Here is a 57,671-nt window from a genome sequence, read left to right on the forward strand (position 1 = left end):
TGGGGGAAGGATTCGAACCTTCGAAGTCGATGACGGCAGATTTACAGTCTGCTCCCTTTGGCCGCTCGGGAACCCCACCACGGGGTAATGCTAGTTACTGGCCTGCTTCCGTTGGAAGCGGGGCGCATCATATCAAATGATGCGCCCCTGTAAAGTATTCCGTTGATAAAAAAGAACTGGTTGCCTGATTTTTACGCGTAAAGATGTAAAGGTAACCAATTCAATTATCAATCGATTACAGAATAATCGTTCGGTTACCGTAAACAAAGACGCGTTGAGCCAGAACCTGATACAGCGCGCGGCTTAATACATTTTTCTCAACGTCGCGACCCGCACGCATCATGTCTTCCGCGGTGTAGGTGTGATCCACATGAATTACGTCCTGCATAATGATTGGGCCTTCATCGAGGTTATCATTCACGTAGTGGGCTGTCGCACCGATGATCTTCACGCCGCGCTCATAAGCCTGATGGTAAGGGCGAGCGCCAATAAACGCTGGCAGGAATGAATGGTGAATATTGATAATCTTATTCGGGAAGCGTGAAACAAACGTTGGCGTCAGAACGCGCATGTATTTTGCCAGCACGACATAGTCAGGTTGGTGCGTGTCGATAGCGTCGGCCATTTTCAGGTCATGTTCGTCACGCGTTAAACCTTCGTGGCTGACCAGCTCAAACGGGATATCAAACCGTTCAACCAAAGGTCGCAGCGTCTCGTGGTTGCCGATCACAGCGGCGATTTCAACATCCAGCCCGCCATAATTGGCCTTCATTAACAGATCACCCAAACAATGTGCTTCCTTGGTGACCAAAATGACGATACGGCGGCGTCCTGCTGGTGTTAATTCACGAATGGAGCCATCTGGAAGGGCACTATCCAGATCGGCAAGCAGCGTGACGTCGTTAAAAATACCCTCCAGTTCGGTACGCATAAAAAAGCGCCCGGTCCGGTGGTCCACGAACTCATTGTTCTGCACGATGTTCAGTTCATGCTTGTAACAGATATTCGTAATGCGCGCGATCAGACCTTTTTGGTCCGGGCAAATAGTACGCAGCACTTTTCGTTGTAATGAATGCATTTGCAGCGGTGATCCTGTTGAGAATGTTTGCAAAATTGATACTGTCGGGCGTTGATTAGCCGCAGCACTTTTTAAATTTTTTACCGGAGCCACAAGGGCAGGTATCGTTTCGTCCAATTTGAGGGCGTGTACCGTCTATATAGTACCACTGACCGTTTTCTTTTAAAAAACGAGAGCGCTCGATAATTGCACCTGTTTTACCTTGTTCAGAAAATCGCGCAACAAAGCTGACATAGCCGATATTTTCTGTGTCTGCCGTTTGTTGTTCAAAAACGGTCAGCCCGAGCCATTCAGTGTGGCTAAATCCTGCGATAATGTCGTCGCGAAACTCGGCTGCATGACAGTCCGGATGCCAGGTCTTGATAAGGTAATCTGCGTCTTTCATCACAAAAGCACAGTAACGAGAACGCATGAGATGTGACGGCGTAGGTGCTACTTGCGCGCCAGACACATAACGGTAGCAACATAGGCTATACTCGACAGCGCTACCACAGGGACAAAGCTGAGACACAAAGTACTCCCTGGAATAAAAAAACGGCGTAAAAACGCCAGGGTAGCACTATGTTAACTGAGCGGTAGCGATGTTGCTACGTCTGCAAGCCAGGGGAAGTTTGTACGTACAATGAGAAAAATAAAAATTGGGCTGGCGCTAGGTTCCGGCGCGGCGCGAGGTTGGTCGCATATTGGCGTTATTAAAGCCCTAAAGCATATGGGCATTGATGTTGATATTGTGGCAGGGTGCTCCATTGGTTCGCTGGTTGGTGCAGCCTACGCATGCAATAAGTTACCTGCTCTCGAACAATGGGTTTGTTCTTTCAGCTATTGGGATGTCTTACGTCTGATGGATCTCTCGTGGCGCAGGGGCGGTTTACTGCGTGGTGAACGGGTATTCAATCAGTACCGTAATGTCATGCCGGTAGAAGCAATTGAGCAATGCACTCGCCGTTTCGCAACTGTGGCTACTAATCTGAGTACGGGTCGGGAGCTCTGGTTCACGGAGGGTGATTTGCACTTGGCTGTTCGGGCCTCCTGCAGTATTCCTGGTCTGATGTCCCCTGTAGCGCATAATGGTTACTGGCTGGTCGATGGCGCGGTGGTGAATCCCGTTCCTGTATCCTTAACTCGCGCGCTGGGCGCTGACATCGTTATTGCCGTCGATCTGCAACACGATGCGCATCTTATGCAGCAAGATTTACTCTCCTTTAACGTCAGCAGTGATGCCGAAACGGGTGATGATGTCGACGCGCTTTCATGGCGTGCCCGACTGAAAGAGCGCTTGAGCAACATAACGGCCAGGCGTGCGGTAACCGCGCCGACGGCGATGGAGATCATGACGACTTCTATTCAGGTTCTGGAAAATCGTCTGAAACGTAACCGCATGGCCGGTGACCCGCCAGATATCCTGATTCAGCCGTTTTGTCCGCAAATATCCACGCTGGATTTTCACCGCGCCAGCGCAGCAATTGCTGCTGGACAACTGGCGGTCGAGAAGAAAATGGATGAGCTTCTACCCCTGGTGAAAACCAACATCTAACGCATTTTTTATCAACACTTAAGCAAATTCTGACAGGCGTGAGTAGCAATAGCATGCCACTATTTACTAAAGCCAGTCAGGGGGAAGAATATGACGCAGCCATTGGTCGGAAAACAGATTCTTATCGTTGAGGATGAGCCGGTATTTCGCTCACTCATGGACTCATGGTTTTCCTCTTTGGGAGCGACAACGGCGGTAGCTGGCGATGGACTTGAAGCACTTGAATTACTCGGGCACTTTAACCCCGACCTGATTATCTGCGACCTGGCTATGCCACGAATGAACGGCCTTAAGCTAGTAGAGTATCTGCGTAATCGTGGCGATCAGACCCCCATCCTGGTGATATCAGCGACGGAAAACATGTCTGATATAGCCAAAGCACTGCGATTGGGTGTGGATGATGTGCTGCTAAAGCCGGTAAAGGACCTGAACCGCCTGCGCGAAACCGTCTTTGCGTGTCTGTATCCGAATATGTTTAATTCACGCGTGGAAGAAGAAGAGCGGCTGTTTCGCGACTGGGATGCGATGGTTGGTGATCCCGCCGCTGCAGCAAAGCTGTTGCAAGAATTACAGCCTCCTGTGTCGCAAGTTATTTCACGATGTCGGATCAACTATCGTCAATTGGTGGCTGCCGATCAGCCGGGGCTGGTACTGGATATTGCACCGCTATCGGACCATGACCTTGCGTTTTATTGTCTGGATGTGACGCGGGCAGGGGATAATGGCGTTCTGGCAGCATTGTTACTGCGGGCGCTATTTAACGGTTTGCTGCAGGAACAGCTCGCGCATCAAAATCAACGATTGCCGGAGCTCGGTGCGTTATTGAAACAGGTTAACCATTTATTGCGCCAGGCTAATTTGCCCGGACAATTCCCTTTGCTGGTGGGTTATTACCACAGCGGATTAAAAAATCTGATTCTGGTATCAGCAGGGCTGAATGCGACATTAAATACAGGTTCCCACAATGTACAAATCAGCAATGGCGTTCCGTTGGGAACCTTAGGGAATGCGTATCTTAATCAACTGAGCCAACGTTGCGAATCCTGGCAATGCCAAATTTGGGGGGCTGGTGGTCGACTGCGCCTGATGTTGTCTGCAGAATGAACAACCGAGTGGCGTGAGAATGAAATTGGCTCACCCCCCTCATGCTGTGAGTGCTACTATCAGCGCCAGATTTATTCGTATTTATCTTAATTATACCGACGCGCGTCCTTTTCAGACCAGAAGCTTGTCGCGGTACTGATATACTTGGATGCGATACAGATTGATGAACACGTTCAATACATGAACAGTCCAGGAGAGTTTTAAATGGCTGCCCTTAATTCAAAAGTCAAAAAGGCCGTTATCCCGGTTGCGGGATTAGGAACCAGGATGTTACCGGCTACGAAAGCAATCCCGAAAGAGATGCTACCGTTGGTTGATAAGCCATTAATTCAGTACGTCGTAAACGAATGTATTGCTGCGGGCATCACTGAAATTGTACTTGTAACTCACTCGTCTAAAAATTCGATTGAAAACCACTTCGATACCAGCTTTGAACTTGAAGCTATGCTGGAAAAACGTGTAAAACGCCAGCTTCTGGAAGAAGTGCAATCTATTTGTCCGCCACATGTCACTATTATGCAGGTGCGTCAGGGACTGGCCAAAGGTCTGGGCCACGCGGTATTGTGCGCGCACCCGGTGGTTGGCGATGAGCCCGTTGCGGTTATCTTGCCGGACGTCATTCTTGACGAATACGAATCTGATTTATCACGCGACAACCTTGCCGAAATGATTCATCGTTTCGATGAAACAGGCAGCAGCCAGATTATGGTTGAGCCGGTAGAAGATGTTACCGCTTATGGTGTTGTTGATTGTAAAGGCGTTGAATTAGCGCCGGGCGAAAGCGTACCGATGGTTGGCGTTGTTGAAAAGCCGAAAGCGAATGTGGCGCCATCTAATCTGGCCGTCGTGGGGCGTTACGTCCTTAGCGCTGATATCTGGCCTCTGCTGGCAAAAACGCCTCCGGGAGCCGGTGACGAAATTCAGCTGACTGATGCTATCGATATGCTGATTGAAAAAGAAACGGTTGAAGCTTATCACATGAAGGGCAAAAGCCATGACTGTGGTAATAAGCTGGGCTATATGCAGGCGTTCGTTGAATATGGTATTCGCCATAATACTCTCGGCGCTGAATTTAAAGCCTGGCTGGAAGATGAGATGGGTATTAAGAAGTAACCTGCTGGTATTATCAGGTCTGAACGGTGCTGTTAATCCAGCACCGTTTTTTTATACCTGAACTGGGTAGGGACTGTGCGAAGTACAGGTAAAAAAAATCCCGCCAGTGGCGGGATTTTAAGCAAACTATTTCTGAATTATTCTTTGATTAAGAAATCGTCCAGTTGTTTACCTTGTTCTTCCATCGCTTTTTTGATCACTGCCGGTGTACGACCCTGACCAGTCCAGGTTTTAGTTTCACCGTTTTCGTCAACATAGCTATATTTAGCCGGACGTGCAGCGCGTTTAGCTTTGGTGCCAGATTTAACAGCAGCCATGCTATTCAGCAGTTCGTTCGGGTCAATGCCATCAGCGATCAGCATTTCACGATATTGTTGCAGTTTACGAGTACGTTCTTCAACTTCAGCAGCTGCGGCGCTTTCTTCTTCACGGCGCTCGCTAACAACAACTTCTAATTTTTCCAGCATTTCTTCAAGCGTTTCCAGAGTACATTCTCTTGCCTGCGCACGAAGAGTACGGATGTTGTTCAGAATTTTAAGTGCTTCGCTCATTGTAGTAATCTCAAACTTATATTGGGGGTGGTTTGTTGAGCTAATAATAGAGCGATAAATTCAGTTGTGCAATAGCCAGGAATGTAAGGAATTCAAAATTGCGCTTTATTTAGTATCAGAATTAATTCATCTGTCTTAAATTCTCCGCGACGTTGGGCATAAAAAAGGCTTATTGGTGAGGGGGCTTCTCAGCGGCTGAGAGTAAAAATTCAAGATTCAGGTCACATTTTATGGTGTACAAATAGTATCTCTTTGCAGTGATTTCAACCTTTTGTATTAGTTTTGCTTACATGAATTCGCTAATACATGGCGACAGTGGGTAGATTCAATAACAATAAGGGAAGGGTTTCTTTATTGCCGTAAGAAGATAAGAGGTATGGATAAATTTCATGAGCACTATTTGTGAAAGAGTGTGTATATACCCATCGAGTTTCAGGCTACCTGGGCCATGGCTGGAGTGTACTCACGCTCCCGTGTCACTTAAAGGATCGGTTATTTAGGCGACACTGAGCGAGTCTGAACGCCTATTTATACGCCTATGCAGGCAACGCTACACCGACACGTTCGTGAAATATGGTACAATCCTGCCCATATTTATTTCCCCGGGTGAGGGCCTACGGTCAATGGCACAGCTATATTTTTACTATTCTGCAATGAATGCCGGTAAGTCGACTGCATTGCTGCAATCTTCGTACAATTATCAGGAACGTGGGATGCGTGCCGTGGTATATACAGCGGAAATTGATGACCGCTTTGGTGCTGGAAAAGTAAGTTCGCGTATAGGTCTGTCGTCACCTGCAAAATTGTTTAACCAAAATTCATCATTGTTCGAAGAGATTCGGGCTGAGAATGAGCAGCAAAGAATTCACTGTGTACTGGTTGATGAGTCGCAGTTTCTGACTCGACAGCAGGTTTATGAATTATCTGAGGTTGTCGATCAGCTGGATATTCCCGTGTTGTGCTACGGCTTGCGTACCGATTTTCGTGGTGAGTTATTTGGCGGCAGCGAATACCTGTTGGCGTGGTCAGATAAACTGGTTGAATTAAAAACCATTTGTTTCTGTGGGCGTAAGGCCAGCATGGTGTTGCGTCTTGATCAGGCAGGACGACCTTATAACGAGGGCGAACAGGTGGTGATTGGCGGGAACGAACGCTATGTATCGGTGTGCCGTAAGCATTATAAGCAAGCACAGTCTGAGGGCTCTCTGACGGCGATACAAGAACGACACAACCACGACTAACTCTACGCGCTTCTGGGCGCTTATTAGCACAGGGTAGGCTGAGCATTCGCTAATGTTCGCTACCCTATCAGACACTCTCCTGACGCTATTCTCGCATCCTCCTAAGCATCCTTTTACAGGTCCATCCTTTAAACGTCGCTGAATTGGTCATGTTTCGATTCTGATAACGTAAGATGCAAAAAAAAACGGCCCCAATTCGGGACCGTTTATGGTGAAACTAAAACTTATCTGGATGAATTAAGCGGATTTCTTCGCTTTCTTCTCAGCTTTCGGAGCAGCTACTGCTTCAGTCTTAACGGCGGTTTGATCTTCGCTGTATTCACGACCGTAGTAGGTATCCATCAGGATCTGTTTCAGTTCAGAAATCAGCGGGTAACGCGGGTTAGCACCAGTACACTGGTCATCAAACGCATCTTCAGACAGTTTGTCCACGTGTGCCAGGAAGTCAGCTTCCTGAACACCAGCTTCACGGATAGACTTAGGAATACCCAGTTCAGCTTTGATTTCGTCCAGCCAGCCCAGCAGTTTCTGGATTTTTGCAGCAGTACGGTCGCCCGGTGCGCTCAGACCCAGATGGTCTGCGATTTCAGCGTAGCGACGACGAGCCTGCGGACGGTCGTACTGGCTGAATGCAGTCTGTTTAGTCGGGTTGTCGTTCGCGTTATAACGAATAACGTTGCTGATCAGCAGGGCGTTCGCCAGACCGTGAGGAATGTGGAACTGAGAACCCAGCTTGTGCGCCATTGAGTGACATACACCCAGGAAGGCGTTAGCAAACGCAATACCGGCGATGGTTGCTGCACTGTGTACACGCTCACGCGCTACCGGGTTCTTAGAACCTTCGTGGTAGGACGCTGGCAGGTTTTCTTTCAGCAGTTTCAGCGCTTGCAGAGCCTGACCGTCGGAGAACTCAGAAGCCAGCACGGATACGTAAGCTTCCAGGGCGTGAGTGACGGCATCCAGACCACCGAACGCACACAGGGACTTAGGCATATCCATCACCAGGTTGGCGTCAACAATCGCCATATCCGGAGTCAGCGCATAGTCTGCCAGCGGGTATTTCTGACCAGTTGCATCGTCAGTAACAACCGCAAACGGAGTAACTTCAGAACCAGTACCGGAAGTGGTGGTGACGGCAACCATCTTCGCTTTTACGCCCATTTTCGGGAACTTGTAGATACGTTTACGGATGTCCATAAAGCGCAGTGCCAGTTCTTCGAAGTGGGTTTCTGGGTGTTCGTACATAACCCACATGATTTTCGCGGCGTCCATCGGGGAACCGCCACCCAGCGCGATGATCACGTCTGGTTTAAAGGAGTTAGCCAGCTCAGCACCTTTGCGTACAACGGTCAGAGTTGGGTCAGCTTCAACTTCAAAGAACACTTCGGTTTCAACGCCAGCAGCTTTCAGCACGGAGGTGATCTGGTCAGCATAGCCATTGTTAAACAGGAAGCGGTCGGTCACGATCAGCGCACGTTTGTGACCATCGGTAATCACTTCATCCAGTGCGATTGGCAGAGAGCCACGACGGAAGTAGATAGATTTCGGAAGTTTGTGCCACAACATGTTTTCAGCTCGCTTAGCAACGGTTTTCTTGTTGATCAGGTGCTTAGGACCAACGTTTTCAGAGATGGAGTTACCACCCCAGGAACCACAACCCAGAGTCAGGGAAGGCGCGAGTTTAAAGTTGTACAGGTCACCGATACCACCCTGAGAAGCTGGGGTGTTAATCAGGATACGTGCGGTTTTCATCATCTGACCGAAGTAAGCAACACGTTCTGGCTGGTTGTCCTGGTCGGTGTACAGGCAAGAGGTATGACCGATACCGCCCATCGCAACCAGTTTTTCAGCTTTAATAACGGCGTCTTCGAAGTCTTTCGCACGGTACATTGCCAGCGTCGGAGACAATTTTTCGTGAGCGAACGGTTCGCTTTCGTCAACAACTGTCACTTCACCGATCAGAATCTTAGTGGTTTCTGGTACGGAGAAGCCTGCCAGTTCAGCAATTTTGTATGCCGGCTGACCAACGATAGCCGCGTTCAGCGCGCCATTTTTCAGGATAACGTCCTGAACGGCTTTCAGCTCTTTGCCTTGCAGCATGTAGCCGCCGTGAGTCGCGAAACGCTCACGTACTGCGTCGTATACAGAGTCAACGACAACAACGGACTGTTCAGAAGCACAAATTACGCCGTTATCGAAGGTTTTAGACATCAGAACAGATGCAACAGCACGCTTGATATCAGCGGTTTCATCGATAACCACAGGGGTGTTACCTGCGCCTACACCGATTGCCGGTTTACCGGAACTGTATGCTGCTTTAACCATGCCTGGACCACCGGTCGCAAGGATCAGGTTGATGTCCGGGTGGTGCATCAGCGCGTTTGACAGTTCTACGGAAGGTTGATCGATCCAGCCGATCAGATCTTTCGGTGCGCCAGCAGCAATTGCTGCCTGCAGAACGATATCAGCCGCTTTGTTAGTGGCATCTTTTGCACGCGGATGCGGAGAGAAGATGATGGCGTTACGCGTCTTCAGGCTGATCAGTGATTTGAAGATTGCAGTAGAAGTCGGGTTAGTGGTTGGAACGATACCGCAGATGATACCAATCGGTTCAGCGATGGTAATGGTACCGAAAGTGTGGTCTTCAGCCAGCACACCACAGGTTTTTTCGTCTTTATATGCGTTATAAATGTATTCGGAAGCAAAGTGGTTTTTAATCACTTTATCTTCGACGATGCCCATGCCAGATTCGGCAACGGCCATTTTCGCGAGAGGGATTCGAGCGTCTGCGGCAGCCAGAGCGGCGGCACGGAAGATTTTGTCAACCTGTTCTTGAGTGAAACTGGCATATTCACGCTGGGCTTTTTTTACGCGCTCTACAAGTGCGTTAAGTTCAGCGACATTAGTAACAGCCATAATGCTCTCCTGATAATGTTAAACTTTTTTAGTAAATCATCTGCTCGATACGAGAGTATAGACAGATCGACGAAAATTTGTGTAACGTTTTGAAAATCAAACGGTTAATTAACGTCCACTTTACCTTGATTTACTAAAAGAGCTTATACGCTAGCGCCACTTAATTCTAACGCGCTACCTCCAGGTGGCGTAAGCAAGATTACTCACTTCTGAGTAGTAATTGCGTGATCTGGATCAAAATTTCGCAAAGCTGACACCTTTCAGCAGGCCCTTTTAGCGTTTATCGGTAAGTGTTAATGAATTGGTGGGATGAATGCTATTAACATTAGCATATTTAATACATATTAATAACACTAAGTATTGGAAGTGTATTTACGTAGATATACACAGATAGAAGGTGAAGTATGCTGACAAAAGGCGTATCTTCAGCGCGGATTTTATCAATTTTTATGACTCATTTTATCCGGCTAACGCTTCGGAGCTAACCGTGATCCAAACGCTATTTGATTTTCCTGTCTATTTTAAATTTTTCATTGGGTTATTCGCATTGGTTAACCCGGTCGGGATCATCCCTGTCTTTATCAGTATGACCAGCTATCAAACGGCTGCTGCGCGAAATAAAACCAACCTTACGGCAAACCTGTCGGTTGCCATCATCCTGTGGACTTCGCTGTTCCTTGGTGACGGTATTCTTCAGCTCTTCGGTATCTCGATAGATTCGTTCAGGATTGCCGGCGGCATTCTGGTGGTGACTATCGCAATGTCGATGATTAGCGGAAAACTGGGCGAAGATAAGCAAAACAAACAGGAAAAATCAGAAACAGCAATCCGCGAAAGTATCGGCGTAGTGCCGCTGGCATTGCCGCTTATGGCGGGGCCAGGGGCGATAAGCTCAACTATTGTTTGGGGTACGCGTTATCACAGTGCGATTAACCTGTTTGGTTTTTTTGTGGCGATTGCGTTGTTTGCCCTGTGCTGTTGGGGACTGTTTCGCATGGCACCGTGGCTGGTACGGCTGCTGGGCCAAACCGGTATCAACGTCATTACGCGTATTATGGGGTTGTTGTTAATGGCCTTAGGGATCGAATTCATTGTGACTGGAATCAAGTCCATTTTCCCCGGTTTGCTTGCCTGATATTCCTCTTCGGCATCAACGGAGCCTCTTTCGGCTCCGTTTCCTTTCGTTATTAGTAAAACTTCTCACTAAAGTTGAAAATCAGCATAGAAATATAAAAAGATCTGATGGTTATTCATTAATTTATTCATTGATTTTATGGATATAACACTCAATGGTCCACCAGAGGGATCCCGATGTCACTGTTATTTTATTAACATCATACTCTGGGGCTTGCTGAAGGATTATCGAAATGTTATTAGTTATTTCAGCGTTTTTTTTAGATGAATGTGCTAATTAATAACCAATTGTTAAATTTATGTGCATTTTGGCGTGGTGTTGACACAGGACTGGGGGGTTAACACTGCGTGTGATGCAATATATTGATTTTTATATTTTTATTGTCACAATCTTTCATTCGTAAGACTTTTTTAGTGAGATTTATTTCCAATAAAAGAGAATTGGTTAACAAATTTGTAAAATGTATTGGCGGTTAAGAAACGCATTTGATACTTTCCGGCCAGGTATTATGCAGAAGAATTCACGTTGATGAGAATCATTTTCAATTAGTTTCTCTCAACAGGGTAATAGCGTGTTTCCGGCAGGGGAGGCACGTAGATAATCGACGCAAGGTGGTCATACGAATCGCCAGAAATAAATAAAGTCGGTGATAGCAAGCAGTAAAACAAGAAACTACCTGACGGCAGAAAATCTCCGGTGCCGTACAGGGATCCTGACAGGATTAACAGTCTGGTTAAAAAACCAGCCATAATAATGAGGGAGTACAAACACAATGACTAACATCACTAAAAAAAGTTTAGTAGCTGCGGGGATCCTAACTGCGCTAATCGCTGGGAATGTTGCTACGGCGGCAGTTGTGCCAGCAGGTGTGCAGCTTGCTGAAAAGCAGACTCTGGTGCGTAATAACGGTTCGGAAGTTCAGTCACTCGATCCACATAAAATCGAAGGTGTACCTGAATCCAATATCAACCGTGACCTGTTTGAAGGTTTATTAATCAGCGATGTCGATGGCAAACCATCGCCTGGCGTGGCTGAAAAGTGGGAAAATAAAGACTTTAAGGTGTGGACATTCCATCTGCGTAAAGACGCTAAATGGTCTGACGGCACGCCTGTTACCGCGCAAGATTTCGTGTATAGCTGGCAACGCCTGGCTAATCCAAATACCGCGTCACCGTACGCCAGTTATTTACAGTACGGTCACATTGTCAATATTGACGATATTATCGCCGGCAAAAAGCCGATCACCGATCTCGGTGTCAAAGCTCTCGACGATCATACATTTGAAGTCACCCTGAGCGAGCCGGTTCCTTATTTCTACAAATTGCTTGTGCACTCATCCGTTTCTCCGGTTCCTAAAGCAGCGGTTGAAAAATACGGTGAGAAATGGACCCAGCCCGCTAACATCGTCACCAACGGCGCCTATAAGCTGAAAGACTGGGTGGTCAACGAGCGCATTGTACTTGAGCGTAACACCAACTACTGGGACAACGCCAAAACGGTTATTAACCAGGTTACCTACCTGCCAATTTCTTCTGAAGTGACTGACGTTAACCGCTATCGCAGCGGCGAAATCGACATGACCTATAACAACATGCCGATCGAGTTATTCCAGAAACTGAAAAAAGAGATCCCGAACGAAGTTCACGTTGACCCGTATCTGTGCACCTATTATTACGAAATCAACAACCAGAAAGCACCGTTCAACGATGTTCGTGTTCGTACCGCCCTGAAACTGGCGTTGGATCGTGACATTATCGTCAACAAAGTTAAAAACCAGGGGGACCTGCCGGCGTATAGCTTTACCCCTCCTTACACCGATGACGCGAAACTGGTTGAACCAGAGTGGTTCAAATGGTCTCAGGAAAAACGTAATGAAGAAGCGAAAAAACTGCTGGCTGAAGCCGGGTATACCGCTGAAAAACCGTTGACCTTTGACCTGCTCTATAACACCTCAGATCTGCATAAAAAGCTGGCCATCGCTGCGGCATCTATCTGGAAGAAAAATCTGGGCGCCAATGTGAAGCTGGAAAACCAGGAATGGAAAACATTCCTCGATACGCGCCATCAGGGTAACTATGATGTTTCGCGTGCGGGCTGGTGTGCGGATTACAACGAACCAACATCCTTCCTGAATATGGTGCTGTCTGACAGCTCCAACAACACCGTCCACTATAAGAGCCCGGCGTTTGATAAGCTGATTGCGGATACGCTGAAAGTGACTGATGAAGCGCAGCGCAGCGAACTGTATTCGAAAGCGGAACAGCAGCTGGATAAAGATTCTGCGATTGTACCGGTTTATTACTATGTTAACGCCCGCCTGGTAAAACCATGGGTTGGCGGATACTCCGGTAAAGACCCGATGGATAATATCCACGTTAAAGACTTGTATATTATCAAGCATTAATGGCAAGACGTGGGGCAATCATTTTGCCCCACAGTGTCTTTTTCTTCGAACTATTAACACCGCTTTACCTGAACGTCGGGGTAGAAGAGGTGTAAAGGCACACGCCAGAAGGTACGGGCAATGTTAAAATTTATATTACGTCGCTGTCTGGAAGCGATTCCGACGCTGTTTATACTTATTACGATTTCATTCTTTATGATGCGCCTTGCGCCGGGAAGTCCATTCACCGGGGAACGCGCGTTACCGCCAGAGGTACTGGCTAATATCGAAGCGAAATATCATCTTAACGATCCTATCTCGACGCAGTACTTCAGCTACCTCAAGCAGCTGGCGCATGGCGATTTTGGGCCATCTTTTAAATATAAAGACTATACGGTAAACGACCTTGTGGCATCGAGCTTTCCGGTTTCTGCGAAGCTGGGAGCTGCGGCCTTTATTCTTGCGGTCCTCGTTGGCGTTAGCGCAGGGGTGATAGCCGCGCTGAAACAAAATACGCGTTGGGACTACACGGTGATGGGGGTGGCAATGACCGGGGTGGTTATCCCCAGTTTCGTGGTCGCTCCCTTATTGGTCATGATATTTGCCATAACCTTGAAATGGCTGCCCGGAGGCGGCTGGAACGGCGGGGCGTTGAAATTTATGATCCTGCCGATGGTGGCCTTGTCACTGGCTTATATCGCCAGTATCGCCCGTATTACCCGCGGTTCGATGATTGAAGTGCTGCACTCTAACTTTATTCGTACCGCGCGCGCTAAAGGGTTGCCGATGCGGCGGATTATTTTCCGCCATGCGTTAAAACCTGCGCTGTTGCCTGTGCTGTCCTATATGGGACCAGCATTTGTTGGCATTATTACCGGTTCGATGGTTATTGAAACCATCTATGGTTTGCCGGGCATTGGCCAGTTGTTCGTCAATGGCGCGTTAAACCGCGACTATTCGCTGGTCCTGAGCCTCACCATACTGGTAGGGACGCTGACCATCGTGTTTAACGCGATTGTTGACGTGCTGTATGCCGTTATCGACCCGAAAATTCGTTACTGATACTGGAGCTCGCTATGATGTTAAGTAAGAAAAACAGCGAAGCGCTGGAGAATTTCAGTGAAAAGCTGGAGGTCGAGGGCCGCAGTCTGTGGCAGGACGCGCGTCGACGCTTTATGCATAACCGCGCGGCGGTAGCAAGCCTGGTCGTGCTGGTGATTATTGCGCTGTTTGTGACGCTGGCGCCGATGCTGTCGCAGTTTACCTACTTCGATACCGACTGGGGCATGATGTCCAGCGCGCCGGATACGGAATCCGGACACTATTTCGGCACCGACTCGTCAGGTCGAGACCTGCTGGTTCGTGTGGCGATTGGCGGTCGCATCTCGTTGATGGTCGGCATTGCCGCGGCGTTGGTCGCGGTAGTTGTCGGCACGCTATACGGTTCTCTGTCGGGCTACCTCGGCGGTAAAATCGACTCCGTGATGATGCGTCTGCTGGAAATCCTCAACTCCTTCCCGTTCATGTTCTTCGTGATTCTGCTGGTCACTTTCTTTGGGCAAAATATCCTGCTGATTTTTGTCGCTATTGGGATGGTATCCTGGCTGGATATGGCGCGTATCGTGCGTGGACAAACGCTGAGTCTCAAGCGCAAAGAGTTTATTGAAGCAGCGCAAGTGGGTGGGGTATCTACCGTGCGCATCGTTATCCGTCATATTGTGCCGAACGTGCTGGGCGTGGTGGTGGTGTACGCTTCGTTGCTGGTGCCCAGCATGATCCTGTTTGAATCCTTCCTGAGCTTTTTGGGATTAGGGACGCAGGAGCCATTAAGTAGCTGGGGGGCGTTGCTGAGTGATGGTGCCAACTCGATGGAAGTCTCACCATGGCTGCTGCTGTTCCCGGCAGGCTTCCTGGTGGTCACTTTGTTCTGTTTTAACTTTATTGGCGATGGCCTGCGTGATGCCCTCGACCCGAAAGACCGTTAAGGAGTGCAGCCATGAGCGTAATTGAAACCTCAACCGCGCCGCTCGCGCAACAACAGGCTAACGCACTGCTGAACGTTAAAGATCTGCGCGTGACGTTTGCCACCCCCGACGGCGATGTGACTGCGGTAAACGATTTAAACTTTTCTCTGCGAGCTGGAGAAACGCTGGGTATTGTTGGGGAATCCGGTTCAGGGAAATCGCAAACGGCCTTTGCCCTGATGGGCCTTCTGGCAGCAAATGGCCGTATCGGAGGTTCCGCAACCTTCAACGGACGTGAAATTCTGAATTTACCGGAACGAGAGTTGAACAAACTGCGCGCCGAGCAAATCTCGATGATTTTCCAGGACCCGATGACCTCTCTCAATCCGTACATGCGAGTCGGCGAGCAGTTGATGGAAGTTCTCATGCTGCATAAAGGCATGAGCAAAGCGGAAGCCTTTGAAGAATCGGTCAGAATGCTGGATGCGGTGAAAATGCCGGAAGCGCGTAAGCGTATGAAAATGTATCCGCATGAATTCTCCGGCGGGATGCGTCAGCGCGTAATGATCGCCATGGCACTGTTGTGCAGGCCTAAATTACTGATAGCCGATGAGCCGACTACTGCGCTCGATGTTACGGTACAGGCACAAATCATGACCCTGCTGAATGAACTGAAAAGCGAATTCAACACTGCGATTATCATGATTACCCACGATCTGGGAGTAGTTGCCGGTATTTGCGATAAAGTTTTGGTGATGTACGCCGGACGTACCATGGAATATGGCAGTGCGCGGGATGTCTTTTATAAGCCCGTTCATCCGTATTCGATTGGTTTGCTGAATGCCGTACCTCGTCTGGATGCCGAAGGGGAAGAGATGCTGACTATCCCGGGCAACCCGCCGAACCTGTTGCGTCTACCAAAAGGCTGTCCATTCCAGCCGCGTTGCCCGCATGCGATGGAAATCTGTAGCAGTGCTCCGCCACTGGAAGAGTTTAGTCCGGGCCGCCTGCGCGCCTGCTTTAAACCGGTGGAGGAACTGGTATGAATGCGGTCACCGAACAACGAAAAGTGCTCCTTGAAATTGCCGATCTTAAAGTCCATTTCGACATTAAAGACGGCAAGCAGTGGTTCTGGCAGCCGTCTAAAACCCTGAAAGCGGTTGATGGCGTGACTCTGCGACTGTATGAAGGTGAAACCCTGGGCGTGGTCGGCGAATCAGGCTGTGGAAAATCGACTTTTGCCCGTGCGATTATTGGCCTGGTGAAAGCCACCGATGGAAAAGTCGCCTGGCTGGGTAAAGATTTGCTGGGCATGAAACCCGATGAGTGGCGGGAAGTGCGTAGCGATATTCAGATGATTTTCCAGGATCCGCTGGCATCATTGAATCCGCGCATGACCATCGGTGAAATCATTGCCGAACCGCTGCGGACTTATCATCCGAACCTGTCTGGTCAGGAAGTCCGCGACCGTGTGAAGGCGATGATGATGAAGGTGGGGTTGCTGCCAAATCTGATTAACCGCTACCCGCATGAGTTTTCCGGCGGTCAGTGTCAGCGTATTGGTATTGCCCGGGCGCTGATCCTCGAGCCGAAGCTGATTATTTGCGATGAACCGGTTTCGGCGCTGGACGTATCCATTCAGGCCCAGGTGGTGAACCTGTTACAACAGCTCCAGCGTGAAATGGGATTATCGTTAATCTTCATTGCTCACGACCTGGCGGTGGTGAAACATATCTCCGATCGCGTGCTGGTCATGTATCTCGGACACGCGGTGGAATTAGGGACTTATGATGAGGTGTACCATAATCCGCTGCACCCTTATACCAAGGCGTTGATGTCTGCAGTGCCGATTCCCGACCCGGATCAGGAAAGGAACAAGGTTATCCAGTTGCTGGAAGGCGAATTGCCGTCGCCGATTAATCCTCCTTCCGGCTGCGTGTTCCGTACGCGCTGCCCGATTGCCGGACCGGAATGCGCAAAAACCCGCCCGGTTCTCGAAGGAAGTTTCCGTCACGCAGTTTCCTGCCTGAAAGTAGACCCGCTATAATCCAGAGGGCTGACAAAGGTCAGCCCTTCTTTTTGGTGAGGTATATGTGTCAGGTTTAGTCTCTTCTGTCCGCCGCGCGCTCTATCGCAAATTATTCGATTTAAACACCCGTTCAGGGCGTCGCTTTGAAGGTATGTGCGCGCTGTTCGCCTTGCTCAGCGTTATTGTTATCTTCATTGAGTCCGGGGTCGGGACGCAATACCATTTAACCTTTGAGGAATGGCGCATTTTTGTCTGGCTGGAGATCTTTATTACTCTGGTCTTTACCCTCGAATATTTTCTTCGCTTATGCAGCTGGGCCAATCCCGCAAAATATGTGTTTAGCTTCTGGGGGATTATCGATCTGGCCACCATTCTACCGCTGTACGTGATGTGGCTATGGCCTGAAATCAGTTTGAGCTATGTCTTCGCCTGGCGAGCGATGCGTGTCCTGCGCGTTTTGCGTATTCTCAAGCTGCTGCGTTTTATGCCTTCTCTGCGAGTGTTCTGGAATGCGTTAAAAAGCGCCCGTCATCAACTGATGTTGTTCTATTCCTTTATTGCCATTCTGATGGTTGTTTTCGGCGCGATGATGTATCTGATAGAAGGGCCCAAATATGGCTTTACTACGCTGAATGCGTCAGTGTATTGGGCAATTGTTACGGTCACCACCGTCGGCTACGGTGACATTACACCGCACACGCCGTTGGGACGCATGGTGGCGTCAGTGCTTATCCTGATTGGATACTCTGTGATTGCGATACCGACCGGATTGATAACCACACACATGAGCAGTGCGTTCCAACAGCGCGGATATCAGCGTAGATGCCCACAGTGTCAGCAGGCGCAGCATGAACATAGTGCGCAGTTTTGTAACCGCTGCGGAAGTAAACTGCCGGGCTAAAAATGAAAAAAGCTGCGAGAGCAGCTTTTTTGTTTGTTATTCGCGCCAGAGAATATGGCAGAGTTTGTGATCTTTTTCGCGACATAATAAAACGCGCGCAAAAATATCGTTAATCTCGCCGTCTTCTGTATCTGCCAGACCAATCACCACTTCGGCAAAGAAGTCAGGGTTCAGGTCAAAATCAACATGCTCCTGCCAGTCTTCTGCCGGGTCGAATAACTCGGCACCACCGCGCTCTTCAAACTGTAAATTGAACAGAATGATGTCGGCTGGATCCAGGTTGTCCGCAGCCAGTTCGAGAAAAATATCGTAAGCCTGCTCAAGCGTTTCGTCTTCAGTCAGGCGATTGTTCAAATCCATATCCATAATGACTACCTGTTTACTGTCTGATGGGCACGTTTTACAGCAACGGACTAAAGAAGTAAAACAGTCGCTCAGCGATCCGCTGCCAGAGTGGTCGTTTTACCCACAAACGGGCATCAAGCAGACGAGAACGCGAAATATAATCATCCTGTACTGCCGCGAGATCGCCACCGAATCCGGCATCATCAATGACCAGCGTGATTTCAAAATTGAGCCACAGACTGCGCATATCCAGGTTAACGGTACCGACCAGGCTCAGCTCGCCATCGACCAGTACGCTCTTGGTGTGCAGTAAGCCACCTTCGAACTGATAGATTTTAACGCCAGCGGCCAGCAGCTCAGTGAAAAAGGCCCGGCTTGCCCAGCCAACCAGCAGGGAATCATTCTTGCGTGGAAGAATAATACTGACGTCAACCCCGCGCTGCGCCGCCGTACAGATCGCGTGCAGCAGATCGTCACTGGGAACGAAGTAGGGCGTGGTCATAATTAAATATTCACGCGCCGAATAAGCCGCGGTTAACAGCGCCTGATGAATCAAATCTTCAGGGAAACCAGGTCCCGAAGCGATAGTGTGAATGGTGTGGCCGCTGGCCTGCTCAAACGGCATGATATTGACGTCTGGCGGCGGGGGCAGAATGCGCTTGCCGGTCTCAATTTCCCAGTCGCAGGAATAGACAATGCCCATAGCGGTGGCTACCGGGCCTTCCATTCTCGCCATCAAATCCACCCATTGCCCGACGCCGGCATCTTGTTTGAAGAAACGGGGATCGACCATGTTCATGCTGCCGGTATAAGCAATATAGTTATCGATCATGATCATTTTGCGGTGCTGACGCAGGTCCATACGGCGTAAAAATACACGCATCAGGTTTACTTTCAGCGCTTCAACAACCTCGATACCCGCGTTACGCATCATCGCCGCCCATGGGCTGCGAAAGAACTCCACGCTACCCGCGGAGTCCAGCATCAGGCGGCAGTGAATTCCACGCCTTGCGGCGGCCATTAATGACTCGGCGACCTGATCGGCCATACCGCCCGGTTGCCAGATGTAGAACACCATCTCGATGTTGTGACGCGCCAGTTGAATATCACGGATCAATGCCTGCATCACGTCCTCTGAACTGGTGAGCAACTGCAGTTGATTCCCTTTAACGCCAGCGATTCCCTGACGACGCTCGCACAGCTTAAATAAGGATGACGCGACGCTGCTGTTTTCCTGCGCAAAAATATGCTTACAGGCTTTAAGATCGTTCAGCCACTTGGCCGTTGACGGCCACATTGCCCGGGCGCGTTCGGCGCGACGTTTACCCAGGTGGAGCTCACCGAAGGAAAGATAAGCAATGATCCCTACCAATGGCAGAATATAGATGATCAAAAGCCAGGCCATTGCGGAGGGCACTGCGCGTCGTTTCATTAGAATGCGTAATGTTACGCCAGCAATGAGTACCCAGTAACCCAGAATGACCAGCCAACTCACCACGGTGTAGAAGGTTGTCATAAATTTAAAAATCCTTTTGAAAGCGTATTGTTAAGAGTTTACGCATCAGGATTAATCTGGCAAATAAAAACACGGGAAAACCACTGGTCTGCATTCGGTGTGGCGTTATAATGGCCGCTCAGTGACTGAAAGAGTAGTAAACATGAAGCGTAGTAGAACGGAAGTGGGACGCTGGCGGATGCTGCGTCAGGCTAGCCGCCGTAAAGCACGTTGGCTTGAAGGACAATCGCGCCGTAATATGCGTATCCATACCATCAGAAAGTGTATTCTCAACCATCAACGTAACTCGTTGCTGTTTGCGATCCACAACATCTGATCTCAAAAGGGCACCGCTGTCGGTGCCCAATGTCTGCTTTTCGTTTTGTTTTTAAAATACTTTTTTGTACGGTTTTACTGAAACCTGCGCGTAAACACCTGCCGCCACGTAGGGATCGGCTTCAGCCCACGCCTGCGCGGCTTCTAAAGATTCAAATTCTGCAATCACCGTTGAGCCGGTAAAGCCTGCGGCGCCCGGATCGTTACTGTCAACCGCTGGCATGGGACCCGCCGTGAGCAAACGGCCTTCGTCATGAAGGAGTTGCAGACGAGCCAGATGAGCAGGGCGTACGGAAAGACGTTTTTCGAGAGAGTCTGCGATATCTTGAGCGTAAATAACGTACAGCACGGGTAGAGCTCCTTGAACGGTAAAAGGTCATATTTACGTTATTGGAAAGGCCTGGTAACTGCAACGGAAAGATAACTAATATGTTAAGGCCATACTTTGAAAATGGTTTTTTATCATAAAATCGCGTTTTAAATGCCAGTTAGCTTCACGGTCTTATTGAATATGATTGCTATTTGCATTTAAAATCAGGGCCTGGTTTTTTTACTGAAACGATTATGACTTCAATGACCCTTGATTTACCTCGTCGCTTTCCCTGGCCTACGTTACTTTCTGTCGGCATTCATGGTGCTGTAGTGGCAGGTTTGCTGTATACCTCGGTACATCAGGTTATTGAACTGCCTGCGCCAGCGCAGCCGATCTCCGTTACGATGGTTGCGCCTGCCGATCTTGAACCGCCTCAGGCCGTTCAGCCGCCGCCGGAACCCGTTGTCGAGCCTGAACCGGAGCCAGAACCGATCCCCGAACCGCCAAAAGAAGCGCCGGTAGTGATTGAGAAACCGAAGCCCAAGCCTAAACCGAAGCCAAAACCGGTGAAAAAGGTGGAAGAGCAGCCGAAGCGTGATGTTAAACCAGCAGAGCCTCGTCCGGCATCCCCGTTTGAAAATACGGCGCCTGCTCGTCCAACAACCAGTACCGCTCCGGCAACCACTAAACCGGCGGTGAGCGTACCATCGGGTCCGCGAGCCTTAAGTCGTAATCAGCCTCAATATCCGGCACGTGCACAGGCATTGCGCATTGAAGGCCGTGTGAAGGTCAAATTTGACGTGACCTCGGATGGCCGGGTTGAAAATGTGGAAGTTCTGTCCGCACAGCCTGCGAATATGTTTGAGCGTGAAGTGAAAAATGCGATGCGCAGATGGCGTTATGAAGCCGGTAAGCCAGGTTCCGGGCTGGTGGTGAATATTGTTTTCCGCCTGAACGGCACAACACAGATCGAGTAAGCATCAGGCCGGATTTGGCGTTACGCCGCCAAATCCGGCAGAATGATTGCCGGATGGCGATGCTTGCGCGTGCTATCAGGCCAGGGAGGGAATCGGCCGCGGTTTACCGTCTTTATCAACGGCAACGTAGATAAACAGGGCTTCGGTAGCTTTATAGCGCTGGCCGATAGGTTCTGAAGCGACTTTCTTCACCCAGACTTCAATATTAATGCTGATCGAGGTCGTCCCGCGTTTCACGCAGCGTGCATAGCAACAAACCACATCGCCCACGGCAACCGGGCGCAAAAAGCTCATTCCTTCAACCCGCACCGTTACCACGCGACCATGTGCGATCTCTTTGGCCTGAATAGCGCCACCTATATCCATTTGTGACATCAGCCAGCCGCCAAAAATATCACCGTTTGCGTTGGTATCGGCAGGCATAGCCAGAGTGCGTAAAACCAGTTCGCCCTGGGGAGTGTTATTCGTTGTTGTCATTGTAGAACCGACTATAGAGAAAGATTACAGGCGCGATGCTACTAGAATTTACGCGCTGAGAACAGAGGGGATGCGGCCTGCGCGGCGGAAGTAAGCCAGGTTGATGGCAACAAGGAACGCGAAGGGATAAAAATTCGCCAGATCCGGAGATCTGGCGAGCATTTATTACGATTTATCTTCCTGCGGAAGGTGGCGGTAAATATAGACTCCGCTCAGTAACGTAAATAGTAAAGTCAGGGCGGTCAGGCCGAATACTTTAAAGTTGACCCAAATATTCTGCGGTAGCCAAAACGCGATATAGATATTCGCCAGACCGCACAGGATAAAGAAGACGGCCCAGGCGAAGTTAAGTTTTATCCAAACCGGCTGTGGCAAGCTCAGCTCTTTACCTAACATGCGCTGAATCAGCGGCTTTTTCATTACCCATTGGCTAACCAGCAGCGCACCGGCAAACAGCCCGTAAATCACCGTTACTTTCCACTTAATGAATTCATCATTGTGGAAGAAAATGGTCAGGCCACCGAACACGGCTACCAGAACAAAAGTGATCAATGCCATCTTCTCGACCTTGCGATAGCGGACCCAGCTGTAAATCAAAACCACAGCCGTCGCAACAATCAGCGCCGAGGTCGCCGCGTAGATGTCATAGAGCTTATAAAAAGCAAAAAAGACAACCAGCGGTAAAAAATCAAGAAACTGCTTCATTCTTCGATTCCGTCATCAAAAGCACCGGGTACAAGCCCGGAATGCGTTCAGGGTTTATTGGCGAATTAGCATGTACAGGCGGAACAAATAGATCAGCAACACGGCGGAGATCATATTGCTCAGCGTGTTCGCCAATACCGCGCCTACATTTGGCGTAAGTACCGCAAAACTTGGCGCAAAAAGCAACAACAACGTTTTTGCCAACAGCCAACCGATCACTGCTGGTGCAACCAGGCGCATATTCGACCACGCCAGACGCATACTGTTGCGCATCGCGGCAAAGACACCCATTTTGTCCTGTACTAACATCACCGGTGCAAGTGCCAGCAGGATAGCCAGCAGAATACCGGGTACTACCACCAGCATAATACCGATTTGCACCAGCAGAGTAGTCAGAAAAATCAGAATAAACAGCTTCGGCAAAACCGGCGCGCTGGCACCGATGGCGCGTAACGCGCTGACCCGATGACCGGCTGAAATCAGCTGAATCATCAGGATAATACCTCCGGCGAGGATGGCATTACCAATCAGACCGGAAAACGTCGACGCCGCGGAAGCGCGTAGCAAAATTTGCTGTTGCTCCGGGGGCATGTTTTGCACCAGATCGAACAATCCCACGCTGCTGGTTAACTGATCGCCTTCACTGAGTTGCGCAATTTGTGCGTCGGTGGGAGAAAAGGCATGCCCTAACACCACTGTGATAAACGCGCACAACAACGATACCAGCAAGATGGTAATGAATTGATTACGGAAAAAGTTTCCCGTGTCACGGTAAACGGATTTCGCCGTGATAGACATGCACTCTCCTTGAGTTTTGCAGGTGTTCATTTGTGGGCAATTGTACCCTGGATAACTCTACAGTGGCAGCATCGCGCGGTGTATGGAAAAGCATATCTTTGTAAAGCCCCGGTAATTTTTGACTATGACTTCAGCGTCATGCAAGAACGTTGGTTGTTCTCTGCGCATCACGAACAAATAACCATCGCTATTCTGCAACGGAGGCCAGGTACTTGCGTGGCGAAAATATATCAAAATTGATCTGAATTAGGTTAACCAGGATTTTGAATGCAAGTTCTAACTTAATCTGGATCAATAAATGTTAAATTATCAAAGTCAATGTGATCCAGGTTAGATCACTTATTACTCCAATGTGGGTATATTCGTTCCGCTTTTATAACCATAACGATGGAGCGGACATGAAAAAATTAACAGTTGCAGCAGTGGCTTTAACAACTCTTCTCTCTGGTAACGTATTTGCGCATGAGGCCGGAGAATTCTTTATTCGTGCAGGTTCTGCCACCGTCAGACCGACGGAAGGCGCGGGTGGTACGCTGGGAAGCCTGGGTGGCTTTGATGTCAGCAATAACACGCAGTTGGGTCTGACATTTACCTACATGGCAACCGACAATATCGGTGTTGAATTACTGGCAGCTACGCCGTTCCGCCATAAAATTGGCACTGCCACAACAGGTGATATTGCGACCGTTCACCATTTACCACCAACCTTAATGGCGCAGTGGTATTTCGGCGATTCCAGCAGCAAACTGCGTCCGTACGTTGGTGTCGGTGTGAACTACACCACCTTCTTTGACGAAGGCTTTAACAATAACGGCAAAGAAACCGGTTTATCTGACCTGAGCCTGAAAGACTCCTGGGGCGCAGCAGGGCAAGTGGGTATGGACTATCTGATTAACCGCGACTGGCTGATTAACATGTCAGTCTGGTACATGGATATCGACACCACCGCGAGCTACAAACTGGCTGGCGCGCAGCAGCATGACAGCGTCCGCCTCGATCCGTGGGTGTTTATGTTCTCCGCGGGTTATCGCTTCTAAGTCCGTGATTAAAATACGGAAAAGCTGATCGTTCCACGGTCAGCTTTTTTATTACCCGTTTATTTCTTCCTGCCTTTCTCCCCGTCGATGTAATGCTACTCTTTAAGCAAACTGGCTTTGAGGGTATTGACGATGATGTTGACTCGCCACCTGCTACAACAAAAAATCACACTTTTGGAACCATTCACCGGAGATGAAACGGCAGAGTTCGCCGTGAGTGCCGCGCGTGATTTATTGAATTTTATGGATAAAATTGAAGTGCTGGAGAAACGCATTGCGACTCCGGTTAAACTACCTTATTGCAGCGCCAGTCCTGTTTGTGAGATTGAAGCGGGCTATGCCGCAGGCGTGAGCGATTGTCGTGAGGCCATTCGTCGGGCAGGGTATCCGATTGAGGGTGATGATTAGTTTGCATTTATGTTAACAAAAATGTGCTTTTATTGTATAAGTCTGTAACTTTAGCGCACACAACGGCGGGCTTCTAAGGCATCAGCTTAGGGACGGTTAACATTCTCAATCAACATACAGCGCAGTTATGCAACGACAGAAACGGGTAACCGGTTTGGCAATATGTTAACTATCAGGGTGAACTCGTGAAGATTGTGCAGGACAAGCTCAGAAACAGGCAGGCACTGCTGGTATCAGGGCTCATTACGTTGATATTTACGTCGTTGTTTCTGTTTATAATTTATGAGCAGCGGATGGCTGCAGTCAGTGACGGTGTTAACCGCATGCAAGCGCGCATGATGGACATTTTTAACGATAATGAGCTGATCGCCGATGCGATTGGTGAGCGCTATCACCATATTAAATCGGGTGAGCAATGTGGCGATATTTCACAATTTGTTCCCCGCAATGAGATTGAATGGGGAATTAACGCCGACCCAAAGCGTCTGCATTCGGTAACAGGGACAATTATTGCCCAGCAAGCCAGCCACAACGCGCTGTGTATGTATACGGCGGCGGAGTTTATTCGCGGTATGGTTAACGAGCTAAATCCGGGCAGCTTCGATGAACATCGTTATATTATCGCCAAAAATTCTGATTATTTTTACTGGTTTATGGCTTCCGATTCGCGCAACTTCAGTTTCTCAAATTCTGAAATGGCGCGGGATCTCACCAACTTTTTCTATCCGCCGGTCGATTTCTATACCCGACTGTTGCAAAAAAACGTCAAAAACAAAGCCCTTAGTTCAACGAACTTCTATACCGATAAAATTACCGGTGAAAAAGCTTACAGCGTGGTGAGCTATATCTACGATCTGTCTGGCAAAGAGATATCAGACCAAATCGTGGCTTATCTGGTTTATGACCATTCAAAGCCCGAATTGCAGGAAGCGTTGGCTCAAGCATTTGACTACCAGCTCCCACCAGAGCTGAATGTGGAATTGGTAAATTTGACCAACAATGAAAGTCTCTGTTTATCCGGTAAATGTACAGGTCAATCCCGTTTTTTAGTGCGCAATTTTTCGGAGAAATATGCGCTGCACTATTCGCTTTCATTAGGCCGTTTTATGACGCGCGATACCCATGCCGGGATCGTGATCCTGCTGGCGCCGTTCTTTTTCATCATGATTAGTTTCTCGCTAAAATCATGGCTAAACGAAAGCGACCTGAAGGTTTATATAGACACCCTGACCGGTTGCTTTAATCGCCGAATACTCGACATCATCAAGCGCCGAGATTTATCACACTGTTCGGTGGTGCTACTGGACTGCAATAAGTTCAAGGCCGTCAATGATACCTGGGGTCACGCGGCAGGCGATCGTGCGCTGCAAATTATCGCCAACAGGATGTTATCAAACACCCGCACCAGTCACGATATTGTGATTCGTACCGGCGGGGATGAATTTATGATCCTGCTGTTTCGCTCGCAGGCAACTGATGCCATCGCAATTGCTCAACGTATCAGCGGGCAGGTGACCAGCCATGTGTTTGTAGTGGACGGTCATACCGTACCATTGTCAGTATCGTGGGGGATTGCAGAGGTGAACGGTGAACTGGATGTGGCTATTCAGAATGCAGATAGCGCCATGTATAAAATGAAGCACACGAAAGAAGCGTAAAACCGCCAGAAGTCTCTGGCGGTTGATTTAGCTTACTGCCGGGTGGCGGCTTTCATCGCGCTGACAAAAGCTTTCAGCTCAGCCAGCATCTGTTCCGGTGCCGCAACATTTTTCTCAATGATTTTCACAATTGCCGAGCCGGAAATAGCGCCAGCAGCGCCAGCGTCAATCGCGCCGGTTACCTGTTCAGGCGCAGAGATACCAAACCCCTGTAAAGAAGGCGGAGCATCATATGCTTTCAACTTTTCGACCAGGTGATGCAGCGGTAACGCCGCTCGATTTTCTGCACCAGTCACGCCCGCACGCGAAAGCAAATAGGTATAGCCGCGGCCATGAGAGGCTATCTGGCGCAGCAGTTCTTCATCAGCGTTCGGTGGGCAGATAAAAATTGGCGCAATGTTGTGGCGGAGCGCCGCAGCTCTGAATGGCGCGGACTCCTCAACGGGAACATCGGCCACTAACACGGAATCCATGCCCACTTTTTCACACTGGGCGTAAAACTCGTCAATGCCCTTGCTAAACACCAGGTTGGCATACATCAGCAAGCCAATGGGAATCGTAGGGTGCTTCTGGCGAATCAGCGCCAGCATTTCAAAGCATTGCGACGGCGTGACGCCGGCGGCAAACGCACGCAAGGTGGCTTCCTGAATGGTTGGACCGTCAGCCAGCGGATCGGAGAACGGAATACCGAGCTCAAGGGCATCAGCACCGGCGTCAATCAGCGTATCAATGATTTTCAGTGACTGCTCAACAGACGGATCGCCCAGGGTTACGAAGGGGACAAAAGCACCTTCTTTGCGGTCCTTCAGCTGTGCAAACAGGTTTTCGTAACGTTCCATCAGATTTCCCCTCGCGCTTTCAGAATATCGTGTACGGTGAAAATGTCTTTGTCGCCGCGACCGGAGAGATTAACCACCAGTAACTGCTCTTTTTCCGGGTTTTCACGCATCATTTTCAATGCGTGTGCCAGGGCATGGGAGGACTCCAGCGCCGGAATAATCCCCTCGTGCAGACACAGCGTTTTGAAGGCCTCGAGCGCTTCGTCGTCGGTGATCGAAACATAATCGGCGCGACCAATGCTGTTCAGATACGCATGCTGCGGCCCGACAGACGGGAAATCCAGCCCCGCGGAAATAGAGTAAGACTCTTCAATCTGTCCTTCTTCGGTCTGCATCATCGGGGACTTCATGCCGAAGTAAATCCCGACACGACCATGCTTCAACGGTGCGCCATGTTCCCCTGATTCAATCCCATGGCCGCCAGGCTCGACGCCAATCAGACCGACGCTGGTTTCATTAATAAAGTCCGCGAACATACCGATGGCGTTAGAACCGCCGCCCACGCAGGCGATAACCGCGTCCGGCAGGCGACCTTCTTTTTCAAGGATCTGCGCTTTAGTTTCCTCGCCGATCATGCGCTGAAATTCACGAACAATGGTCGGGAAGGGATGTGGACCTGCCGCCGTACCGAGCATATAGTGCGCGGTATCGTAGCTGCCAGACCAGTCGCGCAGCGCTTCGTTACAGGCATCTTTCAGCGTTGCAGAACCGCTGTGAACCGGGATAACTTCAGCCCCCATCAGACGCATACGGAAAACGTTTGGCGACTGGCGTTCAACGTCTTTTGCACCCATATAAATACGGCATTTCAGCCCCAGCAGTGCGCTGGCGAGAGCTGATGCAACACCGTGCTGGCCCGCGCCGGTTTCGGCGATGATCTCCGTTTTCCCCATACGCTTCGCCAGCAACGCCTGGCCCAACACCTGGTTGGTTTTGTGCGCGCCGCCGTGCAGCAAATCTTCACGTTTGAGATATAGCGTAGTGTTGGTGCCTTGAGTAATATTCTGGCATTTGGTCAGTGCAGTTGGACGACCAGCATAGTTTTTCAGCAGGTCTGTAAACTGCGCCTGAAATTCAGGATCCTTTTGCGCGCTGACAAAAGCTTCTTCCAGCTGGCGCAGGGCAGGCATCAGAATCTGTGGCACATACATACCGCCAAATTCACCAAAATACGGATTGAGTAATGTTGTCATGTCCTTTTCCTTAATATGCGCGCAGCGTCTGAAAGACCGAAGCCAAAAGACGTGCATCCTTGATGCCCGGCTGTGACTCTACGCCAGAATTGAAATCGAGACCGGCACAGCCGGTTTTTGCCGCGTCAACGCAGTTATCAGCGCCGAGTCCGCCAGCCAGTAAAACGTTATCCAGCGATTGTCCGCCTAAAAGTGACCAGTCGAAGCGTTGACCGCTGCCGCCTTGACCATTGTCGAATACGTATTTATCGACGTGCTGATAATCACGAGCTGGCAACGTTTCGCTGACGCTTAATGCCTTCCAGATTTGCACCTGTTCGGGTAGCGCGTCGCGCAGGGCGTCAACATAGGCCTGGTCTTCGCTACCATGCAATTGCACGGCTGTTAGCCCCAGAGCCACCGCTGTTTCGCGCACGTCGGTGATCTCTGTGTTGCGGAACACCCCGACATATTGCAGCGGTGCGCCGGTCATGACCTCGCGTGCGCGTTCAACGCTGACCGCGCGTGGCGATGTGGACACAAAAATCAACCCGCCGTATATGGCACCCGCTTCGTATGCCGCGTTTGCATCCTGAGCCCGGGTTAAACCGCAGACTTTATTTTCGCCGAGCAGAACGCGACGCACGGCAGCATGCAGATCATCATGCGACATCAACGCGGAGCCAATCAGAAAACCGTTGGCGAAGTGGCTGAGTTCTCGCACTTGACCATAGGTATTGATACCCGACTCGCTGATGACGGTTACGCCATGACCCAGTCGCGGCGCAAGTTGGCGGGTGCGATTCAGATCAATCGACAGGTCGCGTAAATCACGGTTGTTGATACCGACGACTTTGGCGCCCAGTGCGATAGCACGCTCCAGCTCTTCATCGTTACTGACTTCGGTCAGTACGCCCATTTTCAAACTGTGGGCGACGGCGGCGAGTTGACGATATTGCTCATCATCAAGTACCGACAGCATCAGCAGACAGGCGTCCGCCTGATAGAAGCGCGCCAGGTAAATCTGGTAAGGATCGATAATAAAGTCCTTACACAGAATCGGTTGCGGTGCGATGCGGCTGACGATGGGCAGGAAATCAAAGCTCCCCTGGAAATATTTCTCATCGGTCAGTACGGAAATCGCGGAAGCATATTGTTTATATACGCCCGCAATCTGTGCCGGGTCGAAGTCATCACGGATCACGCCTTTTGACGGAGACGCTTTTTTGCACTCCAGAATAAAGGCGGTGCGTGCACCTTGCAGCGCATCGTAGAAATCACGAGAGCTGGGTTGAACATCATTCTGAAAGCTGGCCAGCGGTTGTTGCTGTTTGCGGGCTTCTACCCAAATCGCCTTGTCTGCGACAATTTTCGCTAAAACGGTTTGCATCATTTACCCTCTTGCTGCCAGTGCAGTGACACGGTCATAGGCCGCGCCGCTGCGCAGTACATTAATCACGGTTTGCGCATTGGCTTTTAAATCTTCTTCACCGTGCAGGCGCATTAACATGGCGACATTCGCGGCAACAGCAGCTTCATGAGCGGCTTCACCTTTACCTTGTAACAAGCGACTAAGAATGTCACGGTTTTCTTCCGGCGTGCCGCCAGCCAGCTGTTCCTGGTGGTAAGGCGTCAGGCCAAAGTCTTCCGCCGTCAGTTGATAGCTCTTGATTTCGCCATCATGCAACTCTGCCACAATGGTCGGTGCATGCAGGGAAACTTCATCCATGCCGCCGCTGTGCACCACGGCTGCCCGCTGATACCCCAACACGCGCAGCGTTTCGGCAATCGGCAGCACCAGTTCCGGACTGTAAACGCCGATCAGCGCCAGCGGCGGATGTGCCGGGTTAATCAACGGGCCGAGGACGTTAAACAGCGTACGGGTTTTCAACTGTTGGCGTACCGGCATAGCATGGCGAAAACCGGTGTGGTATTTCGGCGCAAACAAGAAACACACACCGAGGTCGTCAAGTGCCTGACGGGATTTATCGGCGTTCATATCCAGATTGATGCCAAAAGCCGCTAACAGATCCGAAGAACCCGACTTGCTGGAGACGCTGCGGTTGCCGTGTTTGGCGACTTTCAGTCCGCAAGCGGCCGCCACAAAGGCGCTGGCGGTGGAAATATTGATACTGTTGCTGCCATCACCGCCGGTACCGACAATATCGGCAAACAGATAATCAGGTCGCGGGAACGGGGCGGCGTTTTCCAGCAGCGCGGTTGCCGCACCGGCAATTTCATTCGGGTGCTCGCCGCGAATTTTCATGCTCACCAGCGCCGCAGCCAGTTGTTCCGGCTTCAGTTCACCGCGTACCACGGCGGAGAACAGCTGGTGGCTTTCCTGCTGAGACAGCGTCTGGGCCTGATACAGTTTCTCCAGAATAGGTTGCAGCGTATTAGTCTGTTCGAGTTTCTGTTGCGTCCAGGCCAGCGTTTGCTCCAGCAGACGTGCGCCTTGGGTGGTCAGAATGGATTCTGGATGGAACTGGAAGCCACATACGCGATCGGTATCGTGACGTACCGCCATCACCATGCCGTTAAAGTGGGCGTTGATGGTCAATCCGGCCGGAACGTTGCTGCCAACCAGCGAGTGATAGCGCGCCACCGGCAGCGGATTTGCCAGACCGGCGAACATTGCCTGACCGTCGTGTTCAATGCTGGACGCTTTGCCGTGCAGGATTTCCCCCGCCTGTCCCACGTATCCACCATAGGCCTCGACAATGGCCTGATGCCCCAGACAAATGCCGATGATCGGCAGCTTGCCGCGCAGGCGGGTTAATAGCTCCGGCATGCAGCCCGCTTCGCTTGGCGCACCTGGACCTGGAGAGAGCATCAGCACCGGATTTTTCATGGTCGCTAAGCGGTCTATTAATGTCTGGGCCGGAATATGGTTGCGGTAAATCACCACGTTATGACCGTTAGTACGCAGCTGATCTGCCAGGTTATAGGTAAAAGAGTCGATATTATCGAGCAGCAGAATATCAGCCATTAGAAGGTCTCCTGTGCGTGGTGTGCGGTGGCGATAGCACGCAGAACCGCACGCGCTTTATTACGGGTTTCATCGGCTTCTGACTGCCCAACGGAATCCAGAACAATTCCGGCGCCAGCCTGTACGGTGGCAATACCATCTTCCACGAGGGCGGAACGAATCACAATACAGGTATCCAGATCGCCATGGGCAGTGAAGTAACCTACTGCGCCGCCATAGCTGCCGCGACGACGGCCTTCGGCCTCGGCGATAAGCTGCATGGCGCGAACTTTCGGCGCGCCGCTTAGCGTGCCCATGTTCATACAGGCGCGGTAAGCATGCAGCACATCCAGATCGCTACGCAGCTCGCCGACTACGCGGGAAACCAGGTGCATAACGAAGGAATAACGATCCACTTTGGTGAGATCAGCAACGTAGCGGCTGCCGGGCGTACAGATGCGCGCCAGGTCGTTACGCGCCAGGTCTACCAGCATCAGGTGCTCGGAAAGCTCTTTATGATCGGTACGCATCTCCAGCTCAATACGGCTGTCGAGATCGCGGTCCAGTGAACCGTCCGCACGACGACCGCGTGGGCGGGTCCCGGCAATCGGATAGATTTCAATCTGCCGGCTGGTGGCATCGTATTTCAGCGAGCTTTCCGGAGAGGCGCCGAACAGTGTGAAATCGTTGTCCTGCATAAAAAACATGTACGGGCTAGGGTTACTTTTCTTCAGCACATAGTAGGCCGCCAGCGGTGACGGGCAGGGCAGCGAGAAACGACGGGATGGAACCACCTGGAAAATTTCGCCAGCGCGAATGGCTTTTTGCATACCACGAACCACGGCGGCAAACTCTTCATCGCTCTGATTGCATTCGCAGCGCATGTGCGGAACTTCAGTGACGGGCAGCGGCGGCGTAGGTTCGGTAAGCTGCTGGCTCAGTTGCGCCAGACGGGCATTAAGACGCTGTTTTTCTGCATCGCTGGGGGTAAATATGCTGGCCTGAATGCGGGTGCTTTTCTTCTGGTGGTCGATAACCATGAGCGTTTCTGCCAGATAGAAGCAGTAGTCAGGGCAACGGTTGCCCGCTTCAAGCTGAGGTAAATCTTCAAAACCGGCAACCAGGTCGTAGGAAAACAGACCGCCGAAGAACATCGCTTCACGTTCTTGCGCAGGAACATTAACCAGCTCCTGCAATAAACGGAAGGCATCAAATACGGACAGGGAACATAAGCGGGCGTCTTCATCCAGCAGCGGGCTAACGGCAGGGAATCGCAGATGGCGACCATTCGGCTGTTGTTTGTTCTCAACACCCGCTGGCAGGGCAGCATCCAGCAGCGGCAGCAGCGATGCGCCGTTAGCGGATAATGCCTGAATGGTGACAGTGTCACCGATGGCGGTAATGCGTAATGCGCTGTCGACCAGCAGCAGGCTCTTCAGATCGTCTTTGCTGTCGATATCGGCAGATTCCAGCAGCAGCGTTGCCGGACGTGCGCCACACACCTGATGAAACAGCGCCGTCGGATTTTCACGGTAGGCGGCATCGCAGGCAAGCAGTTCGAGTGTCGGTTTTTGTGTTTGCATCGTTATTCTCATTAATTTTGTTCAAAAAAAAGCCCGCTCATTTGGCGGGCCGGGTATCTGGTTGCATATTGCAGACGTAAGACACTGCCCGAAATCAGGAAGTGCGCCACCAACCGTGCAGAACAAATGTTGCTTTCATCTCAGATACCTTCTTCATGTGAACTTGCGTACTAGTTAACTAGTTCGATGGAATAAAGTCAACACCTGATTTCAGTATATTTGTCTAAACCGCTATGATGAGCGGGTTAAGACATTTAGTGAAACGGGAGCCGCATTGAGCGACACGAATTACGCAGTGATTTATGACCTGCACAGTCATACTACAGCCTCCGATGGGCGATTAACGCCAGAAGCCTTAGTACACCGTGCGGTAGAGATGCGAGTCGGTACACTGGCGATCACCGATCATGACACCACAGCGGGTATTGCGGCGGCAAGAGAAGAAATTTCACGTGCGGGTTTAGCGTTAAATTTGATCCCTGGCGTCGAGATATCAACAGTCTGGGAAAACCATGAGATCCATATCGTGGGTCTGAACATTGATATCGTCCATCCAATGATGTGCGAATTTCTGGCGCAGCAAACGGAACGTCGTCAGCAGCGCGCGTGCCTGATTGCTGAACGACTCGACAAAGCGCATATTCCCGGCGCGTGGGAAGGGGCATTACGCCTGGCTGATGGCGGGGCGATCACTCGGGGGCATTTCGCGCGTTTCCTGGTGGAATGCGGAAAAGCCACAACCATGGCGGATGTCTTTAAAAAATATCTTGCTCGTGGGAAAACCGGTTACGTTCCGCCACAGTGGTGTACAATAGAACAAGCTATTGATGTCATTCATCATTCTGGCGGTAAGGCAGTTCTGGCTCATCCTGGGCGGTACGATCTTAGCGCTAAGTGGCTGAAAAGACTGGTTGCGCATTTTGCTGAACATCACGGCGACGCGATGGAAGTGGCACAGTGCCAGCAGTCTCCCAATGAACGCACCCATCTGGCGACGCTTGCGCGTCAGCATCAACTGTGGGCATCGCAAGGGTCTGATTTTCATCTACCCTGCCCATGGATTGAGCTGGGTCGTAAACTCTGGTTGCCCGCAGGCGTAGAAGGCGTCTGGCAACTTTGGGAACAGCCCGAGACCACAGAGAGGAAAGTATGAGCCAGTTTTTTTATATTCATCCCGAAAACCCACAGCAGCGCCTGATCAATCAGGCCGTTGAAATCGTGCGTAAAGGAGGGGTGATCGTCTATCCAACTGATTCCGGCTATGCGTTGGGTTGCAAAATTGAAGATAAAGGCGCAATGGAGCGCATTTGTCGCATCCGTCACCTGCCGGACGGGCACAACTTTACGCTGATGTGTCGTGACCTGTCCGAACTGTCGACCTATTCGTTTGTCGACAACGTGGCCTTCCGTTTAATTAAAAACAACACGCCGGGCAACTACACGTTCATCCTGAAGGGGACGAAAGAAGTACCACGTCGACTGTTGCAGGAAAAACGTAAGACCATCGGCTTGCGTGTACCCTCGAATCCGATTGCGCTGGCGCTGCTGGAAGCGCTGGGCGAGCCTATGCTCTCTACATCACTGATGCTGCCGGGCAGCGAATTTACCGAGTCAGATCCGGAAGAAATCAAAGATCGTCTGGAGAAAGTGGTGGATTTGATTATCCACGGTGGATATCTCGGCCAGCAGCCAACCACGGTCATTGATTTAACCGATGATTCCCCGGTGGTATTGCGCGAAGGCGTCGGCGACGTTAAACCTTTCTTATAAGGGCGCGAACCGCTATACTACGCGGCCTTAAAATGGCGCTGACTGGCGCCGTTGATTCTCCTGTTCGACGCCTGTGAAGGCGACATCTAAAGGAAGCTCTATGAGCGAAAAGTTACAAAAAGTGCTGGCGCGCGCTGGCCACGGTTCTCGCCGTGAAATTGAATCCATAATTGCCGCGGGTCGCGTGAGTGTTGATGGCAAAATTGCCACGCTCGGCGATCGCGTTGAAGTTACGCCGGGTCTGAAAATCCGTATCGACGGTCATCTGATTTCGGTGAAAGAATCTGCGGAGCAAATCTGCCGTGTTCTGGCTTATTACAAGCCAGAAGGTGAACTGTGTACCCGTAACGACCCGGAAGGTCGTCCGACCGTGTTTGATCGTCTGCCAAAACTGCGCGATGCGCGCTGGATTGCCGTGGGACGTCTGGACGTGAATACCTGTGGTTTACTGCTGTTTACCACCGATGGCGAACTGGCGAACCGTCTGATGCACCCAAGCCGCGAAGTTGAACGTGAATATGCGGTGCGTGTGTTTGGTCAGGTTGATGACGCGAAATTGCGCGATCTGAGTCGTGGCGTGCAGCTGGAAGATGGTCCGGCCGCATTTAAAACGATCAAGTTCAGCGGCGGTGAAGGGATCAACCAGTGGTATAACGTCACGTTGACCGAAGGGCGTAACCGTGAAGTCCGTCGCCTGTGGGAAGCCGTGGGCGTGCAGGTAAGTCGTCTTATCCGTGTACGTTACGGTGATATCCCACTGCCGAAGGGCCTGCCGCGTGGCGGCTGGACGGAACTTGACCTCGCGCAGACCAACTATTTGCGTGAACTGGTGGAACTGAAGCCGGAAACCACCTCTAAAGTTGCCGTCGAGAAAGATCGTCGCCGTATGAAGGCAAACCAGATCCGCCGTGCGGTGAAGCGCCACTCTCAGGTTGGCGGCAGCCGTCGTCCGGGCGGTCGCAGCAACAACGGTTAATCATGAGTAGGCCTGATAAGCAACGCGCCATCAGGCGTTAGCGTGGAGCCGGATGCGGCGTAAGCGCCTTATCCGGCCTACTGTCAGTAATCGATCCCCATCTGGGCTTTCACGCCCGCTTCAAAGGCGTGCTTAACCGGCCGCAGTTCGCTGACCGTATCCGCTAACTCCAGAATATCGCGATGACATCCACGACCGGTGATAATAACCGTTTGATGGGCAGGGCGCGCGTTTAGGGCATTGATGACCTCGTCGAGTGGCAGATAGTCGTATGCAACCATGTAGGTCAGCTCGTCCAGTATCACCATATCCAGCTCTGCGTCGGCCAGCATCCGCTTGCCGTGTTCCCATACGGCCATGCAGGCTGCGGTGTCGGACTCGCGGTTCTGCGTTTCCCAGGTAAATCCTGTCGCCATGACCTGAAACTCAACGCCGTGGGGTTCGAGTAAGTTTCGTTCACCGTTTGGCCACGTCCCCTTAATAAATTGCACTACGCCGACTTTTTTACCGTGGCCTACTGCGCGCGTGGCGGTACCGAATGCGGCGGTGGTTTTACCCTTACCATTTCCGGTGAACACAATAATAATCCCGCGCTCGTCTTTGGCGGCGGCAACACGGGCGTCAACCCGGTCTTTTACGCGCTGCTGGCGCTGCTGATAGCGTTCTTCACTCATTGGGCGATTCCTGGTTTACGGCCCGGCTGGGCATCGAAAGTCATACCGGTTTTACGGCGGCTGTCATCGCCCATCAGCCACAGGTACAGCGGCATAATATCGGCGGGGGTTTTCAATTTTTGCGGATCTTCCGTCGGGAACGCGCTGGCTCGCATGCCGGTACGCGTTCCACCAGGATTGATACAGTTTACGCGCAGGTGGCGGTTCTGATATTCATCAGCCAGAACCTGCATCATTCCTTCGGTAGCAAATTTGGAGGTGGCGTATGCCCCCCAGTTGGCGCGCCCCTGGCGACCGACGCTGGAGGAGGTAAAGACCAGCGATCCGGCATCGGATTTGAGCAACAACGGCAGCAATGCCTGAGTCAGCATAAAGGTGGCGTTCACGTTTACCTGCATCACGTCCTGCCATACCTGCGGGTTTTGCTCGCTCATCGGGCAAATGTCACCGAGCAATCCGGCATTATGCAATACGCCATCCAGACGCGGGAAATGCGCGGCAATGCGCTGTGCGAGCTGGTGGCATTCGTCAGACGTACAGGTGAGCAGATCCAGCGTGAACCAGTGTGGTTGCGTACCTTTTTCTTCGGCGATGGAGCGGGCAACCTGACGCAGTTTTTCTTCGTTACGCCCTAACAGAATCACGGTCGCGCCGTAACGCGCGTAGGTCTGTGCGGCTTCACGCCCGATACCATCGCTGGCACCGGTGACCAGAATAATGCGGTCCTGTAGAAGATCTTGTTTCGGTTGATAATGCACGGCTACTCCTCGGCGACGTCCTGGCCATCTCGTTCGCGATAACTTTTGGGCTTTATGCCTTAAACCCTGTTCTTTTTCAATCAGCCAAAGGCAATAACACCGCAAAATGAACGCGTTGTCATGCTTTTTACTGAATGGATGAAGCAAGACGGGTTAACAAGGCTGTTGTACACTGAGCGAAAGTAGCGTTGTTTAACCAAGGTGGGTCACGTGGAATTGTTGTCTGAATATGGGTTGTTTTTGGCAAAAATTGTCACTGTCGTGGTGGCTATTGCGGTGGTAGTTATGCTGATCGTAAACGCGACACAACGCAAACGTCAGCGTGGGGAATTGCGGGTTATTAATCTCAGCGATCAATATAAAGAGATGAAAGAAGACCTGTCGCTGGCTTTATTGGATGGGCATCAGCAAAAATTCTGGCATAAGGCGCAGAAAAAGAAACACAAACTTGAGGCGAAGGCCGCTAAGGCAAAAGCGAAACTGGGAGACAGTACGTCATCTGATAAACCACGGGTATGGGTACTTGATTTTAAAGGCAGTATGGATGCCCATGAGGTCAGCGCATTACGCGAAGAGGTGACGGCAGTGCTGGCGGTCGTTAAACCCCAGGATCAGGTCGTGGTTCGTCTGGAAAGTCCGGGCGGCGTAGTACACGGCTATGGCCTGGCCGCGTCCCAGTTACAACGTCTGCGCGATAAGCAGATCCCGCTGACCGTTACGGTAGATAAAGTCGCTGCGAGCGGCGGATATATGATGGCTTGCGTGGCGGATAAAATTGTCTCGGCGCCGTTTGCTATTGTCGGCTCTATTGGCGTTGTGGCACAGATCCCGAACTTTCACCGCTTCCTGAAAGGGAAAGATATTGATATCGAACTGCACACCGCCGGACAGTATAAGCGTACGCTGACCTTACTTGGTGAAAACACGGAAGAAGGGCGGCAGAAATTCCGCGAAGATCTGAACGAAACCCATCATCTGTTTAAAGATTTTGTACAGCGCATGCGTCCGGCTCTGGACATTGAACAGGTTGCCACGGGTGAGCACTGGTTTGGTCAACAGGCGCTGGCCAACGGGCTGGTGGATGAGATCAATACCAGTGATGAGGTGATCCTCGGACTGATGGACGGTCGTGACGTATTGAACGTACGTTATCTGCAGCGTAAAAAACTGATGGACCGTTTTACCGGCAGTGCCGCCGAGAGCGCCGATCGTTTACTGATGCGTTGGTGGCAGCGAGGACAAAAACCGCTGATGTAAAATTGTAATTGCCGGATGAGGCGCAGCCGTCATCCGGCAAATCATTTCTCGTGTTAATCGATCAAGTGATACTTTTCAGAAAGTACGTGCGCCAGATGTTTAAACATATTAAACACCGCCGTACTTTTGGGCGTCGGTAGCCCTTGCTCGTCTAAAAAGTAATCTCCGCTGAAAACCAGCACGCCATTTCGCTGCGTTACGCCGGTGGCGACAATCCCCGCCAGCGTGTCCTCATGCTCACGAATGATTTTGTTGGCTTCAATCAGCAGTGTTTCGCGATCGATGGGTTGAGTGTCTTTATGCATTATTTACTCCTTAAACAAGGACATTAGTCTACGCCGAGCCCGGCTTATGGGCAAATATTCCCTGACTTAAATGAAGGTCTTACGACAGTGTTGCAAGTGGCGAGATTTGTTTTTGCATGCTAATAAAGTTGCGTAACGCATTTTATCAGGTACAGTGTGACGCTTTCGTCAATCTGGCAACAGATTTGCTTGACATTCGACCAATACTCCGTCGTGCTATAGCGTTTGTGAGCGAAAAAGCCTGTTAACTCAGTTACATGAGAGTTACATTACAAGCGCGAATCAGTTTAAGGGTTGATATCCGCCGACGCAGAGACCATATCGATGTCTCGTCGCCAGTGGAAGGTGAATCAACGTGCGACGCATTCTGGAAGAATCAAATTAGGTAAAGGTGAATATGGGTAAAGCTCTTGTCATCGTTGAGTCCCCGGCAAAAGCCAAAACGATCAACAAGTATCTGGGTAATGACTACGTGGTGAAATCCAGCGTCGGTCATATCCGTGATTTGCCGACCAGTGGCTCAGCAACTAAAAAGAGCGCCGACTCAACCTCCACCAAAACGGCTAAAAAGCCCAAAAAGGATGAACGTGGCGCTCTCGTCAATCGTATGGGTGTTGACCCGTGGCACAACTGGGATGCGCGCTATGAAGTGCTGCCCGGGAAAGAAAAAGTTGTTTCTGAACTGAAGCAACTGGCTGAAAAAGCCGACCACATCTATCTCGCAACCGACCTTGACCGCGAAGGGGAAGCCATTGCGTGGCACCTGCGGGAAGTGATCGGCGGCGACGACACCCGCTACAGTCGCGTGGTGTTTAACGAAATTACCAAAAACGCTATTCGTCAGGCGTTTGAAAAGCCGGGCGAGCTGAACATCGACCGCGTCAATGCGCAACAGGCGCGCCGCTTTATGGACCGTGTTGTGGGCTATATGGTGTCGCCGCTGCTGTGGAAAAAAATTGCGCGAGGCCTGTCAGCAGGCCGCGTACAGTCGGTTGCCGTGCGTCTGGTGGTTGAGCGTGAACGCGAAATCAAAGCATTCGTTCCTGAAGAGTTCTGGGAAATTAATGCTAACACGACCACGCCAGGCGGTGACGCGTTACCGCTTGAGGTGACGCATCAGAATGATAAACCGTTCCGTCCGGTCAACCGGGAACAAACGCTTGCCGCCGTTAGCCTGTTGGAAAAAGCGCGCTACAGCGTTCTGGAACGCGAAGATAAGCCGACCAGCAGCAAGCCGGGTGCGCCGTTCATCACCTCCACGCTACAGCAGGCCGCCAGCACGCGTCTGGGCTTCGGCGTGAAGAAAACCATGATGATGGCGCAGCGCTTGTATGAAGCGGGCTACATCACTTATATGCGTACTGACTCAACCAACCTGAGCCAGGATGCGGTGAACATGGTTCGCGATTACATCAGCGATAATTTCGGCAAAAAGTATCTGCCGGAGAGCGCGAACCAATACGCCAGCAAAGAGAACTCGCAGGAAGCGCACGAAGCTATCCGTCCTTCCGATGTCGCCGTTCAGGCGGAATCGCTGAAAGATATGGAAGCGGATGCGCAAAAACTGTATCAGCTGATCTGGCGCCAGTTTGTTGCCTGTCAGATGACGCCTGCTAAATATGATTCCACCACGCTGACGGTGGGCGCGGGTGATTTCCGTCTGAAGGCGCGTGGTCGTATTCTGCGCTTCGATGGCTGGACGAAAGTGATGCCTGCGCTGCGTAAGGGCGATGAAGACCGCATTTTACCAGCGGTGGATAAAGGCGATACGTTGACGCTCATCGAACTGACACCTGCGCAACACTTTACCAAACCGCCTGCGCGCTTCAGTGAAGCTTCGCTGGTGAAAGAGCTTGAAAAACGTGGTATTGGTCGCCCATCCACGTATGCGTCGATCATTTCTACGATTCAGGATCGCGGTTATGTTCGCGTTGAGAACCGTCGCTTCTACGCTGAAAAAATGGGTGAAATCGTCACCGATCGTCTGGAAGAAAACTTCCGCGAACTGATGAACTACGACTTTACCGCGCAGATGGAAGACAGCCTCGACCAGGTGGCAAATCACGAAGCCGAATGGAAGGGCGTACTCGACAACTTCTTCACTGATTTTACTCAGCAACTGGATAAAGCCGAGAAAGATCCTGAAGAGGGCGGTATGCGTCCGAACCAGATGGTGCTGACCAGCATTGATTGCCCAACCTGCGGTCGCAAGATGGGTATTCGTACCGCCAGCACCGGCGTTTTCCTGGGTTGTTCTGGCTATGCGCTTTCCCCGAAAGAGCGTTGCAAAACCACCATTAACCTGGTGCCGGAAAACGAAGTGCTGAACGTGCTGGAAGGCGACGATGCGGAAACCAACGCTTTGCGCGCCAAACGTCGCTGCCAGAAGTGCGGCACGGCGATGGACAGCTACCTTATCGATCCCAAGCGCAAGCTGCATGTATGTGGTAATAACCCTACCTGCGACGGCTATGAGATCGAAGAAGGCGAATTCCGCATCAAGGGTTATGACGGTCCTATCGTTGAGTGCGAGAAATGTGGCTCTGAAATGCACCTGAAAATGGGACGTTTCGGCAAGTACATGGCGTGTACCAACGACGAGTGCAAAAATACCCGTAAGATCCTGCGTAACGGTGAAGTTGCTCCACCGAAAGAGGATCCGGTTCCGTTGCCAGAACTGCCGTGTGAAAAATCTGATGCGTATTTCGTGTTACGTGATGGTGCTGCAGGTATCTTCCTGGCGGCAAATACGTTCCCGAAATCACGTGAGACACGTGCGCCGCTGGTTGAAGAGTTGTACCGCTTCCGCGATCGTCTGCCGGAAAAACTGCGCTATTTGGCAGATGCGCCGCAGACTGACCCGGACGGCAACAAGTCCATGGTTCGTTTCAGCCGTAAAACCAAGCAGCAATACGTTGCTGCGGAGAAAGACGGTAAGGCGACCGGCTGGTCCGCGTTCTTCGTTGACGGTAAATGGGTTGAAGGGAAGAAATAACAGCATTCCGGCTGAGTTTCTCCTCAAAGGGTCGCGTAAGCGGCCCTTTTTGTTTCTGGCGTATTATTTTTTGTCATCCCTATACAGCTCACATAGAAATGATATAGTGGTTATAGTTAACACACTTTTTATTATTAAATCGTATTAGCAGCGCCAACGAGCCTGCTCTGAAACGATGATTTGATGGCGCAAATCGGGATGGCTTAACATGAAATTACAGCAGCTTCGCTACATTGTTGAGGTGGTGAACCACAACCTTAATGTCTCCTCAACGGCGGAAGGGCTTTATACCTCGCAGCCAGGTATCAGTAAGCAAGTTCGTATGCTGGAAGATGAACTTGGCATCCAGATTTTTGCCCGTAGCGGTAAGCACCTGACCCAGGTTACGCCAGCGGGGCAGGAAGTCATTCGAATTGCGCGAGAAGTTTTGTCGAAGGTGGACGCCATTAAGTCCGTCGCTGGCGAACATACCTGGCCGGACAAAGGCTCACTGTATATCGCCACCACGCACACTCAGGCGCGTTACGCTTTGCCAAACGTTATTAAAGGCTTTATTGAGCGTTATCCACGCGTCTCATTGCATATGCACCAGGGATCGCCGACGCAGATCGCCGAAGCCGTCTCGAAAGGGAATGCCGATTTTGCTATCGCGACGGAAGCCCTGCACCTGTATGACGATCTGGTGATGCTGCCTTGCTACCACTGGAATCGTTCGATTGTCGTTACGCCAGACCATCCGTTGGCGGGCAAATCCGCCGTGTCCATTGAAGAACTGGCGCAGTATCCGCTGGTGACCTACACGTTCGGATTTACCGGACGTTCGGAACTGGACACCGCGTTCAACCGTGCGGGTCTGGAGCCGCGTATAGTTTTTACCGCGACCGATGCCGATGTCATTAAGACCTATGTACGCCTGGGCCTCGGCGTGGGGGTAATTGCCAGTATGGCGGTTGATCCTGTCTCCGACCCTGACCTGGTGCGCGTTGATGCCCATGATATCTTCAGCCATAGCACCACCAAGATTGGTTTTCGTCGCAGCACTTTTTTACGCAGTTACATGTATGATTTTATTCAACGTTTCGCGCCGCATCTGACGCGTGATGTGGTGGATACGGCGGTGGCGCTACGTTCCAACGACGATATTGAAGCCATGTTTAAAGATATTAAATTGCCTGAGAAATAATAACGGCTGTTACCTCGTCGGTATCCTCAAACATAAAGCGATACCGACGGCAGAGTCTGAATCTATTCAATATTTTTCCTCTATATATTAACCATATATTGTTTATGGTAAACACTTGCTAAAGTAGTTTCAAATTAGTAAGGACGCCAAAAACCCCTCTCAAATATTTATAACCGATCAAATAATTAATTTATTTATCAGGTCGAGTATGAAAATTAACTGGCTTTTTTTGACCTTTTTTATTAGGATTCCTCCTATCTGATGATTAATTGTACCGATTGTTTGGTGCTTAAATGATAAGTGATTTCGATAGTATGAGGTTAGCGATGCCTTCAGGAAACCAGCCAGCACGCCGGGATCCCGTCATGAAACGTAAAGCCTGGTTCGCTGTGTTTCTTGGCTCTGCCGTGTTCTGGATTATTGTCGCGCTCGTGGCCTGGAATGTGTGGGGGTAGGTCATGTCCACACTGGAACAACGCTCCACCGTGATGCCATCTCCGGATGACCATGAACAAGAGAGTCAACGCAGCGCAGAGAATAAGCCGAATATTCCAGCGACCTGGAAACTCTCTCCTGAACAACGGGCGTTTATCGATCTGTTTGCGGATGATGATGAACAGAAACAATAATTGATACGAATTTTATAATTATAATTAGTTCGTTGTCTTGTACTACAAATATTTTATTCCGGGCAATCGTGATGAGCCATGCTTATCACCGTATTAACCTTGACCGCTTAAACCTTTCTCCTCGCCAGATACTTCAGTTGCCCCTTTTGTAGCCCTCCACTTTTATCAATTTGAGTTGTTATCAAAGCGTTACATTTTGTTTGTGTTATCTTTAATACTAACCCTGAGGAAAATCAGGGGATCCAACCCTGTCATTAAGGAGGAGCTATGTCGTCGACCCTACGAGAAGCCAGTAAGGACACATTGCAGGTTAAAGATAAAACCTACCGTTACTACAGTCTGCCGCTGGCCGCTAAATCACTGGGTGATATCACCCGTTTACCGAAATCGCTAAAAGTTTTGCTGGAAAACCTGCTTCGCTGGCAGGACGGTAATTCCGTTACCGAAGATGATATTCATGCGCTTGCGCATTGGCTGAAGACCGCCCATGCCGATCGAGAAATTGCCTATCGACCTGCTCGTGTTCTGATGCAGGATTTTACCGGCGTGCCGGCGGTGGTCGATCTCGCCGCCATGCGCGAAGCGGTAAAACGTCTGGGTGGGGATACGGCAAAAGTGAATCCGCTTTCGCCAGTGGATCTTGTCATTGATCACTCGGTAACGGTGGATCGTTTCGGTGATGATGATGCTTTCGAAGAAAACGTGCGCCTGGAAATGGAACGTAACCATGAACGTTATGTGTTCCTGAAATGGGGACAGCAGGCATTTAGTCGCTTCAGCGTTGTACCGCCGGGTACGGGGATTTGCCACCAGGTTAACCTTGAATATCTTGGCAAAGCTGTCTGGAGCGAGTTACAGGACGGTGAGTGGGTGGCTTATCCCGATACACTGGTCGGTACCGATTCCCATACCACGATGATTAATGGTCTCGGTGTGCTGGGCTGGGGCGTTGGAGGCATTGAAGCTGAAGCGGCAATGCTGGGTCAACCGGTCTCAATGCTGATCCCGGATGTTGTGGGCTTTAAACTGGTGGGTAAACTGCGGGAAGGTATCACTGCCACCGACCTGGTTCTGACCGTCACCCAGATGCTGCGTAAGCACGGTGTAGTCGGTAAATTCGTTGAATTCTACGGTGATGGGCTGGACACCTTACCTCTGGCCGATCGAGCAACCATTGCGAACATGGCACCGGAATACGGCGCAACCTGCGGTTTCTTCCCGATCGATGACATTACCCTTGAGTATATGCGTCTGAGCGGGCGCAGTGAGGAACAGGTTGAGTTGGTCAATGCCTATGCCAAAGCGCAGGGAATGTGGCGTAACCCAGGGGATGAACCTGTGTTTACCAGTTCGTTGGAGCTGGATATGGGCAGCGTAGAGGCAAGCCTTGCTGGACCGAAGCGTCCGCAGGATCGGGTGGCGCTGGCTGATGTGCCGAAAGCCTTTTCGGCGAGTAATGAACTCGAGGTGAATAGCTCGCTGAAAGACCGTCAGCCAGTGGACTATACCATGAGCGGTCAGCAGTATAAGCTGCCGGACGGCGCGGTGGTGATAGCCGCTATCACCTCTTGTACCAACACCTCAAACCCAAGCGTATTGATGGCGGCGGGGCTGCTGGCGAAAAAAGCCGTCACGCTTGGTTTGAAACGTCAGCCATGGGTGAAAGCCTCGTTGGCGCCAGGATCGAAGGTGGTTTCCGATTATCTGGCAAAGGCTGGGTTCACTCCGTACCTTGATGAGCTGGGATTTAATCTTGTGGGTTATGGCTGTACCACCTGTATTGGCAACTCTGGACCCTTACCCGATCCTATCGAAACAGCCATCAAAAAAGGCGATCTTACAGTTGGGGCAGTGCTTTCTGGAAACCGTAACTTTGAAGGTCGTATCCATCCGCTCGTGAAGACCAACTGGCTGGCGTCTCCGCCGCTGGTGGTGGCCTATGCGCTGGCGGGGAATATGAATATCAACCTGACGAAAGATCCGTTAGGCCATGACAGAAAAGGCGATCCCGTTTATCTGAAAGATATTTGGCCGACAGCCAAGGAAATTGCCCGCGCCGTTGAGCAGGTCTCTACCGCCATGTTCCACAAAGAGTATGCTGAAGTCTTTGAAGGCACGCCAGAATGGAAAGCAATCCAGGTTGATCGCGCTGATACCTATGGCTGGCAGTCTGACTCGACCTATATCCGTTTGTCACCGTTCTTCGATGGTATGCAGGCTACGCCGGATCCGGTTCAGGACATTCACGGTGCGCGTATTCTGGCGATGCTCGGAGATTCTGTTACCACCGACCATATTTCTCCTGCCGGCAGTATTAAGCCAGACAGCCCAGCGGGGCGTTATCTGCAAAGCCATGGCGTTGAGCGTAAAGATTTTAACTCCTACGGTTCACGACGCGGGAATCATGAAGTGATGATGCGTGGTACCTTTGCCAATATTCGTATTCGCAATGAGATGGTACCTAGCGTGGAAGGTGGCATGACGCGTCATTTGCCGGGAACCGAAGTGGTAGCTATTTATGATGCGGCCATGCAATACCAGCAGGAGAACGTGCCTCTGGCGGTGATTGCCGGGAAAGAATATGGATCCGGCTCCAGCCGTGACTGGGCGGCGAAAGGCCCACGTTTGCTGGGAGTTCGCGTGGTTATCGCAGAGTCTTTTGAGCGAATTCACCGTTCTAACCTGATTGGCATGGGCATTTTACCGCTGGAATTCCCGCAGGGCGTCACGCGTAAAACGCTGGGATTAACCGGTGAGGAAGCGATCGATATTACGGACCTACAAAACATTAAACCGGGGGCGACAGTTCCGGTGAGTATGGTACGCGCAGATGGGCGTAAAGAGGTGATTCTATGCCGCTGTCGCATTGATACCGCGACGGAGCTAACGTATTACCAAAACGACGGCATTCTGCACTACGTGATTCGTAATATGTTGAATTAAAATGCAAAAAAGCCTGCGAGAGCAGGCTTTTTGATAGGCGGTGACAACGATTATTTGCCCAGCAAATGTCCCATCTTGGCGGCTTTGGTGTCCAGATAATGTTCATTTTTTGGATTACGGCCCACGATCAGCGGCACGCGTTCAACAATATTGATTCCCGCTTCGGTCAGGATTTCTACTTTTTTCGGGTTATTGGTCAGCAAACGTACCGCATCCACGCCCAGCAGCTTGAACATATCGGCACACAGCGTGAAATCGCGCTCGTCTGCCGCAAATCCCAACTGATGATTCGCTTCAACGGTATCATAACCCTGGTCCTGCAACGCGTAAGCGCGGATTTTGTTGAGCAGACCAATGTTGCGTCCTTCCTGACGGTGATAAAGCAGAATGCCACGCCCTTCTTCAGCAATGTGGGTGAGGGCCGCTTCAAGCTGGAAACCGCAATCGCAACGCAGACTAAACAGCGCATCGCCGGTCAGACATTCGGAGTGGACGCGTGCCAGGACAGGTGTTTGGCCTGTGATATCGCCAAAAACCAGTGCGACATGATCGTGTCCGGTTGCCAGTTCTTCAAATCCCACCATCAGGAAATCACCCCAGGGGGTTGGCAGTTTGGCTTCTGCCACACGTTTAAGCTGCATGTAATTCTCCAGATTATGCTGGCACTCGTCGTGCCTTCGCCTGTCGGCTTCTGTTCTGTATTACACTATTTTGCCATAAGGCAACGACGTTCACCTAATCGCGACCACGGATTCGCTTTTGGAATGGCACAAAATTGTCAATTTTCCCGACGTGTGAATTTTTCAGTTATGATTGTGATACTTATCGATGAAAGGAGAGGCAATGCTGTCTATTGCAAAGCGCACCGCAGTGGGGACCGGGCTGCTACTTATCATGCCGGTTGCCGTATGGGTATCAGGCTGGAGCTGGCAGCCGGGGCACAATGTCTGGTGGTTAAAGACCTTGTACTGGGTAACGGAAACGGTGACGCAGCCGTGGGGAATTATCACTCACGTTGCGCTTTGTGCATGGTTTCTGTGGTGCCTGCGTTTTCGTCTTAAAGCCGCGGTAATGCTGTTTGCTATTCTGGCAGCGGCGATTTTAGTGGGACAGGGCGTGAAGTCCTGGGTAAAAGACAGGGTGCAAGAACCGCGACCTTTTGTCGTGTGGTTGGAAAAAACGCACCATATTCCGGTTGATGAGTTCTACACTTTAAAACGTAAAGATCGTGGGCATTTAGTCAAAGAACAATTGGCCGAACAGCAGGATATTCCAACGTTTTTACGCAAGCACTGGCAAAAAGAAACGGGGTTTGCCTTTCCGTCCGGACATACGATGTTTGCCGCCAGTTGGGCTTTACTGGGCGTAGGGCTGTTATGGCCGCGCAGACGTACGCTGACGATTGTATTTTTGCTGATCTGGGCGACCGGCGTGATGGGCAGCCGCTTGCTGTTAGGCATGCACTGGCCCCGTGATTTGGTGGTGGCAACGCTGATTTCGTGGCTGCTGGTGACGCTGGCAACCTGGCTTGCACAGCGGGTATGCGGACCATTAACCCCACAAGTGCAGGAGAAAAAAGAAATCGCGCAGCGAGAACAAGAAAGCTAGCGATGATTGATTTTTGAAATTTTGCCCTTAAATCATAAAGTGGAAAGCGCTTTTCCGTTTCGCACTCGTTGTGAAAATGGTAATTTAAAGGGCTCAACGCGGTAAGTTGGACACGATTTATTCGCTCAAACCACATAACGGGAAGTAATGTGAAATATTTACTCATTTTCTTACTGGTGTTGGCGATTTTTGTTATTTCGGTGACATTGGGTGCGCAAAACGATCAACAGGTTACGTTTAATTACCTGCTGGCTCAGGGTGAGTATCGTATCTCTACGCTGCTTGCTGTATTGTTTGCCGCAGGGTTTGCGATTGGTTGGCTAATTTGCGGCCTTTTCTGGCTGAAGGTTCGTGTGTCTCTTGCGCGCGCCGAACGTAAAATCAAACGACTGGAAAACCAGCTTGCGCCTGCGACCGACGTTGCGGTATCTGCCGATTCGTCGGTTGTGAAGGAATAATTATTTATGTTGGAGTTGTTGTTTCTGCTTTTACCTGTAGCCGCTGCCTATGGGTGGTATATGGGTCGCAGAAGTGCGCAACAAACCAAGCAGGATGAAGCTAACCGTCTTTCTCGTGACTATGTCGCCGGGGTTAACTTCCTCCTGAGCAATCAACAAGATAAAGCGGTGGATCTGTTCCTTGATATGCTAAAAGAGGACACAGGCACCGTTGAGGCTCATCTCACCCTCGGAAACCTGTTCCGCTCTCGCGGTGAAGTCGATCGCGCAATCCGCATCCATCAAACGTTAATGGAAAGTGCCTCGCTGACCTACGAGCAGCGTTTGCTGGCCGTGCAACAGCTGGGGCGCGACTACATGGCCGCGGGACTGTACGACCGCGCGGAAGACATGTTCAATCAGCTTACCGATGAAACTGATTTTCGGGTTGGCGCATTACAGCAACTGTTGCAAATTTATCAGGCCACCAGCGAATGGCAAAAAGCCATTGATGTAGCAGAGCGTCTGGTAAAACTCGGCAAAGACAAACAGCGTAATGAGATAGCCCACTTCTACTGCGAACTGGCCTTACAGCAAATGGGCAGCGACGATATGGATCGCGCCATGACGCTGTTGAAAAAAGGCGCCGCGGCAGACAAAAACAGTGCACGTGTATCCATCATGATGGGTCGCGTGTACATGGAAAAAGGTGATTACGCGAAGGCGGTTGAAAGCCTGCAACGGGTCATTTCCCAGGATAAAGAGCTGGTCAGCGAAACGCTGGAAATGCTGCAAAGCTGCTACCAGCATCTGGGGAAAAACGATGAGTGGGCGGAGTTTTTACGTCGGGCCGTCGAGGAGAATACTGGTGCCGCCGCCGAACTGATGCTGGCTGATATTCTTGAGGCGCGTGAGGGGGCTGATACCGCTCAGGTCTATATCACTCGTCAGCTGCAACGTCATCCTACGATGCGCGTGTTCCACAAGCTGATGGATTATCATCTCCACGAAGCCGAAGAAGGGCGTGCCAAAGAGAGCCTGATGGTTCTGCGCGATATGGTCGGAGAGCAGGTACGTAGTAAACCGCGTTACAGCTGCCAGAAGTGCGGTTTTACAGCGTATACGCTGTACTGGCACTGTCCATCCTGCCGTTCATGGTCAACCATTAAGCCCATTCGCGGACTTGATGGGCTGTAATTTTTTAAAAAATCTCATTTTAGTTACAACATACTGTTGGGGTGTAATAGATCCATCCTCAACCTCCGTTGCCGGTTCGCCTGGCAGAAATGTAATCGCGCCTGTTAATTTTCTATTACCGCAGGTAGAATGCACGCCGTTTACCCATTTCGCGCCGCCGTGGGCGCCCATCCTCAAGAAGGTCTGGTCATGACGTTTACTGCTTCATCTTCTTCTCGTGCTGTTACCGATTCTCCTGTCGTTGTCGCTCTCGATTATTCTAATCGTGATAAAGCATTAGCTTTTGTCGACAGAATTGATCCTCGTGATTGCCGTTTGAAAGTGGGCAAAGAGATGTTCACGCTTTTTGGACCTCAGTTGGTTCGCGATCTACAACAGCGTGGTTTTGACATCTTTCTTGATTTGAAATTTCATGATATTCCCAATACCACCGCACATGCAGTTGCCGCTGCTGCTGAACTTGGTGTCTGGATGGTTAACGTTCACGCTTCTGGCGGGGCGCGTATGATGACTGCAGCCCGTGAAGCCTTAGTGCCTTTTGGCCAGGACGCGCCGCTGCTGATTGCCGTGACGGTTCTGACCAGTATGGAAGCCAGCGACCTCGCCGATCTCGGCGTGACGTTGTCACCTGCAGATTATGCTGAAAGACTGGCGCGCTTAACCCAGAATTGTGGTCTGGATGGTGTCGTATGCTCAGCTCAGGAAGCGGTGCGATTCAAGCAGGCGTTGGGCCAGTCATTTAAGCTGGTGACGCCGGGGATTCGTCCAGAAGGCAGCGAGGCGGGCGATCAGCGTCGTATTATGACACCGGAACAGGCGCAGTTAGCAGGTGTGGATTACATGGTGATTGGTCGTCCGGTCACCCAGTCGGCTGATCCCGCGCAGACGCTTAAGATGATCAATGCTTCCCTGAAACGAGGTGCGTAAATGAACGACTCAAACTCTCGTCTGGTCTACTCTACGGACTCCGGGCGTATTGATGAACCGAAAACAGCGCCTGAGCGTCCAAAAGGCGATGGCATTGTTCGTATCCAGCGCCAGACCAGTGGTCGCAAAGGGAAGGGCGTGTGCCTGATTACCGGTATTGATCAAGACGATGCCGAACTGACCAAATTAGCCGCAGAACTGAAGAAAAAGTGTGGTTGCGGTGGAGCAGTGAAAGATGGCGTGATTGAAATTCAGGGGGATAAACGCGACCTGATTAAATCGCTGCTGGAAGCTAAAGGAATGAAAGTTAAACTGGCTGGCGGTTAATAAAAAAGCCACGGAAACTTTCCGTGGCTTTTTAATAATACAGACCTGAAAAAGTAAACGTATTATTATATCGAGCCGTTTAACCGTAGATTATTTACCCACCTGGTGGCCAATAATACCACCTACTGCAGCACCACCCAGCGTACCCAGCGTGCTGCCGTCAGTCAGGACTGCACCACCTATTGCACCTGCACCAGCACCGATTGCGGTGTTACGATCTCGTTTGGACCAGTTAGAGCAGGCACTCAGCGACATTGCCAGAGTAATCGCCAGAATGGCAGCGGTCATTTTTTTGCTCGTTACTAACATAATACTTTCTCCTGAATTATTGATTCACGGAATCCAGTGTTCTTTAAGGATAGCGTCAAATTAAGACTATCGAAGATATTTCCGTGAAACCGTTTAGCGAAGTCATTACAAACACTATCCTGAAGTTGGAGGTTCGTTCCTGTTATATCGCTAACATTAATTTTACGACTTTATCCTGTTAACGACAGGTAAATAGTCTTAATTGGATTGTCAGATAACTCTCAGAGAGCAGATGATTTGTCTGCTGACAAACCATCTACTGAAGATTTTATGCGTGGGCATCAATGATATTGACGATTAATCCTGAATGTTCGAGCTGCATTTGTACGCTGGCGCTGAGTCTGGAGTCCGTTACTACGCGGCTGAATCGCTCTAATGGACCCAGCGTGTAAGGGTGAATGGCGTCGAATTTTGAGCTGTCGGTCAACACAATAACTTCTGCGCCTTTTTCCAGCACCGCGTTAACCACGTCAGAACGCATCATATCGCGTCCGGTAAAACCGGTATCAGCCTGCCAGCCGTCAATGCCGATAAAGGCCTTACTGAAGTGTACCTGCTGGATAAACTGGCGAGTTAAGGGGCCGACCATGCTCTCACTTTTTTTCTGGTAAATTCCACCGAGAAGTATCACTTCACAGGGCGTTTCTTTGAGCAGATGAGCAATGTAGCTGCTCACGGTGATGATGGTGACATCTTTTTGCTCTGCCAGCGTTCTGGCCAGAAGTGCATTGCTGCTGCCATTCTCAATGAATACGGATTCGCCTGGACTGACCAGAGATGCAGCGAATTCAGCCAGTTCACGTTTCAGAGTGAAATTGGTCATCATGCGCGTTTCAACATCATCGCTGTTCAATGAAACAGCAAAACCGTGGGCTCGGCGTAAGTAACTCTGTTTTTCCAGCGTGTTCAGATCCTGTCGAATCGTCACTTCGGAGACACCGGTGACTTTTGCCAGATCGGCGACGCTCATCTGACCTTTATCGGTCACCATCTGCAAAATAGATTGTTGTCGGGAATTCATAGTATTAATTTTATTGCGATATCGTATCGGAAATTAAACGGAAACTGCATTATCTGCAGTTTGCTGATAGCAGCGACATCAAAAGATCACTGTCATCAGATCTCCCATGGTGCCTTCTGCTTTTTCGCCAAAGATTCGGCATCTTCTTTGACCGTGTTTAACAGTTCAGCTTTCAAAATTTCAAGATTGTGGATGGCTGAGTGGTAATCACCTGCAACGAGGATATCCAGCACGGTATCAATACGTTCGGCCAGACGCTGAGCGTCGATATCAGACATGGTCGTCATCCTAATGGCAATAGAGTTTGAATTTCATGATGCAGAATTTCATGGCAAAAGAGAAGGGAAAAATAGTATTAACCTGAACGATTGAAGAATATTATATATTCTGTGATTACATGCGGATAGCGTCGTCAAGTAATGTCCATTTATGGCTATTTATCGCCTTCATTCTCTCTGCATTAGCGCAGTTTTTTACTCAGGTGGCGGCGATACCAACGTTCAAATGCGGCGGCTGGCATTGGTTTGGCGAATAAAAACCCCTGACGCTCATTGACGCCATTTTTGGTCAGAAACGCATCCTCTTTCGCGCTTTCCACGCCTTCGGCGATGACCTGCAGGTTGAGCGCCTGTGCTACCGCAACTATGGCCCGTACCAGCGATTGTGAAATGGATTGTTTGTGGATCTCTCTGACAAAGGTCTGATCCAGTTTAATGGCATCTAGCGGGAAGCGGGCCAGTTGAGACAGCGACGAATAACCGGTACCAAAATCATCCAAATGGATTTGCGCTCCTAACTGGCTAAACTGCTGAATGACTGACAACGCCAGTTGCTCATTTTCTATCAAACTGCTTTCCGTTAATTCAACATCGATGGGGCAATACTCAAAGTTGAGCTCGTGAAGTACCTGCTTAAGTGCGGTAAACAGCGTCTGGTCGGCGAGCTGGCGGGCAGAAACGTTTACCGCCACGCGCAGGTTTATTCCCTTGTCGCGCCATTTCGCGACCTGGCGCACAACGTCGAGAATAACCCAACGCCCCAGCGGGACGATGAGCCCCGATTCTTCGGCGTAGGAGATAAACTCCAGCGGTGGAATGAGGCCGCGTTCCGGAGATTGCCAGCGAACCAGCGCCTCCAGGCTGCGCACTTCACCGCGCCAGGTTATCTTTGGCTGATAATGGATAACCAGTTGATCGTTATCCAGTGCCTTACGCAGATTAGTATCCAGCCACAGATATTCAAATACCCGCTGATTCATTTCCGGAGAAAAAACACAAAACTGCCCACGGCCGCCTTCTTTCGCGGTGTACATGGCTGTATCCGCGTTACGAATGACGCTCTCGCAGTCCTGACCATGCTGAGGTGCGAGGGATATACCAATAGAGCATCCGGTATAGACTTCAATCAGACCGATGCGGAAGGGCTGGCGCAGACGCGTCAGAATGCGTGATGCGGTGGCTTCCAGTGTGCCCTGGGATGTTTCGGTGGCAAGAACAATGAATTCATCGCCGCCAAACCGCGCCAGGATCTGGTTGTCTTCGAGGCAACTGAGGATTGCCAGCGACACGCTTTGTAGTAGCTGATCGCCAAACATATGCCCGTAGGCATCGTTTACCTTTTTGAAGTTATCCAGATCGAGGTACGCAATACCGACCTGCGTATCGCCCGCGTTCTCAATTGCATTGCTGATCAGTTCATGAATTGCGTTGCGGTTTGGTAATCCAGTGATGGAGTCGGTATTTGCCAACACCCGCAGTCGTTCCTGCGCGCGGCGTTCTTCAGTGATATCGGTCCCGGAACAGATCAGAAAAATTTCGTTCTTGCCGCTACCGTTATGCACAAATTTATTGCGAAACAGAAACAGACGCTGGCCTTTGCAGGTCTTGACCCAGCGTTCAACCTCATACGAGTTACCTTCGCGAAAAAAGACCTCAATATTGCGCCGTGAAGCCGCCGCTTCACGACGGCTCATAAATAATGTGAATACACTTTGACCAATGACTTCACGTTCTTTGAGGCCGGTGTACTCTTCGCACAGGCGATTAAACCGCTGAATGTTGCCCATGCGGTCAAGAATGACAATAACGGAATTGGCTTCGGAAACGACTTGTTCGGCAAAAGAGAGGCCGTGGGCCAGATCGCGGGCGACGGAAGGGGTGTCATCCCAGGCGGATGCGCTACCAGCCCATTCGCGCTTATTGATTTTTCGACCGACCAGATGCACGGGAATGTCGTCATCTTCAATGGGCAACGTCATTAACAGACTTGACGTGATCACCGTCATCTCGCGAATGCGATCGGCTTGTTCAGGTAATAATTCGATGGTCTGATCAGCTTCTGACGCTTCGTCGATAGAGAAATGCAGGATGTTGCAATCCTCTGACAAACGCCAGTAGGGGTTATGAGTGCCCACATAGCTATACAACGTAACCAGCTCCCGGACGTCTTTCATCATGTGTACTATCCCGTTTAAAGCGCATAGAGCCTCAAAAGTATGGGTAGCCATGATTCATTCGGGGTGATTATGGCTGAACGTATTGTTTTTTTTATATATTTATGTTTAATCCAGAATCCGTAAAAAGCAAAGCCAGCGGAACTGAAAAAAGTAAAAAAATAAAATTGACCGAATGAAAGAAGTGTAGTGCGGTGGTGGGAATTTGGGCGGAAAAAAGAAACGACCTTTCACAAAATGAGAAAGGTCGCTGGATTGATACGAGTTACGCGGCTGGACGCGCGATAACGCTGCGGGTTTCCATGCGAACTTCGGCGATGGTTACGTCAATCACATCCGTGACTTTGTAAACCACTTCACCTTTAATTTGCACCGTGCCGCTTTCCTGGCTGCATACCAGCTCGTCCCGAACGGCGTGCAGGAATGGGGCAGGAATAAATGCGACTGCGCCATTATCAACTAAACGTACGCGCATACCGCCGCGGCTAACGTCAATTATCTCGGCCGCAAAGCGGGTATCGGTCCCGGCTTTGTCACTCAGGAAACGGGCATATAACCAGTCGCCCACATCGCGCTCAGCCATCCGGTTCAGGCGACGACGTTCCGCCATTTGCACCGTGGTATCATCCCCAGGGCGGGCGATGGTTTCACCTTTGATGACGGCCTTAAGCAGGCGGTGGTTAATCATATCGCCATATTTTCGAATAGGAGAGGTCCAGGTGGCATAAGCCTCCAGACCCAGCCCAAAGTGCGGCCCTGGCTCGATACTGATTTCAGCGTAAGACTGGAAACGGCGAATTCGGCTGTCGAGGAAACCAGAAGGCTGCGCATCCAGCTCGCGGCGCAGTTTGCAGAAACCTTCCAGCGTCAGGACTTCCTCGGCATCAACGTGCATACCATGGGTTTTTAGCAGCGCGGCCAGAGCGTCGGCGTTGGCCGGGTCGAATCCCATATGGACGTTATAAATACCGAAGCCGAGCTTGTCGCGAAGCACGCGGGCGGCGCAAATGTTTGCCGCAATCATGGATTCTTCCACGATACGGTTTGCGATGCGGCGTGGCTCTGCGACGATGTCCAGGACTTCACCTTTTTCACCAAGAACAAAACGGTAATCCGGGCGATCTTTAAATACCAGAGCATGGTTATGACGCCATTCACCGCGGCTCAGGCAAATACGGTGTAGCAGACGGATTTGTTCAGCAATCGCGTCATTTGCAGGCTGCCAGTCGCCGGCGCCTTCCAGCCAGTCGGAGACGTTGTCGTAGACCAGCTTCGCTTTCGACTCAATCGTCGCTGCGAAGAAGGTGATGTTGTCTTCAATCGCGCCATCCGCGGCGATGGTCATACGACAAGCCAGAACCGGACGCACTTCGTTCGCGCGTAAAGAGCACAGATCGTCAGACAGTTCGCGTGGTAGCATCGGGATATTGAACCCCGGCAGATAGTTAGTAAACGCGCGAATTTTTGCTGTTTTATCCAGCTTGCTGCCTTCTGCAATCCAGGCCGTAGGGTCGGCAATGGCGACAGTTAATTGCAGTTTGCCGTCGGCCAGCTCTTCAGCATACAGCGCATCGTCCATATCTTCGGTGCTGGCGCTGTCGATGGTGACAAAGTTGAGGGCGGTTAAGTCCTGACGAACCAGACCTTCATCCAGCATCTCAGTTGCCACACCGTCCGGCGCTTCTTTTTCGAGATTATGGCGTGCCAGCGTGACCCACCACGGGACAAAGTGGTCATCAGCAAAAGTGATAAATTGGGTTAACTCGGCATAGAAGGTGCGATCGCCTTTCAGCGGGTGGCGACGCATTTCAGCGACGGCCCAGTCACCTTCTTTAAAATCGTGCTCAACGCCGCGGGCGGCACGGCAAGGGATCGCTTCTTTCAGTAACGGATGATCCGGCACAATGGACAGACGATCATTTTTGCCCTGAACTTTACCCACGAAGCGCGTCAGGAAGGGTTCGATCAGTTCTTCCGGCTCGGCAGATTCACGATCTTTTTCTGTATGGATAACCGCAACAATGCGGTCGCCATGCATCACTTTTTTCATCTGCGGCGGTGGAATGAAATAGCTTTTTTGTGCATCGACTTCCAGGAAGCCAAAGCCTTTTTCCGTGGCTTTTACCACCCCTTCAGCACGTGGCGTCTGGGAATGCAGTTGCTGTTTAAGCTGCGCTAGCAGCGGGTTGTCCTGAAGCATAATTGTCTATTTTCGTGGCTAAAAGAGCGGCTGACAGTTTTACGCGATTCTCTCAGTTGCGGCAAGCGCTCTTTCAGTAAGTGGATCGGTTAATAAGTCTCGCCCAGCGCGATTTTCAAGCGATTCAACCATCCGCACAATCCGCTCCAGGCCAGCAGGTTAATCGCTTGTTCAGAAGAGATGCCCTGATCGAACAAAGGGGTTAACAGCGCGGCGCTAAAACGGTCGGGCGCTCGGGTTAGCCATTGTACCGCCTGCAGGGTGACGCGCTCAACCGGATGTCGCTGTTCCCAACGCTGTAATTCACGTTCCTCCTGGCGAAGCAGGGCGATAACGTTGGCTAATTCATTGGCTGTATGTGCCTGTTCATTAAAGCAGGCCACGCTGCCGTTAATCCGTGACGTCATTAGCGCCGCCAGTGAAAATGCCCGCACCGGTACAGCGCTGCACCGGGTACTGGAAATCAGTGTCGTGAATAAATCTAAAATGACCGGTGAATGAATCAGTAATGGCACCAACGCTTGCAGCTCATCGGGAAAATGTCTGGCCGTCGTCTCGTCCTGAGCAGGATATTTTTCGATTGGGAATGGCGCAGCGTGCCAGGTAGCGTTTGTTGCACTAAATGGCGAAGCGTGAGCGAATT

Annotated in this window: 56 protein-coding genes, 1 pseudogene and 1 other annotated feature (1 of these 58 running past the window's edge); of the genes and pseudogenes, 30 read left to right on the forward strand and 27 right to left on the reverse strand. The window is 50.7% G+C overall.

The window, feature by feature from the left end:
• Positions 1–235: 235 nt before the first annotated feature.
• Entirely contained in the window at positions 236–1,078 is an 843-nt protein-coding gene (gene purU, locus OGW44_RS01310) for a formyltetrahydrofolate deformylase (protein ID WP_185654657.1), read from the reverse strand.
• A gap of 55 nt (positions 1,079–1,133) precedes the next feature.
• Positions 1,134–1,589, reverse strand: a complete 456-nt coding sequence (locus OGW44_RS01315; protein ID WP_029139563.1) for a YchJ family protein — start codon at positions 1,587–1,589, stop codon at positions 1,134–1,136.
• A gap of 111 nt (positions 1,590–1,700) precedes the next feature.
• Here OGW44_RS01315 and rssA point away from each other — a divergent pair, with 111 nt between their 5' ends.
• The 3 genes from rssA to galU all read left to right on the forward strand — a co-directional run bounded on the left by rssA (position 1,701) and on the right by galU (position 4,829).
• A complete protein-coding gene (rssA, locus tag OGW44_RS01320) occupies positions 1,701–2,612 on the forward strand; it encodes a patatin-like phospholipase RssA (RefSeq protein ID WP_016156731.1) in 912 nt (303 codons plus the stop codon).
• A 90-nt stretch (positions 2,613–2,702) separates the two neighbouring features.
• Positions 2,703–3,716 (forward strand): two-component system response regulator RssB, encoded by a 1,014-nt coding sequence (gene rssB, locus OGW44_RS01325; protein WP_016153275.1) that lies wholly within the window; start codon positions 2,703–2,705, stop codon positions 3,714–3,716.
• Between the two features lie 204 nt (positions 3,717–3,920).
• Positions 3,921–4,829, forward strand: coding sequence for a UTP--glucose-1-phosphate uridylyltransferase GalU (gene galU / locus OGW44_RS01330; RefSeq protein ID WP_016153274.1), 909 nt, complete (start codon positions 3,921–3,923; stop codon positions 4,827–4,829).
• Positions 4,830–4,966: 137 nt separating this feature from the next.
• Here galU and hns read toward each other — a convergent pair whose 3' ends face one another.
• The gene (hns, locus tag OGW44_RS01335) at positions 4,967–5,380 is read right to left on the reverse strand and encodes a histone-like nucleoid-structuring protein H-NS (protein ID WP_003020723.1); all 414 of its coding nucleotides are present in this window, start codon (positions 5,378–5,380) and stop codon (positions 4,967–4,969) included.
• Between the two features lie 623 nt (positions 5,381–6,003).
• Between hns and tdk the strand changes: the two genes are divergently transcribed.
• Positions 6,004–6,621 carry a thymidine kinase gene (tdk, locus tag OGW44_RS01340; protein ID WP_019076935.1) on the forward strand — a complete coding sequence of 206 codons (618 nt, stop codon included), beginning with the start codon at positions 6,004–6,006 and terminating at the stop codon, positions 6,619–6,621.
• Positions 6,622–6,858: 237 nt separating this feature from the next.
• On the opposite strand, the gene adhE is transcribed toward tdk, so the two are convergent.
• Positions 6,859–9,537, reverse strand: a complete 2,679-nt coding sequence (gene adhE, locus OGW44_RS01345) for a bifunctional acetaldehyde-CoA/alcohol dehydrogenase (RefSeq protein ID WP_016153272.1) — start codon at positions 9,535–9,537, stop codon at positions 6,859–6,861.
• A gap of 487 nt (positions 9,538–10,024) precedes the next feature.
• Between adhE and ychE the strand changes: the two genes are divergently transcribed.
• The 7 genes from ychE (at position 10,025) to OGW44_RS01380 (ending at position 17,949) form a co-directional block, all read left to right on the forward strand.
• A complete protein-coding gene (ychE, locus tag OGW44_RS01350; protein WP_003020714.1) occupies positions 10,025–10,672 on the forward strand; it encodes an NAAT family transporter YchE in 648 nt (215 codons plus the stop codon).
• Between the two features lie 772 nt (positions 10,673–11,444).
• On the forward strand, positions 11,445–13,076 hold the full coding sequence (oppA, locus tag OGW44_RS01355) for an oligopeptide ABC transporter substrate-binding protein OppA (protein ID WP_185654656.1): 1,632 nt from the start codon (positions 11,445–11,447) through the stop codon (positions 13,074–13,076).
• A gap of 120 nt (positions 13,077–13,196) precedes the next feature.
• The gene (oppB, locus tag OGW44_RS01360) at positions 13,197–14,117 is read left to right on the forward strand and encodes an oligopeptide ABC transporter permease OppB (protein ID WP_003020708.1); all 921 of its coding nucleotides are present in this window, start codon (positions 13,197–13,199) and stop codon (positions 14,115–14,117) included.
• Positions 14,118–14,131: 14 nt separating this feature from the next.
• A complete protein-coding gene (gene oppC, locus OGW44_RS01365; RefSeq protein WP_003020701.1) occupies positions 14,132–15,040 on the forward strand; it encodes an oligopeptide ABC transporter permease OppC in 909 nt (302 codons plus the stop codon).
• Between the two features lie 11 nt (positions 15,041–15,051).
• Positions 15,052–16,065: a murein tripeptide/oligopeptide ABC transporter ATP-binding protein OppD gene (gene oppD / locus OGW44_RS01370; protein WP_003833364.1), complete on the forward strand. Its 1,014-nt coding sequence runs from the start codon at positions 15,052–15,054 to the stop codon at positions 16,063–16,065.
• The gene (oppF, locus tag OGW44_RS01375; protein WP_016156729.1) at positions 16,062–17,066 is read left to right on the forward strand and encodes a murein tripeptide/oligopeptide ABC transporter ATP-binding protein OppF; all 1,005 of its coding nucleotides are present in this window, start codon (positions 16,062–16,064) and stop codon (positions 17,064–17,066) included. The genes oppD and oppF overlap by 4 nt, the downstream gene beginning before the upstream one ends.
• A gap of 46 nt (positions 17,067–17,112) precedes the next feature.
• On the forward strand, positions 17,113–17,949 hold the full coding sequence (locus OGW44_RS01380) for an ion transporter (RefSeq protein WP_049269434.1): 837 nt from the start codon (positions 17,113–17,115) through the stop codon (positions 17,947–17,949).
• A gap of 36 nt (positions 17,950–17,985) precedes the next feature.
• Here OGW44_RS01380 and OGW44_RS01385 read toward each other — a convergent pair whose 3' ends face one another.
• Positions 17,986–18,315: an HI1450 family dsDNA-mimic protein gene (locus OGW44_RS01385; protein WP_003020691.1), complete on the reverse strand. Its 330-nt coding sequence runs from the start codon at positions 18,313–18,315 to the stop codon at positions 17,986–17,988.
• Positions 18,316–18,349: 34 nt separating this feature from the next.
• Positions 18,350–19,810, reverse strand: coding sequence for a cardiolipin synthase (gene cls, locus OGW44_RS01390; RefSeq protein WP_185654655.1), 1,461 nt, complete (start codon positions 19,808–19,810; stop codon positions 18,350–18,352).
• A gap of 142 nt (positions 19,811–19,952) precedes the next feature.
• Here cls and OGW44_RS01395 point away from each other — a divergent pair, with 142 nt between their 5' ends.
• Positions 19,953–20,126: a YciY family protein gene (locus OGW44_RS01395; RefSeq protein ID WP_016153268.1), complete on the forward strand. Its 174-nt coding sequence runs from the start codon at positions 19,953–19,955 to the stop codon at positions 20,124–20,126.
• A 51-nt stretch (positions 20,127–20,177) separates the two neighbouring features.
• Here the strand turns inward: OGW44_RS01395 and OGW44_RS01400 are convergent, their stop codons facing one another.
• Positions 20,178–20,474, reverse strand: coding sequence for a YciI family protein (locus OGW44_RS01400; protein ID WP_003020675.1), 297 nt, complete (start codon positions 20,472–20,474; stop codon positions 20,178–20,180).
• A 224-nt stretch (positions 20,475–20,698) separates the two neighbouring features.
• Between OGW44_RS01400 and tonB the strand changes: the two genes are divergently transcribed.
• Positions 20,699–21,415 (forward strand): TonB system transport protein TonB, encoded by a 717-nt coding sequence (tonB, locus tag OGW44_RS01405; protein ID WP_094762092.1) that lies wholly within the window; start codon positions 20,699–20,701, stop codon positions 21,413–21,415.
• 75 nt (positions 21,416–21,490) lie between these two features.
• On the opposite strand, the gene yciA is transcribed toward tonB, so the two are convergent.
• From yciA to OGW44_RS01425, 4 genes and pseudogenes are all read right to left on the reverse strand, one after another.
• Positions 21,491–21,892: an acyl-CoA thioester hydrolase YciA gene (gene yciA, locus OGW44_RS01410; RefSeq protein ID WP_016153266.1), complete on the reverse strand. Its 402-nt coding sequence runs from the start codon at positions 21,890–21,892 to the stop codon at positions 21,491–21,493.
• 165 nt (positions 21,893–22,057) lie between these two features.
• Positions 22,058–22,597, reverse strand: a complete 540-nt coding sequence (locus OGW44_RS01415; RefSeq protein WP_019076883.1) for a septation protein A — start codon at positions 22,595–22,597, stop codon at positions 22,058–22,060.
• 54 nt (positions 22,598–22,651) lie between these two features.
• Positions 22,652–23,395: a YciC family protein gene (locus OGW44_RS01420; RefSeq protein ID WP_286454017.1), complete on the reverse strand. Its 744-nt coding sequence runs from the start codon at positions 23,393–23,395 to the stop codon at positions 22,652–22,654.
• Between the two features lie 28 nt (positions 23,396–23,423).
• A pseudogene (locus tag OGW44_RS01425) lies at positions 23,424–23,510 on the reverse strand (YkgJ family cysteine cluster protein); the annotation flags it as partial.
• Between the two features lie 283 nt (positions 23,511–23,793).
• Here OGW44_RS01425 and ompW point away from each other — a divergent pair.
• The 3 genes from ompW to OGW44_RS01440 all read left to right on the forward strand — a co-directional run bounded on the left by ompW (position 23,794) and on the right by OGW44_RS01440 (position 26,498).
• Positions 23,794–24,432, forward strand: coding sequence for an outer membrane protein OmpW (gene ompW, locus OGW44_RS01430; protein ID WP_016153263.1), 639 nt, complete (start codon positions 23,794–23,796; stop codon positions 24,430–24,432).
• Positions 24,433–24,564: 132 nt separating this feature from the next.
• A complete protein-coding gene (locus OGW44_RS01435) occupies positions 24,565–24,840 on the forward strand; it encodes a hypothetical protein (protein WP_016153262.1) in 276 nt (91 codons plus the stop codon).
• 185 nt (positions 24,841–25,025) lie between these two features.
• Positions 25,026–26,498 (forward strand): GGDEF domain-containing protein, encoded by a 1,473-nt coding sequence (locus OGW44_RS01440; protein ID WP_185654654.1) that lies wholly within the window; start codon positions 25,026–25,028, stop codon positions 26,496–26,498.
• Positions 26,499–26,530: 32 nt separating this feature from the next.
• Here the strand turns inward: OGW44_RS01440 and trpA are convergent, their stop codons facing one another.
• The 6 genes from trpA to trpL form a co-directional block, all read right to left on the reverse strand.
• Positions 26,531–27,337 (reverse strand): tryptophan synthase subunit alpha, encoded by an 807-nt coding sequence (gene trpA / locus OGW44_RS01445; RefSeq protein ID WP_185654653.1) that lies wholly within the window; start codon positions 27,335–27,337, stop codon positions 26,531–26,533.
• Positions 27,337–28,530: a tryptophan synthase subunit beta gene (gene trpB / locus OGW44_RS01450; RefSeq protein ID WP_003020645.1), complete on the reverse strand. Its 1,194-nt coding sequence runs from the start codon at positions 28,528–28,530 to the stop codon at positions 27,337–27,339. The genes trpA and trpB overlap by 1 nt, the downstream gene beginning before the upstream one ends.
• 10 nt (positions 28,531–28,540) lie before the next feature.
• A complete protein-coding gene (gene trpCF / locus OGW44_RS01455; protein WP_104652193.1) occupies positions 28,541–29,899 on the reverse strand; it encodes a bifunctional indole-3-glycerol-phosphate synthase TrpC/phosphoribosylanthranilate isomerase TrpF in 1,359 nt (452 codons plus the stop codon).
• A 3-nt stretch (positions 29,900–29,902) separates the two neighbouring features.
• Positions 29,903–31,498: a bifunctional anthranilate synthase glutamate amidotransferase component TrpG/anthranilate phosphoribosyltransferase TrpD gene (gene trpD, locus OGW44_RS01460; RefSeq protein WP_185654652.1), complete on the reverse strand. Its 1,596-nt coding sequence runs from the start codon at positions 31,496–31,498 to the stop codon at positions 29,903–29,905.
• Positions 31,498–33,060, reverse strand: coding sequence for an anthranilate synthase component 1 (locus tag OGW44_RS01465; protein WP_185654651.1), 1,563 nt, complete (start codon positions 33,058–33,060; stop codon positions 31,498–31,500). The genes trpD and OGW44_RS01465 overlap by 1 nt, the downstream gene beginning before the upstream one ends.
• 23 nt (positions 33,061–33,083) lie before the next feature.
• Positions 33,084–33,178 (reverse strand) — a sequence feature (Trp leader region).
• On the reverse strand, positions 33,155–33,199 hold the full coding sequence (gene trpL / locus OGW44_RS01470; protein ID WP_012905981.1) for a trp operon leader peptide: 45 nt from the start codon (positions 33,197–33,199) through the stop codon (positions 33,155–33,157). (Overlaps the previous feature by 24 nt.)
• Before the next feature lie 135 nt (positions 33,200–33,334).
• Here trpL and rnm point away from each other — a divergent pair, with 135 nt between their 5' ends.
• The 3 genes from rnm (at position 33,335) to rluB (ending at position 35,806) form a co-directional block, all read left to right on the forward strand.
• Positions 33,335–34,213 carry an RNase RNM gene (gene rnm, locus OGW44_RS01475; RefSeq protein WP_185654650.1) on the forward strand — a complete coding sequence of 293 codons (879 nt, stop codon included), beginning with the start codon at positions 33,335–33,337 and terminating at the stop codon, positions 34,211–34,213.
• Positions 34,210–34,830 (forward strand): L-threonylcarbamoyladenylate synthase, encoded by a 621-nt coding sequence (locus tag OGW44_RS01480; RefSeq protein WP_016153256.1) that lies wholly within the window; start codon positions 34,210–34,212, stop codon positions 34,828–34,830. The genes rnm and OGW44_RS01480 overlap by 4 nt, the downstream gene beginning before the upstream one ends.
• 100 nt (positions 34,831–34,930) lie before the next feature.
• Positions 34,931–35,806 (forward strand): 23S rRNA pseudouridine(2605) synthase RluB, encoded by an 876-nt coding sequence (rluB, locus tag OGW44_RS01485; protein ID WP_006684306.1) that lies wholly within the window; start codon positions 34,931–34,933, stop codon positions 35,804–35,806.
• Between the two features lie 83 nt (positions 35,807–35,889).
• On the opposite strand, the gene cobO is transcribed toward rluB, so the two are convergent.
• Positions 35,890–36,480, reverse strand: coding sequence for a cob(I)yrinic acid a,c-diamide adenosyltransferase (gene cobO, locus OGW44_RS01490; protein ID WP_019076877.1), 591 nt, complete (start codon positions 36,478–36,480; stop codon positions 35,890–35,892).
• Positions 36,477–37,238 carry a YciK family oxidoreductase gene (locus tag OGW44_RS01495; RefSeq protein WP_016156651.1) on the reverse strand — a complete coding sequence of 254 codons (762 nt, stop codon included), beginning with the start codon at positions 37,236–37,238 and terminating at the stop codon, positions 36,477–36,479. The genes cobO and OGW44_RS01495 overlap by 4 nt, the downstream gene beginning before the upstream one ends.
• Before the next feature lie 210 nt (positions 37,239–37,448).
• Here OGW44_RS01495 and sohB point away from each other — a divergent pair, with 210 nt between their 5' ends.
• Positions 37,449–38,495, forward strand: coding sequence for a protease SohB (gene sohB, locus OGW44_RS01500; RefSeq protein ID WP_016153253.1), 1,047 nt, complete (start codon positions 37,449–37,451; stop codon positions 38,493–38,495).
• A gap of 53 nt (positions 38,496–38,548) precedes the next feature.
• On the opposite strand, the gene OGW44_RS01505 is transcribed toward sohB, so the two are convergent.
• A complete protein-coding gene (locus OGW44_RS01505; protein ID WP_003020616.1) occupies positions 38,549–38,800 on the reverse strand; it encodes a YciN family protein in 252 nt (83 codons plus the stop codon).
• A 397-nt stretch (positions 38,801–39,197) separates the two neighbouring features.
• On the opposite strand from OGW44_RS01505, the gene topA reads away from it, so the two are divergent.
• The 5 genes from topA to acnA all read left to right on the forward strand — a co-directional run bounded on the left by topA (position 39,198) and on the right by acnA (position 46,550).
• Positions 39,198–41,795 (forward strand): type I DNA topoisomerase, encoded by a 2,598-nt coding sequence (gene topA, locus OGW44_RS01510; protein ID WP_049269474.1) that lies wholly within the window; start codon positions 39,198–39,200, stop codon positions 41,793–41,795.
• 208 nt (positions 41,796–42,003) lie between these two features.
• Positions 42,004–42,978 carry an HTH-type transcriptional regulator CysB gene (gene cysB / locus OGW44_RS01515; protein WP_016153251.1) on the forward strand — a complete coding sequence of 325 codons (975 nt, stop codon included), beginning with the start codon at positions 42,004–42,006 and terminating at the stop codon, positions 42,976–42,978.
• Positions 42,979–43,271: 293 nt separating this feature from the next.
• Positions 43,272–43,433: a YmiA family putative membrane protein gene (locus tag OGW44_RS01520; RefSeq protein WP_465251200.1), complete on the forward strand. Its 162-nt coding sequence runs from the start codon at positions 43,272–43,274 to the stop codon at positions 43,431–43,433.
• 3 nt (positions 43,434–43,436) lie between these two features.
• Entirely contained in the window at positions 43,437–43,607 is a 171-nt protein-coding gene (locus OGW44_RS01525; RefSeq protein ID WP_016153249.1) for a YciX family protein, read from the forward strand.
• A 267-nt stretch (positions 43,608–43,874) separates the two neighbouring features.
• A complete protein-coding gene (acnA, locus tag OGW44_RS01530) occupies positions 43,875–46,550 on the forward strand; it encodes an aconitate hydratase AcnA (protein ID WP_185654649.1) in 2,676 nt (891 codons plus the stop codon).
• A 50-nt stretch (positions 46,551–46,600) separates the two neighbouring features.
• Here acnA and ribA read toward each other — a convergent pair whose 3' ends face one another.
• The gene (gene ribA / locus OGW44_RS01535) at positions 46,601–47,191 is read right to left on the reverse strand and encodes a GTP cyclohydrolase II (RefSeq protein WP_016153247.1); all 591 of its coding nucleotides are present in this window, start codon (positions 47,189–47,191) and stop codon (positions 46,601–46,603) included.
• Between the two features lie 202 nt (positions 47,192–47,393).
• Here ribA and pgpB point away from each other — a divergent pair, with 202 nt between their 5' ends.
• The 5 genes from pgpB to yciH all read left to right on the forward strand — a co-directional run bounded on the left by pgpB (position 47,394) and on the right by yciH (position 51,046).
• Positions 47,394–48,158, forward strand: coding sequence for a phosphatidylglycerophosphatase B (pgpB, locus tag OGW44_RS01540; protein ID WP_141895320.1), 765 nt, complete (start codon positions 47,394–47,396; stop codon positions 48,156–48,158).
• 149 nt (positions 48,159–48,307) lie between these two features.
• The gene (locus OGW44_RS01545) at positions 48,308–48,616 is read left to right on the forward strand and encodes a LapA family protein (RefSeq protein WP_006684318.1); all 309 of its coding nucleotides are present in this window, start codon (positions 48,308–48,310) and stop codon (positions 48,614–48,616) included.
• A gap of 6 nt (positions 48,617–48,622) precedes the next feature.
• The gene (gene lapB, locus OGW44_RS01550) at positions 48,623–49,792 is read left to right on the forward strand and encodes a lipopolysaccharide assembly protein LapB (RefSeq protein WP_047417273.1); all 1,170 of its coding nucleotides are present in this window, start codon (positions 48,623–48,625) and stop codon (positions 49,790–49,792) included.
• Positions 49,793–49,981: 189 nt separating this feature from the next.
• Positions 49,982–50,719 (forward strand): orotidine-5'-phosphate decarboxylase, encoded by a 738-nt coding sequence (pyrF, locus tag OGW44_RS01555; protein WP_137367080.1) that lies wholly within the window; start codon positions 49,982–49,984, stop codon positions 50,717–50,719.
• Positions 50,720–51,046 carry a stress response translation initiation inhibitor YciH gene (gene yciH / locus OGW44_RS01560; RefSeq protein ID WP_016153243.1) on the forward strand — a complete coding sequence of 109 codons (327 nt, stop codon included), beginning with the start codon at positions 50,720–50,722 and terminating at the stop codon, positions 51,044–51,046.
• Positions 51,047–51,136: 90 nt separating this feature from the next.
• On the opposite strand, the gene osmB is transcribed toward yciH, so the two are convergent.
• From osmB to OGW44_RS01590, 6 genes are all read right to left on the reverse strand, one after another.
• The gene (gene osmB / locus OGW44_RS01565; RefSeq protein ID WP_003020583.1) at positions 51,137–51,355 is read right to left on the reverse strand and encodes an osmotically-inducible lipoprotein OsmB; all 219 of its coding nucleotides are present in this window, start codon (positions 51,353–51,355) and stop codon (positions 51,137–51,139) included.
• Between the two features lie 268 nt (positions 51,356–51,623).
• Positions 51,624–52,376 (reverse strand): DNA-binding transcriptional regulator YciT, encoded by a 753-nt coding sequence (gene yciT, locus OGW44_RS01570; RefSeq protein ID WP_016153242.1) that lies wholly within the window; start codon positions 52,374–52,376, stop codon positions 51,624–51,626.
• Positions 52,377–52,471: 95 nt separating this feature from the next.
• The gene (locus OGW44_RS01575; RefSeq protein ID WP_016153241.1) at positions 52,472–52,654 is read right to left on the reverse strand and encodes a YciZ family protein; all 183 of its coding nucleotides are present in this window, start codon (positions 52,652–52,654) and stop codon (positions 52,472–52,474) included.
• Between the two features lie 182 nt (positions 52,655–52,836).
• A complete protein-coding gene (pdeR, locus tag OGW44_RS01580) occupies positions 52,837–54,828 on the reverse strand; it encodes a cyclic di-GMP phosphodiesterase (RefSeq protein WP_029139557.1) in 1,992 nt (663 codons plus the stop codon).
• A 265-nt stretch (positions 54,829–55,093) separates the two neighbouring features.
• A complete protein-coding gene (locus OGW44_RS01585; protein WP_047417275.1) occupies positions 55,094–57,028 on the reverse strand; it encodes an exoribonuclease II in 1,935 nt (644 codons plus the stop codon).
• Positions 57,029–57,117: 89 nt separating this feature from the next.
• On the reverse strand, positions 57,118–57,671 hold the end of the coding sequence (locus OGW44_RS01590; RefSeq protein ID WP_049269480.1) for a carboxymuconolactone decarboxylase family protein. Its footprint extends 592 nt past the window's final position; only the last 554 of its 1,146 coding nucleotides appear in the window; the start codon falls outside the window, past its right edge — the gene reads right to left on this strand; it ends in the stop codon at positions 57,118–57,120.

The organism is Citrobacter sp. Cb023, from assembly GCF_030336805.1.
In the GTDB taxonomy this organism is placed as follows: Bacteria; Pseudomonadota; Gammaproteobacteria; order Enterobacterales; family Enterobacteriaceae; genus Citrobacter; species Citrobacter braakii.

Coding starts and splice junctions, on each gene's coding strand:
- OGW44_RS01520 (WP_465251200.1), top strand. CDS start 43,272: ATGATAAGTGATTTCGATAGTATGAGGTTAGCGATGCCTTCAGGAAAC.
- pgpB (WP_141895320.1), top strand. CDS start 47,394: ATGCTGTCTATTGCAAAGCGCACCGCAGTGGGGACCGGGCTGCTACTT.
- galU (WP_016153274.1), top strand. CDS start 3,921: ATGGCTGCCCTTAATTCAAAAGTCAAAAAGGCCGTTATCCCGGTTGCG.
- OGW44_RS01480 (WP_016153256.1), top strand. CDS start 34,210: ATGAGCCAGTTTTTTTATATTCATCCCGAAAACCCACAGCAGCGCCTG.
- rssB (WP_016153275.1), top strand. CDS start 2,703: ATGACGCAGCCATTGGTCGGAAAACAGATTCTTATCGTTGAGGATGAG.
- OGW44_RS01585 (WP_047417275.1), bottom strand. CDS start 57,028: ATGCTTCAGGACAACCCGCTGCTAGCGCAGCTTAAACAGCAACTGCAT.
- cobO (WP_019076877.1), bottom strand. CDS start 36,480: ATGAGTGAAGAACGCTATCAGCAGCGCCAGCAGCGCGTAAAAGACCGG.
- cysB (WP_016153251.1), top strand. CDS start 42,004: ATGAAATTACAGCAGCTTCGCTACATTGTTGAGGTGGTGAACCACAAC.
- trpA (WP_185654653.1), bottom strand. CDS start 27,337: ATGGAACGTTACGAAAACCTGTTTGCACAGCTGAAGGACCGCAAAGAA.
- tdk (WP_019076935.1), top strand. CDS start 6,004: ATGGCACAGCTATATTTTTACTATTCTGCAATGAATGCCGGTAAGTCG.
- pdeR (WP_029139557.1), bottom strand. CDS start 54,828: ATGAAAGACGTCCGGGAGCTGGTTACGTTGTATAGCTATGTGGGCACT.
- trpB (WP_003020645.1), bottom strand. CDS start 28,530: ATGACAACATTACTCAATCCGTATTTTGGTGAATTTGGCGGTATGTAT.
- oppB (WP_003020708.1), top strand. CDS start 13,197: ATGTTAAAATTTATATTACGTCGCTGTCTGGAAGCGATTCCGACGCTG.
- OGW44_RS01435 (WP_016153262.1), top strand. CDS start 24,565: ATGATGTTGACTCGCCACCTGCTACAACAAAAAATCACACTTTTGGAA.
- adhE (WP_016153272.1), bottom strand. CDS start 9,537: ATGGCTGTTACTAATGTCGCTGAACTTAACGCACTTGTAGAGCGCGTA.
- OGW44_RS01575 (WP_016153241.1), bottom strand. CDS start 52,654: ATGTCTGATATCGACGCTCAGCGTCTGGCCGAACGTATTGATACCGTG.
- rluB (WP_006684306.1), top strand. CDS start 34,931: ATGAGCGAAAAGTTACAAAAAGTGCTGGCGCGCGCTGGCCACGGTTCT.
- OGW44_RS01385 (WP_003020691.1), bottom strand. CDS start 18,315: ATGGATATGGATTTGAACAATCGCCTGACTGAAGACGAAACGCTTGAG.
- OGW44_RS01505 (WP_003020616.1), bottom strand. CDS start 38,800: ATGCATAAAGACACTCAACCCATCGATCGCGAAACACTGCTGATTGAA.
- oppA (WP_185654656.1), top strand. CDS start 11,445: ATGACTAACATCACTAAAAAAAGTTTAGTAGCTGCGGGGATCCTAACT.
- osmB (WP_003020583.1), bottom strand. CDS start 51,355: ATGTTAGTAACGAGCAAAAAAATGACCGCTGCCATTCTGGCGATTACT.
- oppC (WP_003020701.1), top strand. CDS start 14,132: ATGATGTTAAGTAAGAAAAACAGCGAAGCGCTGGAGAATTTCAGTGAA.
- yciA (WP_016153266.1), bottom strand. CDS start 21,892: ATGACAACAACGAATAACACTCCCCAGGGCGAACTGGTTTTACGCACT.
- lapB (WP_047417273.1), top strand. CDS start 48,623: ATGTTGGAGTTGTTGTTTCTGCTTTTACCTGTAGCCGCTGCCTATGGG.
- acnA (WP_185654649.1), top strand. CDS start 43,875: ATGTCGTCGACCCTACGAGAAGCCAGTAAGGACACATTGCAGGTTAAA.
- topA (WP_049269474.1), top strand. CDS start 39,198: ATGGGTAAAGCTCTTGTCATCGTTGAGTCCCCGGCAAAAGCCAAAACG.
- oppF (WP_016156729.1), top strand. CDS start 16,062: ATGAATGCGGTCACCGAACAACGAAAAGTGCTCCTTGAAATTGCCGAT.
- cls (WP_185654655.1), bottom strand. CDS start 19,810: ATGACAACCTTCTACACCGTGGTGAGTTGGCTGGTCATTCTGGGTTAC.
- ompW (WP_016153263.1), top strand. CDS start 23,794: ATGAAAAAATTAACAGTTGCAGCAGTGGCTTTAACAACTCTTCTCTCT.
- trpD (WP_185654652.1), bottom strand. CDS start 31,498: ATGGCTGATATTCTGCTGCTCGATAATATCGACTCTTTTACCTATAAC.
- OGW44_RS01420 (WP_286454017.1), bottom strand. CDS start 23,395: ATGTCTATCACGGCGAAATCCGTTTACCGTGACACGGGAAACTTTTTC.
- pyrF (WP_137367080.1), top strand. CDS start 49,982: ATGACGTTTACTGCTTCATCTTCTTCTCGTGCTGTTACCGATTCTCCT.
- ribA (WP_016153247.1), bottom strand. CDS start 47,191: ATGCAGCTTAAACGTGTGGCAGAAGCCAAACTGCCAACCCCCTGGGGT.
- oppD (WP_003833364.1), top strand. CDS start 15,052: ATGAGCGTAATTGAAACCTCAACCGCGCCGCTCGCGCAACAACAGGCT.
- yciH (WP_016153243.1), top strand. CDS start 50,720: ATGAACGACTCAAACTCTCGTCTGGTCTACTCTACGGACTCCGGGCGT.
- yciT (WP_016153242.1), bottom strand. CDS start 52,376: ATGAATTCCCGACAACAATCTATTTTGCAGATGGTGACCGATAAAGGT.
- trpCF (WP_104652193.1), bottom strand. CDS start 29,899: ATGCAAACCGTTTTAGCGAAAATTGTCGCAGACAAGGCGATTTGGGTA.
- OGW44_RS01415 (WP_019076883.1), bottom strand. CDS start 22,597: ATGAAGCAGTTTCTTGATTTTTTACCGCTGGTTGTCTTTTTTGCTTTT.
- rssA (WP_016156731.1), top strand. CDS start 1,701: ATGAGAAAAATAAAAATTGGGCTGGCGCTAGGTTCCGGCGCGGCGCGA.
- hns (WP_003020723.1), bottom strand. CDS start 5,380: ATGAGCGAAGCACTTAAAATTCTGAACAACATCCGTACTCTTCGTGCG.
- tonB (WP_094762092.1), top strand. CDS start 20,699: ATGACCCTTGATTTACCTCGTCGCTTTCCCTGGCCTACGTTACTTTCT.
- OGW44_RS01465 (WP_185654651.1), bottom strand. CDS start 33,060: ATGCAAACACAAAAACCGACACTCGAACTGCTTGCCTGCGATGCCGCC.
- purU (WP_185654657.1), bottom strand. CDS start 1,078: ATGCATTCATTACAACGAAAAGTGCTGCGTACTATTTGCCCGGACCAA.
- OGW44_RS01395 (WP_016153268.1), top strand. CDS start 19,953: ATGAAGCGTAGTAGAACGGAAGTGGGACGCTGGCGGATGCTGCGTCAG.
- OGW44_RS01525 (WP_016153249.1), top strand. CDS start 43,437: ATGTCCACACTGGAACAACGCTCCACCGTGATGCCATCTCCGGATGAC.